Below are 57,671 nucleotides of genomic sequence, written 5' to 3' on the forward strand. Positions count from 1 at the left end.
CTTCAATTCTAATTAATTTTTTCGCCACATTTGTGATAAATGTCACTGACAGATATATATAATAAACTACCTTACTACCCATAATTTATATCATCAATATATTTATATTTAGTTGTCTATATATATCAGTCCAGTTAACTTAGGTAGAATTTTGTTTATTGACAAACAAAAAATAAACATACCCATAAAAAAAATAAAATTGAATCATTAATATTAGGCTGTAACATATCTCGCTGTAACTGTTTATATGATGTTGTTTTTTCTCTGCTTCGTGTTCTAGTTGATGAACATTTTTAGAGGTAATAATGAGTAACAAAATGAACGAAACCATTAAATCGATATTTAATGGACTCCCTGATCTTCCGCCTGAAACTTATTTTCAGGAAGGTTTTTTCAGGGACCCAGCGAGAACAATCAATACAGATGATAGGTATTTTTTATCCCCTGCTGATGGGTTCGTTATCTATAGCGGAATAATAAACCCAGGTGAAGCGATCACCGAAGTAAAAGGAAAAAAATATAGCATTCAGGATATCATCAGAGATAAACATTATGATAAACGCTCGCTTGTCATTGGTATCTTTATGACATGCTATGACGTGCATATTAATAGAGTTCCTTACGATGGCATCCTGAGTTACGCGGAACATGAACCTCTGGAAACCAACAATCTACCAATGATTGATGTAGAAAATAATATTTTTTATAAAGAGAACATTGAATTAATTTATGACGACTATTTATATCTGAATCAACGAGTCGTTAATAAAGTCTACTCGCCTGGCATTAATCGAGAATACTATATGGTTCAAGTCGGTGATTATGATGTTGATACCATAACACCGTTCCATATACAACAAAATACTCCTGTATATCAGGGGGATAGATTTTCAATGATCCGGTATGGTTCACAAGTCGACTTGGTGATCCCTGTTACTGATGATGATGAAGTAACTTCATTGGTCACTGAAAAAGAACATGTCACTGGTGGTATAACTAAGTTAGTTAGAATCAACGATAACTCTCTATAAACAAATAATATAAACTAAACTTGAGGTTTTAAGATGTTAAAGAATTCTCCCGGTATCATTTCTGATCTGAAAATGCCAGTGTTTTTATTAGCACCTCCATTTTCATTAAATACCAATGTAAGAAATAATATTTGGATGGAGGAACTGGATGAGTCCGCTATCAATGTTAACAGCAAAGTGGCTTTAAGACAGTTCTATAAGCTATATAGCTTTATGTCATCACAATCGTTGGTTTATTTGCTGCCATCTGATACTCACCAGGAACTACAAGATCAAGTCTATGTTGCTAACTTGGGAATTATTATTGGTGATGAAGATCCAACGGCAATAGTTGCCAATTTTGCATCAGAAATCAGAAGATCAGAAACCCCTATTGGGGTAAGTTTCTTTGAATCATTGGGCTATAAAACTGAGGTCGCTCCCTACTATTTTGAAGGTGAAGCTGAGTTAAAACATTTGCATGATAATGTACTGGTCGGTGGTTATGGAATAAGAAGTGATATTAAAACCTATGACTGGATGGAAGAAAAATTCGGCCTCAACATCGTAAAAGTGGAAGAAAGAGATCCTTATCTTTACCATTTGGATTGCAGCATATTCCCACTGGATAAAGAAAATACGCTCGTTTATACCGGCGGATTCAACAGCGACGAGCTGAAAGGGCTGGAAAAAGTAACCAACATTATCAGTATCAGTAAAGATATTGCATACAGTGGAATTTGTAACTCTGTCAGAGTCAATCAACATATTCTCTGTTCATCCAATATTAATGACCTGAAAGCAGGTACAGAGGAGTATATCTATGAAATGAACAAAAACCATGAGCTGGAAAAAATTTGCTCTAAATTGGCATTAACGCCAAAACTTTTCAATTTATCTGAATATATGAAGAGCGGCGCCCTGCTTTCCTGCATGGTTATGCATTTAAATAGATATTCTTATAAAATACAAGTAATTTAAAAATTGCGATAAGTCATTCAATAATATTGATCACATAATTTCACTAAAAATTATTGAGTTGGTTGCAATATAAAGTGTATTTTATTGTCATAGGATGAATATATTCCAAGGATGGAGTTAGTCGCTTTTTTGTAGGATGATAAGTTTTAACATGTTGTCTATACTAGTTAGATTGGTAACTTAACAGTGATCAGTATATGAAATATATTATATTCCTTTATTCTTTTATACGTAAACAAAAAGCAGCATTGGTGCTGGCTATTGTTTTTACGGTAGTGGCAGCTTTAGCGGAGGTCTTATTTCCATTTCTGGTTCAGGAGCTGGTCAATACTTTATTGAAGGATAAGTTAATTCTTTCTTTCTCCTTTAATGAATTAATTGCTTCTCTAATCGCAGTGTCACTATTGATTGTCATCAGTCACGCTATTATTATTTGGATGCAAACAATTAATGCATCAGAATTGAGTTATAATATGAGGAAATCTCTCGTCGACTCTTTCCTCTCTTTTCCCTATCATATCACCAGAAAATTTCATTCAGCGAATCTGGCATTCAGAATAAAAAATGACACTTACCTTGTATCAGATAGAATTAGAGATTTATATAGCGAATTTCTCTATGATACGTTATCCATCATCGGCCCATTTATTGCGATGGCCCTGATTGATATTAAATTGGCTGTTCTGGCATTTATGATGGTTTGTCTGATGACTTTAATCAGTAAACCAATTACTAACCGGGTGGCTGTTTATGAAAGAATTCTGCAAATTTATAACTCACGATTAACCGGTGTCATCCAAGAATCTCTTTCTTGGATCAAATCTGTCAAGATTTTCAATTCTGAAGAATCAGAGAAAAAGAGAATTAATAATGCTAATACTAAAGTGAAAAATGTTGAGAGGATCACCGGGCTGTTTATGTCCCTATCTATTCCTCTTGGTTTTTTTGCACAGTTAGCGTCGACAATTGCCGTGCTTTGGTATGGTGGTTTGCTATTGATGGATGGAACGATAAACCTTGGTAACTTTGTTGCTGCATTTACCTATGAACAATTAATGTCTGATTCCATTAAGAGATACAGTAATCATTTAAATAAATTTGCTTCACTCAAATCGTTGTTGGACAGGGTTTTCGAATTATTGGGCGCTTATCAGCCAAACAATCGTAAACAGAGTAAACCAGTGGAAAATGGTAGTGCTAATGCTATTGATATCAACGTCAAGAAATTTTCCTATAACGACAGAGATACTTTATTCAGAGATATGAATATCTCTATACAAAAAGGAGAACGAGTTCTTATCGTCGGTGATAACGGTCAAGGTAAAAGTACAATATTCGATATCGTGACGGGCTTAACACCACTAAACGAAGGCTATGTTTCAATTTTTGGTGAGGTTCTGGATAATCCCGATTCTCAGCGTTGGTTGCAAAAATTTGGTGTGATGTCACAACAGACTCAGATTATAAAAGGCACGTTATACGATAATCTGCACATTGCCAATACAGAATCAACCAGGGAAGAGATGATTTCTGCGTTGATTCAAGCGGGTGGTAGTGAACTGTTGGACAAATTGAAGGATGGTCTGGATTCATACATTGACGAAAAAGGTTCTTCCTTGTCGGGCGGTGAAAGGCAGATTATTGGGTTAGCGCGTTTGTACCTTAAGACGCCAGAAATACTGCTATTTGATGAACCTACTACCTATCTGGATAATAGTAAAATAAACAGCTTTGCCGAGTCATTGAACAATATCGTTCGTGGTAAAACTGTGCTCATGATAAGCCATGATCCACGGGTATTTAGACTGGCTGAACGAGTTATCCGAATCGACAAAGGGAAAATAGCATTTGATGGCCCCCTACAGGAATATATGGGACAGGCAAGAACAAACTAAATACTGATCTTTCCAGGCCCGCCTTTGGCGGGCCATTATCTTAAGATATTCATTCAAAGCAAATTCCCCGATTTCAATTCTAAATTTTTTAAATCACAGCCAAATAATTAATTAAAAAAAACAATGAATTGGCAATAAATCCATAATTTCACCTTGACTAATGAGATACAACTTTTTCTACTAATATGGACATTACGATAATAAATTGCAGATAAGAGGATAGTTATGATTGTTTTTGTGACAGGAGCAACGTCTGGTTTTGGTGAGGCAATTGCAAGAAAATTTATCAAACATGGCTCCATCGTTATTGCAACAGGACGCCGTAAGGATAGATTAGATCAGTTGAAAAATGAATTGGGTGAGAACTTCCACCCCATCCAACTTGACGTGAGAAATCGCACTGCAATCGAGCAAACCGTTCAACAACTCTCAGATAGCCTACGTAATGTAGACGTTCTTGTGAATAATGCAGGGCTTGCGTTAGGGTTAGAACCCGCTCACCAAGCTAACCCTGATGACTGGGAAACAATGATTGATACCAATACGAAAGGATTAGTGAACATGACGCGGGCTTTGTTGCCTAATATGGTACAAGCCAATCATGGCCACATTATTAATATTGGCTCCACCGCAGCAAACTGGCCTTATGCCGGCGGTAACGTATATGGTGCTACTAAAGCCTTTGTCAAACAATTTAGTTTAGGGTTGAGAGCTGACTTACATGGAAAGAATATCCGAGTCACCGATATTGAACCTGGTCTGGTTGAAGGAACTGAATTTTCTCATGTTCGTTTTAAAGGCAATCAGGAAAAAGTTGATAAAACTTATGCAGGTGCCGATGCATTGACGGCGGATGATATTGCAGAAGCGGTATTTTGGGTTGCTAACTTACCTTCTCGCGTCAATATTAATACATTAGAAATGATGCCAGTTTGTCAGTCATTCGCGGGTTTAAGCGTTTATAGGGATTAATAGTTTTTTAGCAGTTTCATTAAATGGCTTAGTCTTATAGTTTAAGTAACATAGTAAAAGAGGTTCAAAAATGAACGTTCGTTCTTTGATTGTTAAAAGTGTTTCTGCTATTGCTCTGGTATTTTCTCTCTTTTGGCAGACGTTCGCATTCTCTACGCCATGTACGTCAGAAAGCACGTGTGTAACCATCAATGGTGGAGAAACTTCCTTGAGCAAAGAAATGGCTCGTCAAAGCAAAGAAGAATGGAATGAACAGAAAAGATTGCGCTATAAGGCAGATATACGTAAAGAAAAAGAGTTTGATAAGTATGAAATGGAAGCTGATAATCGTGAAGCCTGTTTAAAAAGTGTCGATATTAATGCTTATTGGGAACCGAGCACAAAACGTTGTCTGGATATCAATACAGGCCGCCCGATTAAACCTTAATAAAATCAACACTGACATCAAGATAAGGAGATGATGGTGAAAAAGATCCTACTGACCGGAGCTTTGTTTTTTGCGTTTTCTTCCTTTACAGTACAAGCAGCTCAAGCTTCACAAAAGAAAACATGTGAAAACTTGAAAGAAGAAATTGCGCAGAAGATCATTAAAAATGGTGTTTCAACAACGGATTTTAGACTTGACTTGGTTCCTAGTGATCAAGTTACTGAAAACAATACGACAAGTGGAAAAGTTGTTGGTCATTGTGATTATGGTAAACAAAAAATAGTCTATGTCCGTCTTTCTCATGATAAGAAAGGTCAAGAGTAGTATTCTTTCTGACTTTCGGAAAAGGGAGCGGAATTTGCTCCCTTTTTATTTCTCTTTTTAATCATCAATTGCCGATATCGCAGCAATATCCAGATAGCAAGACAAGTCGCGTTCTTCGGGCCTTAAAAGATAAGGTATTTCCCCCAGCTGCGGAGCTGGTATGTGACGCCGTAACCTTTCCAATACCCTAGCGTAGTGTGCTAATCCTGGATTGATACGATTAGCAATCCAGCCAATCAGGGGAATCCCCTCATTCATGATAGATTGCGCCGTTAGAATAGCATGGCTGACACAACCAGCCTGAATACCAACGACCAAAATGACGGGGAGTTTCTCTTGCACTACCCAATCAGAATAAAACGTTTCATCTTCCAGCAACATACGCCAACCACCGTTACCTTCAATGATGACGCGATCTGCTTTATAGCCTAAATTTCTTAGACCTTTTGTCATTTGAGTAAAATCAGCACGATTTTCTTCTTTATAATTGTTTTCCCAAACAACAGGATTGATTTCTTCATAATCCACTTGTACCGGTGAAGATTTATGTATGATTAAGGCATCACGATTACGTATTCCCTCCGGAGTTTCATGTTTTTCTGTCGCAATAGGTTTATATCCTACTGCGGTTGTTCCTTCACGATTAAAGACTTGCAATAATGCGCGGGTAACAACTGTTTTACCGATGTTGGTATCCGTGCCTGTAACAAATACGCGCGTTAACATAAATTCATTTTTCCGTAATAACAGAATAGATTGACCGGTTACTTACTCTCTTTAACGAGCAAGGTTAGAGTGTAGAAGATGTGTTTAAGATAGGGGTTGCGTTAGCTCAATGTTTTGCGTGATGGGTGTTATCCGTGCTACCACTAAAAACTTCAAACTTCATCCACAATGTTTGAAATCAGGAGATGAGTTAACCGATCTGCCGCCGCGCTGTTATTGTAATTTTTATGTTTAACCAACCAAACTTCGGAGTAGGCAGGATTGTTGGCTAAAGGAAGATATTGAACCCCATCCAGTTTCATTCGGGTAAACGACTCCGTAATAATGCTTACTCCTAATCCCGCAGCGACTAATCCTAATATCGTCATGGCTTCCCCCGCCTCCTGAGAAATCGTTGGAACCACTCCCACATTAGCCAATAAGGAAATAATTTCATCATACAATGCCGTTCCTACATCACGCTCAAAAAACACCAGTGGATAATCAGATAGCATTTCCAAGTTCACACCTTCACTAGCGTACTTCAGTAAAGGATGATCATCGTATACGGCCAACATAAAGCATTCGCGGAAGAGTAACTGATGTTCCAGGTTATCGGGCAATGACGTATTACGCATAATCCCTATATCGATTCTGCCTGTCTGCAAAGGCGCTATTTGCTGCTTGGTATTCATTTGATGCATATGGATGGCAACATCAGGATAACGTTCCCGGAATTGACGTAAACTCAGTGTTACTTTTTGCATAAAAGGTGTGGTGGATGTAAAACCAATTGATATCTCCCCTAACTCTCCTTGCTGCATTCTGGCCGCTTTGGTTGCTGCCGCATCAACTTGGGAAATGATTTGATAGGCTTCCTGAAGAAACATATGCCCAGCAGGTGTTAAATTAACATTCCTGTTATTACGTACCAGTAACTGGGCATTTATATTCGCTTCCAGCGCTTGGATCTGCTGGCTTAATGGGGGTTGTGAAATATTTAATCGTTCTGCTGCACGTCCAAAATGTAGCTCTTCTGCCACAGCAATAAAGTAACGCAGATGTCTGAGTTCAATATGAGTAGTCATTATTTATGATCCTATTGATACTTTAAAAGTATCATTCTGAATAATTAATATATTAGACAAAATATTCATGAATTTCTATCCTTGATCTACATCAAGTAATTAACGTTTGTTTTACATAGGTAAGGAAGTAGCGTGAATACAATCCAAAGCGTCAGTGAAAAATCAGCTGTCTCTGGCGTCGAAAGAAATGTTGAAAACACGATTAATCAAGGATACAAAAGTAAAAAAAGTAAACAGCCTTACATTCAACGTGAAGATGCTGTATACCTGCGGGTCACTCTCTCGTTCTTTGCCGTAGGGCTGGCAACATTTGCATTACTCTATTTTGTTCAACCCATTTTGCCAATTTTGTCAGATGAATTTGATATCTCGCCGGCCAATAGTAGTTTGGCTTTATCCCTTTCCACGGGAATGTTATCCCTCGGTCTATTAATAACCGGTCCTTTATCCGATGCCCTTGGCCGTAAACATGTCATGGTAGTATCACTTATTGCCGCTGCCATTTTTACACTCTTAAGCTCTGTCGTAACTAGTTGGCACGGGATTTTGTTTATGCGCGCACTAGTGGGTTTATCATTAAGTGGTGTTGCCGCTGTTGCGATGACTTATTTAAGTGAAGAGATCCATCCCAGTTATGTAGCTTTATCTATCGGTCTCTATATCAGTGGTAATTCAATCGGGGGAATGAGTGGACGTTTGATTACTGGTGTGATTGCTGATCACTATTCATGGCGGATTGCCGTTATCTTACTTGGGACATTTGCTTTAATCTCCGCTATTGCGTTTTGGAAGATGTTACCAGAATCCAGGCACTTTAAATCCAGCTCATTAAAACCTAAATCATTACTTATTAATTTGAAGCTACATCTCCGTGATCAAGGTCTTCCCCTGCTATTTGCCGAAGCTTTTTTGCTTATGGGAAGTTTTGTCACTATGTTTAACTATATTGGTTATCGATTGTTAGAAGCGCCTTATCATTTAAGCCAGACTATTGTTGGTTTATTATCTGTCGTCTACTTAACAGGGACTTACAGCGCAACTAAAGCCGGTGGATTAATAAGCAAGCATGGAAGAGGAAAAGTCTTGTTAGCCGCTATTGGTATGATGCTAATTGGTTGCTTAATCACCCTATTTTCTCCTGTCTGGGCAGTAATACTGGGAGTGATGATATTGACAACAGGCTTCTTTGCCGCTCATGCCGTTGCTAGTGGATGGATAGGACAAAGAGCCAAGCGCGCCAAAGCACAAGCTTCATCCCTCTATTTATTCTGTTATTACTCTGGCTCCAGTATTGCCGGAACATTAGGTGGAGTATTCTGGTTCTATTTTGCATGGAACGGCGTTGTTGTATTCATTTCATTATTAATGATAGTTTCTATTTGTTTAGGCTTAAAACTCAATAAATTACCAAAATAATAAAATATAGCTGCCGACATCAATTTTATTTAAATAATAAATGTCGGCTTTTTTAACAAAATATTTAAAATAATTTGAATTATTCATTGTTTATCTGATACCTGAAATATTATTAATAATAGGATTCAATCGGTAGCACTAAAACTTTTGTTAAATACCCATCAATAATTTCAATGCATCCTTCTTTTTTTAGAGAAAATAACATTCGTTGTATACAACTGCGCGAAAGTGTGCATCTTTGTTCTATATATTTAATTGCCGTAATATTTTCTCTGAATTCTGTCGGTAAGGTCATCAGGTGAGATAACAAACTACATATGACTTCCTTATTGTCATGACGGAAGAGGCTAATATCTCTGGCATATAAGAAAGAGATTTTATAGGAAATTATCCTCATCCACTCTCTATAGAGGTCATGCTTCTTTATGGCATTCAATGCACTAACCCGAGGAATTTGATAAATTTTACAACTTTCCCCCAGCTCAATGGAATAATAGATTTCTGCTCCAGAATAGAAAGATAAACCAATAATATAGGGTGAAAAAAATGTAGCAATGATTAAATTGTCGTTGATTCTGCGCATATTGATATATCCTTGCTCTAATAAAAAAAACTTAGCAAATTCACTGTCTATTTTAATCGCTTTTTCTTGTGTTGATAAATCAGTAGTGATCAAGTCAGAGTATGGTAACAATACATCGATCACTTTCTTAAAGGAATTTATTGGTTTAATTAGTCTTTTCATATTTAACGACCCTGGTGTGTGCCCCACTGTGTCAATCATCTAATTTTCAATTAACGTGTTGTTGTGTTTTTAACACAATGTTAAATTATTTCGCAATAGGTGTTTTCTTTTTTAGTTGGCTTTTGGGATGGTAAGTTGTAGATTGTTTTTGGTTTGTTTTATACTAAAAGTATGTTGTAACTAAATAAATTGAGTATACTTGAGAACAATCATGAATAAATATTTTTCAATAGAATCACTCACAACTTGCTTTAAAAAACAAGAAGAAAAGCTCTCTGAACTGATGGAGTTGTTAATGTGTTATCGGCTTCTTGATGCACGGGTATTTGAATTACCAAAAATTGAAAAAGGTGAAGAACATGAACAAATAACCGAAATTATGGTCAATCAGCTACAGGGAAATGAAGCGCTCAATGTAGGTTTACACTTCTATCAGAAACTATTCATACACCATAATAATCCTAATATCAGCAGTAAAGCGGCGAGCCGCCTGCCAGGTGCCTTGTGTTTTGCTGTTAACCACCAGCAATATAAAGAAGCAATGGAAGTCATTAATGAAGTCAACCAATTAAAAATAGAGTTAGAAAATATCGTTACCAAAGAATCAGGTATCAGCAAAGAACAACGATTTGAATTCGTTCATGATCATTTGCGTGGTCTTATTACCCTGAATGCCTATCGCACTATCACCCCTCTATTAAACCCTGATTCCATTAATTTTGGATGGGCTAATAAGAACATCATTAATAAAATCACCAAACAACAAATTTTGGAAAGGCTGGAGAAAAGCTACAATGCGGGCAGAGCAGTCCCACCCTACTCCAGTGATCAATGGGCAGCATTGGTGGCATTGGAGATTACAGATATTAAAAAATTACCCGATGATGTGGTATTGAAAATCAAACGACCAGTCAAAGTGCAGCCTATTACCCGTGTATGGTATTCAGAGATACAAAAGCAAGTCCAGTATGCCTGCCCGGTTCCTGTAATTGTTTTCTACACAGAGGATGGTGAAATCAAACCTAAAATCGGCACCTTGTCCAACTACAATGCCAACGCAATTAAACATAAGTATAAGCCCAAAGCGAAGCCACTTGAGTTGGTCATTCCCCGCTTACATCTCTACAAAGAACGCTGAGAAATAAAAAACCGGAGCAAATGCTCTCCGGTTTTTTCATTTTTGCTGATATAGCAAGTTTACTTCATGCTGCCAACCATATCTTCTGGACGAACCCACGCATCAAATTCAGCTTCCGTTAAATATCCTAACTGGAGTGCTGACTGCTTCAGCGTCAGGCCTTCTTTATGTGCTTTTTTAGCAATTTCAGCCGCTTTATCGTAACCAATATGAGTATTTAATGCGGTTACCAGCATCAGTGATTCATTCAACAATTGGGTGATGCGATCACGATTAGGTTCAATACCAATAGCACAATGCTCATTGAAACTACGCATACCATCCGCCAGCAAGCGTACAGATTGCAAGAAGTTATGGATAACCATTGGGCGGAATACGTTTAATTCAAAGTTACCAGACGAACCACCAATGTTGATTGCCACATCGTTACCCATCACTTGCGCACATAACATGGTCATCGCTTCACACTGAGTTGGGTTCACTTTGCCTGGCATGATGGAGCTGCCTGGCTCATTTTCAGGAATGGAAATCTCACCAATACCACAGCGAGGGCCAGAGGCCAACCAACGAACATCGTTAGCAATCTTCATCAATGATGCAGCCAAACCTTTCAATGCACCGTGTGAATGAACCAGCGCGTCACAAGTTGCCAGGGCTTCAAATTTATTTGGCGAAGTGACGAAAGGATGGCCGGATAATTCAGCAATTCTCTGCGCAACACGAACGGCATACTCAGGATGTGTATTCAGTCCCGTTCCTACCGCAGTACCTCCCAAAGCCAGTTCACACACATGAGGAATACTCTCTTCAATGTGCTTCAAGTTATGTGTCAACATGGCGGCCCAGCCGGAAATTTCCTGACCTAAGGTTAATGGAGTTGCATCTTGTAAGTGAGTACGGCCAATTTTTACAATGCCTTTAAATGCTTCCGCTTTATCTGCCAGGGTTTTTTGTAGTACTTTTAACTCTGGTAACAGATGTTCACGTAATGCAGTCACTGCTGCAACATGCATGGCCGTTGGAAAAACGTCATTAGAGCTTTGGCTCTTGTTAACATCATCATTAGGATGAATCAGACGCTCATTGCCCCTTTGACCACCAAGGATCTCACTACCACGGTTCGCCAACACTTCATTCATATTCATGTTGCTTTGAGTTCCCGAACCGGTCTGCCAGATAGCAAGAGGGAATTCTGTTGGGTGTTTGCCTTCCAACACCTCTTTCGCCGCAGCGATGACTGCTTCGCCACGTTCTTTAGGCAGAAGGCCCAGATCCATATTGACGCTAGCCGCAGCTTGTTTAGTCAATGCAAGCGCATGAATCAATGCAACTGGCATTTTTTCCTGAGAAATACGGAAATGCTCCAGTGAGCGCTGAGTTTGCGCCCCCCATAATTGGTCAGCAGGTACTTCGATAGGTCCCATTGAGTCTTTTTCAATGCGAGTGGCTGCCATTACTATCTCCTTAGCACACAGAATAATTGAATACGCCGGAACAAACTTTGCGGATAAATTAGTCGGCATTCGCGTATCATGCCATAAAGTTATTATCGATAATGCGACCTAACCGTGTTTATTGTATTGTTGTCATATAAATAAGTTACTTTTTATTATAGGAAATTCCGCCATGCTGAAAATGACCAACAAAATCCAACATTATGACTGGGGAAGTAAAACCGCTCTGACGGATATTTATGGTATCGAGAATTCGGATAATCAGCCAATGGCAGAATTATGGATGGGAGCACATCCAAAATGTAGTTCACTGGTCACAGACCCTCAAACGGGTGAAATGAGCGCCTTGAGTATGTTGATCGACCAAGAACCAGAGAAATACCTTGGAAGAAAAGTAGCCCGGCAATTCCAGCGCTTGCCTTTCTTGTTCAAAATATTGTGTGCAGCTCAACCACTGTCTATTCAAGTGCATCCTGATAAGACATCCGCAGAAATAGGTTTTGCCAAAGAAAATGCCCAAGGGATACCGTTAGATTCAGCACAACGCAACTACAAAGATGATAATCATAAACCTGAATTGGTCTATGCGCTGACCTCGTTCAAGGCCATGAATGCTTTTAGACCTTTATCTGAGATCGCACAATTACTGGATCATGTTTCTGCCGCACATCCAGATATTCAGGCATTCCTCCAGCAACCGACTGAACAAAATCTGTCGTTTCTGTTTTCACAGTTATTGAATATGCAAGGCGAACAAAAACAGTTGGCAATGGCTGTCTTAAAGTCAGCATTAAACTGTCATCAGGGCGAACCGTGGGATACCATCAAACAAATAACCTTCTTCTATCCCGATGATAATGGACTGTTTACACCACTCCTGCTCAATATCGTTGAACTCGAACCCGGCCAGGCGATGTTTCTATATGCCCGTACTCCCCATGCCTATCTTGATGGCGTCGCCTTGGAGGTTATGGCCAATTCTGACAATGTGTTGCGTGCCGGTTTAACCAGTAAGCATATTGATGTCCCTGAATTAATGGCTAATCTGGATTTTATTCCAAAAGCTGCCGATACTTTGCTAACCGAACCAAGGCAGGAAAAAGAGGCGCTGAATTATCCTGTTCCTGTTAATGATTTTTGTTTTTCTGTTTATTCTGTTTCAGAACAACCAATCTCATTGGAAAATGATTCAGCATCGGTTCTATTTTGTGTTGAAGGGCAAGCAGTTATCAGCACTGATAAGCAGCAGTTAAAATTACTCTCAGGTGAATCAATCTTCTTACCTGCTATTGAAAAAGCCGTCACTGTTTATGGTCAGGGGAGAATAGCCAGAGTATCTAATTAATTTTATTATATTAATATGGTTATGATTGCTTTTATTGATTATTAATCATATTTTTCAGTGAATTTTGACATAAATACAAAACGCATAACGCGTTAAAAGGATGGGATTTCCACATGAAAAAATCGTTAGTTGCAGTAAGCGTTGTTGTTGCTATGGGTGCGGTATGGACAGGAACATCATGGTATACAGGTAAGAAACTTGAAGACCGTTTAGATAGCTTCATAAAACAGGCGAACACTGAACTGGTGAAATCATTTCCTGAAAGTGGCATAGAATGGCAAGCAAAAGATTTCAAACGAGGGATTTTCAGCTCCGATGTCCGTTTGATCCTAAACATCAAGAATGGTGTAAAAAATGCCGATATTCCGCCAAATGAAGAAATCATTTTCAAATCGACAATTGATCATGGGCCATTTCCGATTTCTAACCTGAAGAAATTCAACCTGATACCCCAAATGGCCTCTGTCCACGCAGAACTGGAAAAAAATGATGCGTTGAAAAAACTATTTACTATCACAAATGAAAAATCATTGTTTAACTTAAATGCTAAAGTCAGTTATAGCCGTGCGCTCTCTGCTAACATTGAACTGGTCCCGATTAATCATACGGAAACGCCTGAAAATGGTGACCAACGGGTTCTGTCATTTTCAGGCGCAAAAATCAGTGCCGACGTTAATCATGATCTCAGTGAATTTTCCTTCACAGTCAAAAGTGATGAATTGTCTTTTAATGATCCTATCAAAAAAGAAACAGTTTCACTTAAAGGTATTGATTTTAAGGGAGATAATAAAAAAGGTAAATTTGATATCTATACCGGAGATCAAAGCTACAGTATTGGCGAATTCAGTATGAATGGAATTCCTAATGAGCCAAATATTGCGCTTAGGGGAATGAAAGTGATATCCAATTTAGATGAGGACAAGGACAATCTGAACATCAAAATCGTTTATAGCATTGATGGCGTAAAAATTGAGGATATCGAGTTTGGCTCTGGTAAGTTAGCCCTGGGTATGGAAAAACTCGATGGCCAGTCTGTACGTAAATTTACCCAAGCTTATAATGATGCGGCAGAAGCCGCCTTGACTACAGATAAAGCATCTTATGATGCAACTTCCCTGGCAGTACTCAGTAACTTACATCTCCTCCTGAATAACAATCCACAATTTAGCATTTCTCCTTTTAGCTGGAAAAACAGTAAAGGCGAGAGTTCAGTAGATTTCAAACTTTCCTTACAAAACATTCCTGAAGATAAAAGTGCATTGCAACTCATGGGACCGGAAGAGATAGTTCGTACCCTGATCCAAGAGTTGTCCTTGCACATTAATGTACCGAAAGCCATGTTGATGGAATCTATTACGCAATCAGCGATGCTAGATGGTCAGGATAAAGCTGCCGCAGAAGCTCAGGCAGAACAACAAGTTAACATGATGACTCAAAAAGGGGTTCAAAACAAAATTCTTACTGACAAAGACGGTATCATTGGTCTCAATTTTCACTACACCAATAATAAAGTCAAATTAAACGACAAAGAGTCCAGCTTACATCAATTCCTGCTTGATAATGGCCTTGCAGAGTCCTATGATGAAGCAGATGGTGAACAAAATCAGCATGATGATACCAAAGCTGAACTTCCTGTCGTTGAATAAGTGTACAGTTAAATCACCGTCATCTAAATAAATAACCAGAACCCGGCTTTCGGGTTCTCCCACAAGAAAGTACATGCTTAGGTTAAAAAACCTCCTCAGCTAAGACATCGCTAACATTAAGATATCAATAGTGCTTTCACTTTCTTGCCAGTCAACACGTTGGCTGGCTTTTTTGTATATAAAATTTGATAAGAAGGATAAGAAAATGATTGACATACAGCTTCCACTGACCGATCTGCACCGTCACCTCGACGGTAATATCCGTCCCGAAACCATTTTGGATCTTGCTCGTCAACATAATATCCCACTCCCAGCTTATGAGCTGGATGCATTACGTCCTCATGTACAAATCATTGAAAATGAACCTAATCTTGTCAGTTTCCTGCAAAAATTGGACTGGGGTGTGACTGTACTTGCCGATTTAGAAGCTTGCCGCAGGGTCGCCGTTGAAAACGTTGAAGATGCGGTCAATGCGGGTCTTGACTACGCTGAACTGCGTTTCTCCCCTTATTACATGGCTATGAAGCACCAACTTCCCGTTGAAGGTGTTGTGGAAGCAGTCATCGAGGGTATTCATTCAGCAAGCCAGAAACATGATATTCAGATCCGTTTAATTGGTATTCTGAGTAGAACATTTGGGGAAAAAGCTTGCACCGAAGAACTCACTGGACTTCTTGCTCATAAACAACATATCACCGCATTAGATCTGGCCGGTGATGAATTAGGATTCCCCGGCCATCTCTTTGAGCAACATTTTATCCAAGCGCGTGACGCAGGCTGGAATATTAGCGTACATGCAGGTGAAGCCGCAGGTGCGGAAAGCATCTGGCACGCTATTCGTGAATTGGGGGCAACCCGCATTGGCCACGGTGTCAAAGCAATCACTGATCCAGCCCTAATGGATTATTTGGTTGAATATGGCATCGGTATTGAATCCTGCCTGACATCAAACCTGCAAACCAGCACAGTCAGTTCTTTGCAAGCTCACCCGCTGAAACAATTTCTTGAGCACGGGATCTTGGCATCAATTAATACCGATGATCCGGCAGTAGAAGGCATTGAAATTCGTCATGAGTATAACGTTGCTGCGCCAGCAGCGGGGCTGTCTCCAGCGCTGATCCGACAGGCGCAGATTAATGGTCTGGCAACTGCATTCCTTAGTGAAGCAGAAAAACAGACACTGAAAGAAAAAGCCGCCAATCGCTAAGAAACATTATTTATGCTAAATTGCTCCAAAGGCAGAAAACTACTCTGCCTTTTTTGTTTTTAGGCGCTGCGCATAACGCTGTGCAAGAACAGCACAAACCATTAATTGGATCTGATGGAAAATCATCAGCGGTAACAGCATCACACCGACCATTGGCGCGGGAAATAATACATTTGCCATTGGCACACCATTTGCCAGGCTCTTCTTCGAACCACAAAACACAATAGTGATTTCGTCATCTTTACTAAACCCCAGCAAACGCGAGCTATATACGTTAATTAGTAGTACGATAGCCAATAAAACACAGCAAACGATCCCAATCATAAGAAGTGAATAAGTATCGATTTTATGCCAAATACCTTCCACCACCGCCTCACTGAATGCAACATAAACCACCAGCAAGATAGAAGAACGATCGGTCATATTGACCCATTTTTTATGTTTTTCCACCCAACCGGCAATCAGAGGACGCGATAAGTGTCCAGCAATAAAAGGCACCATCAACTGTAAGATAATATCTTTTATCGCTTGCCAGGTATCAGTTTGGGCAGCGCCTTCATGAGCCTGGATCAAAAAACCAACTAATAATGGAGACAGGAATACGCCTAATAAACTTGAGGCGGAAGCACTGCATACCGCGGCAGCAACATTTCCCCCGGCAACGGAGGTAAAAGCGATAGCCGATTGCACCGTGGCAGGTAAAGCACAAAGATAAAGAAAGCCCATATAAACCGTTGGTGACATCCACTCTGGCACGATGAAACTTAATCCCATTCCCAGTATGGGAAACAAAATAAAAGTGCTAGTGAAAATCACCAAGTGCAACCGCCAATGCCCTATTCCTGCCAAAATGGCATTACGGGATAACTTCGCTCCATGCATAAAAAATAACAACGCAATAGCGGCCGTTGTTAAGTACTGAAACCACTTTTTCGCTTCACCTTCACAAGGAAAAAACGATGCAATGATGACCACCGCAATCAATATAACTAAAAAAGGATCAATTCTTAATTTTTGCAACACGTTCATCAATATAAGCCCCCTTGCCCCACCTGCCATTGTTTAATTAGTCAATTAAGATTGTGCGCCGTTCTTTTGCCGATTTTTCACCGGCTTCAATAAGCTTCATAATCAAAATAGCTTCGCTGGCAGTCACTGGGTTCGGTTTTCCAAACAAAATCGCATCACGAATAGCGGCATAATAAGCACCATAATTGCCAGGTACAGTAGGAACAACTTTCGTAACCAAGTTATCATCTTGTGACAACGTCACATAACCATCCCGTGCGTCGTATCCCCAGTCTGCCCGTGGTGGTCTTTCCCCCGCCTTTAAACGCTCTTCCTGAGTATCCAACCCATATTTAGTATAACTGCCAGCCATACCATGCAATGTATAAATAGGTGATTCTGCCGCTGCGAGCATCGTTGCATGTAATACAACTTTCAAATCAGGATAGGTAAGTTGGGTATGAAAATAATCCGCCGTCTCTGCATTCGGACGCATCATGCCCAAATCTGTTGTGATGGCTTGTGGTTTGCCAAAAAGTTGAACGGCCTGATCCAGTAAATGAGGAGCTAAATCATACCAAATACCACTACCGGCTCCGGCAGCTTCACGCCAGCGCTGACGAACAACGGGACGGTAACGATCAAAATGAGTTTCATAATATTTTAGTGTTCCCAATTTATTTTCTTTAATAATTGATTTCACCGTCAGAAAACCAGAGTCCCAGCGGCGATTATGAAATACAGATAGCAATAAATTGGCTTCTTCCGCTTGCTTTTTCAATGCTTGAGCTTGTTCTACCGTAATGGTAAAAGGCTTATCAACGATGACATGTTTACCTGCCGCCAATGCCTGTTGTGCCAATGGGTAATGAGTATCATTTGGAGTTGGGATCACAATAAGGTCAATGTTGGGATCACGGAAGAGTTCCTCCGGTGAAGAAACGACCGATATTGCTGGCCAGTCTTTTTTAACTTTATCTGCATCACTGCTGGAAATAGCAACGCATTCAATATTGAATGTTCCTGCAATCAATGGCGCATGGAACGTTTTACTTGCATAACCATAACCTACCAACCCAACTTTTAAAAAATCACTCATAGCTGCCTCTAAAAAATGATCGTAAATCAGGCATCAGAAAGTATCACCACCTCTCACACGTTAGCAAATCCTGATTCCAGTATTACGCTCTTTTTCCTATAATCATTTTCCTAATATCCAAAACACTCATGATGGAGTGAAAACCTCTTATGTATCAGTCCAATGATTATTATCGTATTAATGGCTGGTTATTAGCACCTGCGGCATATCTAATCATGACATTAATTGCTGCCGGTCTGATGTTACTGTTATATATAATGACGTTTATCCATAAAAATGAAGCTATTCATCAAATAGGGGGGAGTTTTACTGCATTGTGGTATGCCTCAGTATTAACCACGACAATGATGTGGTGTTTTACTGTATGGGTATTGAAACTCCTTTTTATTCGTTCAAAACGATTCCCACGAATCTTTATTATGTGGCTGATGGTTTCCGTGCTGATAGCCATAAAAACTTTTGCCTTTTCTCCTATTTCTGATGAAATGGCAATACGTTCCCTATTATGGCCATTACTGGCTGCTGCCGTTTTCATTCCTTATATTAAACGCTCCCACCGGGTGAAAATGACTTTCACACAAGATCGATAACATACCCCACAATTGATTGTTATCATTGCCCCACTTCCCCACGTTCAGGTGGGGAATTTCTACTCAAACTATGTAAGCCGTGTTCCATTTTCCAATATCTTATTTTCAGGTATAGCAATGACTGAATACCTTTTGTTATTTATTGGCACAGTTTTGGTCAATAACTTTGTTTTAGTAAAATTTTTGGGTCTGTGCCCATTTATGGGTGTGTCCAAAAAACTCGAAACCGCCATCGGTATGGGGCTGGCCACAACTTTTGTTCTTACCCTGGCCTCTATTTGTTCATGGCTGGTAAACACATTCATTCTTGTCCCGCTTGACTTGGCTTATTTGCGAACTCTGAGCTTTATTCTCGTTATTGCGGTTGTCGTTCAGTTTACTGAACTGGTCGTCCGCAAAACCAGCCCGACGCTTTATCGCTTGTTAGGCATTTTCTTGCCACTGATTACAACTAACTGTGCTGTCCTTGGTGTTGCATTACTGAATGTCAATCAATCCCACGATTTTTTACAATCTGCGGTCTATGGCTTCAGCGCTGCCGCAGGTTTTTCGCTCGTCATGGTGCTATTTGCCGGCATTCGGGAACGCCTGGCCGTTGCCAACATTCCTCTCCCATTTCGTGGTTCATCAATAGGGCTTATTACCGCAGGGTTAATGTCCCTCGCATTTATGGGATTTAGTGGTTTGGTGAAATTCTAATGATGTCATTATGGGTTGCTATCGGCGTGTTAAGCATACTCGGATTAGCTTTTGGCCTAATCCTTGGTTTTGCTGCTCGTCGTTTTAAAGTAGAAGAAGATCCGATTGTTGAAAATATCGACAATCTATTACCCCAGAGTCAATGTGGACAGTGCGGTTACCCTGGTTGCCGCCCCTACGCTGAAGCGGTTGCCAACAATAGTGAGATGATCAATAAATGCGCCCCCGGTGGAGAGCAAGTTATGATCAAAATCTCTGAATTGCTGGGTGTTGATCCACAACCGTTGGATGGCGATGATAACGTTCAAAATCCAGCCAGAAAAGTGGCTTTCATTGATGAAGAAAATTGCATAGGCTGCACAAAATGCATTCAGGCTTGCCCTGTAGATGCCATTATTGGTGCAAACCGTGCCATGCACACGGTTGTTGGAGATCTCTGCACAGGTTGTGACCTCTGTGTCGCACCTTGCCCGACAGATTGCATTACGATGATCCCCGTTGCTACTACTACCTCAAATTGGAAATGGGATTTAAACACCATCCCAGTAAAAAATATTCCCGTGACACCCGAATCTACTTTGTTCACTTCTGTTAAGCCTGTTGAGGTTAAAACCCATGTTTAATCTGCTCAACTTGCTTAACAAAAATAAAATATGGGATTTTGCTGGTGGTATCCATCCACCAGAAATGAAGCTGCAATCCAGCCGTACCCCATTACGCCATGCACCATTGCCGGATGAATTAATCATCCCTTTACAGCAACATTTGGGACCAGAAGGCGAACTGCTGGTTAAAACGGGTGATAATGTGCTGAAAGGTCAGGCTTTAACGTTTGGAATGGGCAGAACAGTACCTGTTCATGCTTCCACATCCGGGACAATTATTGCAATTGAGCCTTACGTTACGGCTCACCCTTCCGGGCTAAAAGAATTGTGTGTCCGGTTGCGTCCTGATGGTAAAGACCAGTGGGGAGAACGTAACCCAGTCGCTGATTACACCACGCTGGATGTCGATGAAATATTGCGACGCATTCAACAAGCCGGTATTGCTGGCTTAGGTGGTGCTGGTTTTCCTACCGAAACAAAACTTAAAGGCGGACGACACAATCTCAAGACGGTGATCATCAATGCGGCTGAGTGTGAACCCTATATCACCGCTGATGACCGTTTAATGCAGGAACATGCGCAAGAGGTTATTTCGGGTATCCGTATTCTGATGCATTTGCTTAATCCAAAGCAGGTGTTGATCGGTATTGAAGATAACAAACCCGAAGCAATCAATGCCTTAAACGCAGCACTTAATGGTGATAAGTCCATTATTGTGCGCGTCATTCCAACAAAATATCCTTCTGGTGGTGCCAAACAACTGACCAAGATCCTGACCGGAAAAGAAGTACCTTCTGGCGGTCGTTCTTCTGACATCGGCGTTCTTATGCAAAACGTGGGAACAGTCGTGGCGATAAAGCGGGCTATTATTGATGGCGAGCCGTTAATCGAACGTGTAGTTACGCTAACAGGCGAAGCTGTCACTTCTCCCGGTAATTTCTGGACTCGCCTCGGCACCCCCGTTCACTTCCTGTTACAACAAGCCGGATTTAACCCAGGATCAGAACAAATGGTCATTATGGGTGGGCCATTAATGGGATTCACTTTGCCTGATTTGAATGTCCCCATCGTCAAAATCAGTAACTGTATTCTTGCACCTTCGGTACAAGAGATGGAACCCAAAGTCATTGAAGAAGCATGCATCCGCTGCGGCTTATGCGTTGAAGCATGTCCTGCTGGATTGTTGCCACAACAACTGTTTTGGTTCAGCCGTGGGCAAGAACATGAAAAGGCCAAAAATCACCATTTATTCGACTGTATTGAATGTGGCGCCTGTGCTTATGTGTGCCCAAGTAATATTTCCCTGGTTCAATACTACCGACAGGAAAAAGCTGAAATATGGGCGATAGAAGCAGAAGCACGCCGTTCTACTGAAGCTAAAATGCGTTTTGAAGCCAAACAGGCACGTATGGAACGGGAAAAATTGGCGCGTGAAGAACGTCATAAGAAAGCGGCGGTTCAAGTAAATAGCAGTGATAAAAGTGCTGTACAAGCCGCTCTTGCCCGTGCGAAGGAAAAACAGGGAAATACAGGCGAATCTGTCATTGTGCAGGCAGGCCAATTACCTGACAATACGGCAGCAATTGCAGCACGTAAGGCCAGAAAAGACCAGTTGCGTACTCGTCAGGCAGAAAAACAAATTACTACAAGATTAAATATAGAAGAAGATACATCAATATCGGTTGAAGGTAATGATCCGCGAAAAGCTGCCCTCGCGGCTGCAATAGCCAGGGCAAAAGCGAAAAAGGCAGCACAAAGAGCACAAAGTGGAGAGGTGGCAACGTCACCAGAGGAACCGCAAAAAAATAGCGCGGATGATAAGCAAGATCCACGTAAGGCAGCTGTTGCTGCGGCTATTGCGCGTGCTAAAGCCAAAAAAGCCGCTCAAAGCCAACCTGAATCGACTCTCCCCCAGACGGGTTCCGAAAAACCGGAAGAAACCGATCCCCGTAAAGCGGCTGTCGCGGCAGCTATTGCTCGGGCCAAAGCCAAAAAAGCCGCTCAAGCTCAAGAAAAAGTTACAACAGAATAGTGAAATTTATCGATGAAATTTAGGCCAGTAAAAACTGACAACAACCAACTAAAAGTCGCTAGTTCGCCTTTTACACATAATCAAAAAAGCACCAGCCAGATCATGCTTTGGGTGGTTTTAGCTGCCATACCCGGTATTGCTGTCCAGACCTGTTTCTTTGGCTCTGGAACCTTATTCCAGATCTTATTGGCTATCATTACCGCATTATTAGCTGAATCTGCTGCTATCGCATTAAAAAAACAACTAATACTGCCCTATCTCAAAGATAACTCTGCTTTAGTCACAGGATTGCTTTTAGGTATTAGCTTGCCACCATTAGCACCATGGTGGCTAATCGTGCTAGGCACCTTTTTTGCTATCATTATTGCTAAACATCTGTATGGCGGACTTGGGCAAAACCCGTTTAACCCTGCCATGATTGGCTATGTCGTTCTGTTGATCTCATTCCCTGTCCAAATGACCCGTTGGTTGCCCCCAGAATCTTTGCAGACATTCACTTTAACGCCATGGGATAGCTTGGTGGTCATTTTCACAGGACATACGCCAGATAGCTCTACTTTGTTACAACTGCAACAAGGTATTGATGGATTAAGTCAGGCAACACCGTTGGACAGTTTCAAAACTGGCAGGTTGACTCACAATATTGATGAAGTATTGCAACAACCTATATTACAAGGTGTTTTAGCCGGCATTGGCTGGCAATGGATTAACGTGGCTTATTTGGTTGGCGGCCTGATTATGCTCAACCGAAAAATCATTAACTGGCAAATCCCAACGGCATTTATTTTGTCACTGGGTATTTGTGCATTGATGAGTTGGTTTTTTGATCCTACTCGTTATTCACCGCCTTTATTGCAACTCTTTTCCGGTGCAACCATGTTAGGCGCATTTTTTATTGCAACTGATCCCGTTAGCGCATCAACAACACCAAAAGGCCGTTTGATTTACGGAGCCATTATTGGTGTGCTTATTTGGATAATTCGAGTTTATGGTGGTTATCCTGATGCGGTTGCATTTGCGGTATTACTGGCAAACATATGTGTACCACTTATTGACCATTACACCCAGCCTCGTGCTTACGGCCATAAATAGGAAAAGAGAGTGTACTATGTTAGAAACTATGCGTCGTCACGGGATTACCCTTGCAATTTTCGCGGCTTGTACGACAGGGTTAACCGCCATTGTTTATTCATTAACAAAGGATCGGATCGCCGAACAGGCAGCTTTGCAGCATAAGGTATTGTTGGATCAAGTTGTTCCTCCTGCTTTATACGACAATGATCTGCAAAATGAATGCTATCTAGTGACAAACAATGCATTAGGCAATGAACTACCTCACCGTCTTTACCTCGCCCGTAAAAAAGACGTTCCGGTCGCCGCTGCGTTAGAAAGTACGGCGCCTGATGGCTATTCAGGGGCGATTCAATTACTGGTTGGTGCCGATTTTTCCGGTAGCATACTGGGTGTTCGTGTCACTGAACACCATGAAACACCGGGTTTGGGCGACAAAATTGAAACCAGAATTTCCCATTGGATCTATGCTTTCTCCGGCAAAAAAATCATGTCAAAGGATGATCACAATTGGGCAGTCAAAAAAGATGGCGGAGAGTTTGACCAATTTACCGGTGCAACCATTACACCACGTGCTGTTGTCAGTGCCGTTAAACGAACTGCGCTTTATCTGGAAACAGTACCAACGCAACTTTCTTCCCTGCCAACTTGTGAAGAGAAATAATCATGAATGAAGCTAAGAATCTATTTATTCAGGGACTCTGGAAAAATAACTCCGCATTGGTGCAGCTTTTAGGGCTTTGCCCTTTATTGGCCGTTTCCTCCACAGCAACCAATGCTCTGGGATTAGGATTAGCGACAACACTGGTTTTAGTGAGTACCAATATGGCAGTGTCAGCCTTACGTCGCTGGGTTCCTCATGAAATCCGTATCCCAATTTATGTGATGATAATCGCGTCTGTCGTCAGCGCTGTCCAGATGTTAATCAATGCCTTTGCTTTCGGACTCTACGGATCATTAGGTATTTTTATTCCCCTGATTGTGACTAACTGTATCGTGATTGGTCGTGCTGAAGCCTACGCATCAAAGAATTCAATCTACCATTCGACGATTGATGGCCTTTCAATGGGGCTGGGAGCAACTTTCGCCTTATTCGTATTGGGTTCCATGCGAGAAATTTTGGGGAACGGGACGATTTTTGATGGTGCGGATTTATTGCTGGGTAGTTGGGCCAAATCACTGCGTATTGAAATAATTCATCTGGACTCCCCTTTCCTACTTGCCATCTTGCCACCGGGTGCTTTCATTGGGTTAGGTTTGATGCTGGCAGGAAAATATATCATCGATGAACGCATCAAAAATCGGACAGAAAATAAAGAACGCCGGTACCTGGAAAAAGGCTGTGGAAGCCATATCACAAGAGGCTGAAGTAACCAGATATGAATCAACAAAAACGGATTGAGATACTCACCCGTTTACGGGATAACAATCCACATCCAACTACTGAGCTGGTGTTTAATTCTCCATTTGAGTTGCTGATTTCTGTATTACTATCTGCGCAGGCTACAGATGTCAGCGTAAATAAAGCAACGGCAAAACTATACCCCGTAGCTAATACTCCGCAGGCGATCCTTGATTTGGGTGTTGATGGTTTAAAGGAGTATATAAAAACCATTGGGTTATATAACACTAAAGCTGAAAACGTGATCAAAACCTGCCGGATATTGCTGGAAAAACACCAAGGAGAAGTACCGGAAGATCGCATAGCGCTGGAAGCGTTGCCAGGTGTCGGTCGAAAAACGGCTAACGTTGTTTTAAATACCGCTTTTGGCTGGCCAACCATTGCCGTTGATACACATATTTTTCGTGTCAGCAATCGAACCCATTTTGCCCCAGGAAAGAATGTTGATGAAGTTGAGAAGAACTTATTGAAAGTTGTGCCAGCCGAATTCAAGGTTGATTGTCACCATTGGTTGATTCTGCATGGTCGCTATACTTGCATTGCTCGTAAACCGCGCTGTGGATCTTGTATTATTGAGGATCTTTGTGAATATGCGGATAAAACCGAATAGTAAAAAATCTTAAATTTCCATTAGTCTGTCTTCTATTTGATCATTACAGGAGGCAGACTGAAAAACCATATTATTATTGTTTCTTCTCTGTTGAAATTTATAGACACGTTAAGATGGATTCGGTTTTTTGGATAACTCAATAAGTATGTTGTAACTAAATATTGCTTATTGCTTTTTCAAACGTTACCTAATACGGATTAGACTGTAATATCACTAACAACACTGTCGTATCAGTGGATGAGCAGAAATAGCTTTCCGCGTTTCAAAAAACGGCTAATTTTTGACCTTATACCGCAGTTTTTCCTGTTTTGATAAGATGTTACTTGCTCCACACTCTCGATTCGCGTAAAACTGTTGTCCAAAATTATCAATAATAACTCCATATTCTCTTGATATTATGTTTCAAAATAATCCGCTGCTTGCACAGCTAAAACAGCAACTTCACGCCCAGACCCTGCGTGTAGAAGGTTTAGTCAAAGGAACTGAGAAAGGTTTTGGATTTTTAGAAGTCGACGGCCAAAAAAGTTATTTCATTCCGCCCCCTTACATGAAAAAAGTCATGCACGGTGATCGGATTTCTGCGGCTATCCACACAGACAAAGAGAAAGAAATTGCCGAACCTGAGTCTCTGATTGAACCCTTCCTGACCCGTTTTGTAGGAAAGGTCCAGAAGAAAGAAAATGATAACCGACTATGGATTATTCCTGATCACCCATTATTAAAAGACACTATCCCTTGCCGCCCAGCAAACCACGTTGACCATACCTTTGAAAATGGCGATTGGGCCGTAGCTGAAATGCGCCGACATCCCCTGAAAGGCGATCGTGGTTTCCATGCCGAAATAACGGGTTATATTACGCAAGGTGATGACCATTACGCACCGTGGTGGGTAACATTAACTCGCCACGAACTGGAACGCGAAGCGCCAGCGATGCTGGATTGCCAGTTGGATGATAGTTCTATCGAACGCATCGATCTGACCGCTCTTGATTTTGTCACTATTGACAGTGCAACAACCGAAGATATGGATGATGCCCTGCACATCACCAAAAATGATGATGGCAGCCTGAAACTTTCTATTGCAATTGCTGATCCCACTGCTTATATCAAAGCGGGTAGCGAACTGGACAAAATTGCCTATCAGCGTAGTTTCACCAATTACCTGCCAGGCTTCAATATTCCAATGCTCCCTCGTGAGCTATCTGATGACTTATGTTCCCTGCGCCCTAACGTGCGCCGCCCTGCCCTGGTTTGTCAGGTTTCAATTTTCGAAGATGGTCAACTGGGCGATGATATTCAATTCTTCTCTGCTTGGGTTGAATCTAAATTTAAACTGGTTTATGACGAAGTTTCAGACTGGTTAGAAGACCGGGAAGGTTGGAAACCAGGATCAAACGCCGTAATTAGCCAAATCACCCTTCTGAAAGAGATGTTCGAACGTCGAAACAACTGGCGTCTGCAAAATGCCTTGGTTTTCAAGGAACGCCCGGATTATCGATTTATCCTTGATGAAAATGGCCATGTTGTTGATATCGTTATTGAACAGCGCCGTACAGCTAACCGTATTGTCGAAGAAGCCATGATTGCAGCAAACTTATGTGCAGCTAAAATTCTGCGTGATAAGTTAGGCTTTGGTTTTTATAACGTCCACACTGGCTTTGAACCTACCCAGATTGAGCAGGTCGTTGAAGTTCTCAAGGAAAACGGCATTGAAGCTAATGCCGAAGCATTACTGAATCTGAACGGGTTTTGTGAATTGCGCCGTGAACTGGATAAACAACCGACCCAATTCCTGGACAGTCGTATCCGCCGTTTCCAAACATTTGCTGAAATCAAAACAGAACCAGGCCCACACTTTGGTTTAGGATTTGATGCTTACGCGACCTGGACATCCCCTATCCGTAAATACAGCGATATTATCAACCACCGTCTGTTGAAAGCAATTATCCAGCAAGTGGAAATAGAAAAACCCACTGAAGATTTTTGCCTGCGATTAACAGAGCGGCGCCGAGCTAACCGCATGGCAGAGCGTGATGTTGGTGATTGGCTCTATGCCCGTTTCTTGCAGCCTCATGCTGGCACAGATAAAACATTCCCGGCAGAAATTATCGATATCGCCCGTGGTGGTCTACGAGTTCGACTGGTAGATAACGGAGCTATCGCTTTCGTCCCCGGACCATTTTTGCATGCTGTTCGTGATGAACTTCAATGCAGTCAAGAAACAGGTTCCGTATTGATTAAGGGTGAAACGGTTCATCGCCTGAATGACATCATCGATGTTCGTATTGAAGAGGTCAGAATGGAAACCCGCAATATTGTGGCACGTCCTGTATAGGACTGTCTTATAAATAATTTCTGTAAACATCTCTGCCGCCATAAATGGCGGCAGTTTTGCAATAACAATAAGATAATCCCTATGAGGACTTCCACATGCTATTTTCCTCAGTGCGTCGGATAGGTTTCACTACCGCCCTCGCTTCCTTACTTGGTGTACTATTCACTTTTCCAACCAGTGCAACCGCTTATAACACTCGAATTTCTTACCCAAATAAAACATCATCTGCAATAAACCCACACAAGATAAATGAAATCATCCACCAACTTTCCATATTGGAGAAAAATGCCAATGGCCGACTTGGTGTAGTATTGCTAGATACATCTGATCATTCCATCATCTCTTACCGTGAAAACGAGCGTTTTCCTCTATGCAGCACCAGTAAGTTGATGACGGTATCCGCTATTTTGCAAAAAAACGAAACAAATGCTCACCTGTTAAATCAACGCGTTCACTATCAACAATCAGATCTTGTCGAATATAGCCCAATGACGGAAAAACATCTCAAAGAGGGGATGACCTTAGGAGAGTTGAGCGCAGCAACACTACAATATAGCGATAATACGGCTATGAATTTACTTCTTAACCAACTGAATGGCTCACATGAAGTGACACGGTTTGCCCGCACTATCGGTGATCATTATTTTCGCCTCGATCGCCGTGAACCCGAATTAAATACTGCTATTCCAGGTGATGATCGTGACACTTCTACACCACAAGCTATGGCAAAAAGTTTATATAATTTGGTGTTGGGCACTGCCTTAGCGACAACTCAACGTGAACAATTAACGGAGTGGATAAAAGGCAATACAACTGGCGGCACCAGCATTCGTGCAGGATTACCCAAAAATTGGATTGTAGGAGATAAAACCGGTCGTTGCGATTATGGTACAACAAATGATATCGCGGTAATTTGGCCAGTACCTGACCGCGCACCATTGGTTTTGGTTACTTATTTTACTCAGCCAAATAACAAAGAAGCCAGTGCCCGTCCTGACGTATTGGCAGCGGCTACACGTATTGTGACACGGGTTAATTCGATTAATTAGTTCAATTAACCAGCTATGCTGTTTATTGGTTACATAGCTGGTTAATAACAAACTGGGTTCAGCCTCCAGCCAGTTTTACCTTCATTCCTTTCGCTTCCAGCAATTGCTTCAACAAGTCGCGTTTATCGCCTTGAATCTCAATTTCGCCCTCTTTAACAGAACCTCCACAGCCACATTTTTTCTTCAATTCGGCTGCTAGCTTAGCCAAAGTTTGGTCATCAGCATCTATGCCTGTAATCACACAAACACCTTTCCCTTTACGACCACTGGCCTGGCGCTGGATACGAACAATACCATCACCTTTCGGACGAGAAAGCTTTACTTTTTCCTCTTGGATGCGGCCACCATCCGTCGAATAAACCAAGCGAGAGTTATTATCCATGAATGAGTCCAAGAGATTGGTTAATCTGCTGTAGTGCTAATGTCGGATTTTCTGCGCGGGTGATTGGACGCCCGATCACCATATAATCCACCCCAGCCTGTACCGCCTGAGGTGGTGTCATGATCCGGCGCTGATCTCCCGCGTCTGTCCCTTCAGGGCGAATACCCGGAGTAACAAGCTGGAATGCATGTCCACACACTGCTTTCAATTGCTGTGCTTCATGGGCTGAACACACTACGCCATCTAAACCACACTGTTTTGTCAATAATGCCAAACGCTCCGCATGTTGCGCTGGTGTCATGTCAATGCCTGTGCCTGATAAATCAGATTGCTCCATACTGGTCAGCACTGTCACACCAATCAACAAAGGTGCATCCTTACCGTAAGTGAGCAGCGCCTCTTTAGCTGCTGTCATCATTCTCGCACCACCACTGGCATGAACATTAACCATCCACACACCTAATTCTGCAGCAGCCGCAACCGCCCTTGCCGTTGTATTGGGGATGTCGTGAAATTTAAGATCCAAAAACACATCAAAACCACGCTGATGCAGCGCCTGAACAAATTGCGGGCCATACAGTGTAAACATCTCTTTGCCCACTTTCAGACGACAGGATTGTGGATCAATCTTGTCGACAAATGCCAGCGCTGCATCCTGATTGTCATAATCCAGTGCAACAATAACAGGCGAGTCAATCTGTTTATCTAAAGTTTGAACTGTGTGGGAGATCATTTATTAGGCCCTTTGATTTACTAATTAAATTGAATTATTTATAAACTTTAATTACTAGTGAGTAGCAGTATGATAGTGACAGTGTCACTGACCATCCAACCCCCGGATCGGTTTAATAGAGTCCCAAGAACGACATGATGGGCAATGCCAATATAACGAACGGGAAGTAAAGCCACATTTATGGCATCGATAATCAGGTTTTGTGCGGATTTGCTCACCGACCATATTGCGCAAAAGGATCAGGCTTTCTTTAGCCCGCCCTTCTTCCGCTTCCGTCATATGGTAATCCATCAGACGATAAAATAATCTCATTGTTGGATGGCGCTCCAACTGACGGTTAATGAAGTTTTGAGCAACTTCACGCCCTTCTTTCTTCTCAAGGATATCGGCCATATGAAGTTCAGCGATCGCACCACAATTTTCTTCTACACAACGCTGAACAAAAGTTTGCCATTCGGCCGGTTGAGACAAATGTTGGTAACATTCTTGCAGCATTGGCAAAGATTCACTGACCAATTGCTTATCCTGCTCAAGAATGCGTTTCAACGCGTGGGTCGCTTTAAAATATTCCCCCTGAGCCATATAAATACGACCAAACATAATAGAAGCACGGGCACAATTTTTGTCTGCTTGAGCCGCTTTATTCAAATAACCGATCGCAGCAGTAAAATCATCACTGCCCATACATTGCAGAGCCAATTCACAGTAGAAATGCGCAATGTCTTCCCGAAAATGGGGTTTACCCAGTTTTACGAGTTTTTCAGCGATATCAATGGCTTTATTCCAATCACTGGTTGACTGGTAGATGGTTAGCAAGGAATTAAAGGCATTTTCACGGAAGTCAGTTTCGTCGACTAACTGAACGAACATGTTCTCTGCCCGATCATAGACTCCAGCAGCCATATAATCTTGCCCAAGCTGCTGGATCGCAAGCAAACGCTGTTCAAATGTCAGGGAAGCACTTTCCATCAGGGACTGATGAATACGAATGGCTCTTTCAACTTCACCACGGGAACGGAAGAGGTTTCCCAATGTTAGGTGAGCCTCAAATGCAGAGCTATCCTCTTTCAGCATATCAAGAAATAAATCTACCGCCTTATCTTGCTGATTGGAGAGCAAAAAGTTAACACCATCAACATATTCACGCGAAAGGCGGTCAGCCGATTGTTGTTTATCTTGTTGAGCACTTCTGCGCCCCATATACCAGCCATAGGCGGCGGCAATGGGAAGCAACAGAAACAACAGCTCTAACATAGAGAATTATTCCTTGTTTAACGCTACGGTAGATGCGACTTTTTTGGATGATTCAGATGGCTGTTCCACTTGAGTTTCCAGTCGTTTGATTTTGCGTTTCGCATGCCGCAAAGAAACACAGGCGCGTAGGTAAAAAAAACCACAAATTCCCCAACCGAGGATAAAGCCAACAGCAAACAACGCAGCCAGCAATGTGGATACAGAGTAATCACCCTTAGCAATCAAATAATTAAACGTCACTATCTGATTATTATTTGCTCCCAGCGTCACTGAGATAACAAAAACAACCAGTGCCAGTAATAAGATCAGAAAATATTTCACATTTCTTCCTGTTATCTATCGTTGCTGATTGATTATGCCAAATAACAGACATAGTGGCGTGTTAAATTAGCATTTCTCGTCTACGCACGTCTACGTAAAGGAAGCAATTTATTGCAATAAACGCTGCTTTCCCTCTTTTTGTAATAAATACATCTGCAAAAATATGCTTATAGTTTAGCATGTTAATATATTTATCATTAAAGAACCCGACGCTTTATATTCATACGTATTAATAATTTCTGTTACAATACGGCGGCGTGCATGCGTGTAATCAGAAAAAATTTTTGCGTAGTTTTAGCTGATTTCTCAACCGGTATTGTTCTGATATCGCAATATTTATAACGAGCTAAATCAACATATGAATACAAAAATGCAGCTAAAACGGGTAGCTGAAGCAAAATTACCTACGCCATGGGGTGAGTTTTTAATGATTGGATTTGAAGAAATCAAAACAGGCCGCGATCATGTCGCTCTTATTTTCGGCGATATTTCTGGTGATGAGCCTGTATTATCGCGCATCCACTCAGAATGCCTCACCGGTGATGCTTTATTCAGCCTAAGATGCGACTGTGGTTTTCAATTAGAAGCTGCACTTTCGCAAATTAGTCAGGAAGGCCGTGGTGTTTTACTCTATCACCGCCAGGAAGGGCGTAATATTGGCCTGCTGAATAAAATTCGTGCCTATGCTTTACAGGATCAAGGTATTGATACTGTTGAGGCCAACCATCAATTAGGTTTTTCTGCCGATGAAAGAGATTTCACCCTGTGTTCAGACATGTATAAGATATTAAATATTAATACAATCCGTCTTCTTACTAACAACCCTAAAAAAGTTGAAATCATGATAGAAGCAGGTATTAATATCACTGAACGTGTTCCATTGATCGTAGGACGTAATTCCCAAAATGCTCACTATTTAGATACCAAAGCCAACCGAATGGGTCATTTGCTGTCCGAATCAAGCTAAAATTTCTCTCATTACTTTCTGTAAAATATAAAAAACTGCGTCGGTGTGGGCGCAGTCTTTGTTTCTAAATGTGATTTTTTAATTGATATTTTTCAGTTTTTATCATTTCAGCATATTACGGATCACATAATGCAAAATACCATCATGATAGAAGTAAGCCAGTTCTGTTCCCGTATCAATGCGGCAACGGGTATCAATCACAATTTCCTGTCCATTGGCATAAGTAATTTTCACTGCAATTGTCTGCCCGGGTTGAATGTTTGATAATCCTGTAATATCAATCCTTTCATCTCCCGTCAGGTTTAAGCTCTTGCGGCTGACGCCTTGAGGAAATTCCAATGGCAAGACCCCCATACCAATCAAGTTAGAGCGGTGAATACGTTCAAAAGATTCTGCAACCACAACCCTGATCCCTAGTAATTTTGTTCCTTTTGCAGCCCAGTCACGGCTTGACCCTGAACCATATTCTTTCCCCGCAATAACGGCTAATGGTATTTTTTCCTCCTGATAACGCATAGCGGCATCATAAATAGCAAGTTGGGATTGTGAAGGAATATGCCGGGTATAGCCTCCTTCAACCCCTGCTACCATTTCATTACGAATACGAATGTTAGCAAACGTTCCTCTCATCATAACTTCATGGTTGCCACGTCTTGAGCCATACGAATTAAAATCTTTTGGTGCAACGCCATGTTCTTGCAAATAACGCCCAGCTGGACTATCAGCCTTGATATTTCCAGCCGGGGAAATATGATCCGTCGTGACTGAATCCCCCAGTATCGCCAAAATGTGAGCCTGATGTATGTCTGTAATCGGTTTAGGTTCAGCCGTCATAGCACTGAAGAAAGGAGGATGGCGTATATAGGTTGAATCCGGCTGCCAGGCATAAGTCGCTGAACTTTCTACGCTCAAGGATTGCCAACTTTCGTCACCTTCAAACACAGCATTATATTCTTTATGGAACATTTCGGTTCTGACTTTTCCAGTCGCTTCCGCAACTTCTGTACTATCAGGCCAGATATCCTTTAAGTAAACATCATTGCCTTGTTGATCTTTTCCGATAGGTTCTCGCGTCAGATCCTTTTTCATGCTGCCAGAAAGCGCATAGGCTACCACCAACGGCGGTGATGCCAGCCAGTTAGTTTTCACTAAAGGATGAATACGCCCTTCAAAATTTCGGTTACCGGAAAGCACCGCCCCAACAGTTAGATCAGATTGCTTGATTGCAGCTTCAATAGGATCAGGCAATGGCCCGGAATTGCCAATGCAGGTAGTGCAGCCATACCCTACCAAGTTAAAACCCAGTTTTTCCAGATATGGCATAAAACCGGCCAGTTCCAGGTAACTTGTCACGACTTTCGAACCGGGTGCCAGTGAAGTTTTAACCCACGGTTGACGCTGTAAACCTTTCTCAACCGCTTTTTTGGCAAGTAATCCCGCCGTCATCAATACGTTGGGGTTAGAGGTGTTTGTGCAAGAGGTAATGGCAGCAATCACCACGGCACCATCTTGCAATGAAAAAGTTTGGTTATCTAAAGTCACTGATATCGCTGATAAGTGCTCTTGCGTTTTATGGATATCCAATTCCATAGCAGACTGAAAAGCCTGTGGTACATTTCCCAATGCAACCCGGTCTTGAGGGCGTTTCGGCCCGGCTAAACTTGCTTCAACTGTCGACATGTCCAACTCTAGGGTGCTGGTAAAGATAGGCGCATCCCCCGTATTACGCCATAAACCCTGAGTTCTGCAATAAGCTTCAACCAAAGCAATTTCTTCTTCATGACGCCCCGTTAAACGCATATAGTCTAATGTAATGTCATCAACAGGGAAGAAACCACAAGTTGCACCATATTCAGGAGCCATATTGGCTATAGTTGCCCGATCTGCCAGCGGCAAATCAGATAATCCATCACCGTAAAATTCAACAAATTTACCCACAACACCGTGCTTACGCAGCATTTGTGTCACAGTCAGTACAAGGTCAGTTGCCGTGATCCCTTCTTGCAATTTTCCGGTCAGTTTAAAACCAACCACATCTGGGATCAGCATAGAAACTGGCTGCCCCAGCATCGCTGCCTCCGCTTCAATTCCCCCTACGCCCCATCCCAGAACGCCCAATCCATTAATCATGGTTGTGTGAGAATCCGTTCCGACCAACGTATCAGGATAAGCAAAATCCTTACCATCCTGATTTTCATACCAGACGGCTTTACCCAGATATTCCAGGTTAACTTGATGGCAAATCCCCGTTCCCGGAGGCACTACGCGGAAACGATTAAACGCTTTCTGTCCCCAACGCAAGAACAGATAACGTTCATAGTTACGTGCCATCTCTCTCTGCACGTTTTCTGAAAATGCCTGTTCAGTGCCAAATTTATCAACCATCACTGAATGATCGATAACCAAATCAACAGGGGATAACGGATTAACCTGCTCTACATTTCCACCGAGTCTCAACACCGCTTCCCGCATCGCTGCCAAATCCACGACAGCCGGCACGCCTGTAAAATCCTGCATAAGTACGCGGGCGGGGCGATAAGCAATTTCTCGTTCTGCATGACCGGTTTTTTGCCATTCCACCAGCGCCTGCAAATCATCTTCCACTACGGATTCACCATCAACATGGCGCAAGAGATTTTCGAGCAGAACTTTCAGAGACTTTGGCAGGCGGGATATATCGCCAACTTGTTCAGATAACAGAGGTAAACTGTAATAGTGGTAGGTTTTACGGCCAGTGGATTTGCTTCCAATCGAGAGCCTTGAAGCACAGTCCGTTTTCAATTTAAACGACATAACTCCTCTCCTTTCTTATTATTGATGGTCAGCTACCATTAAACATAACATATAAGCAACTATTTGTTATTCCGTCACCACACATTTTGCTAACTCGCTGTAAATCCTCATTTATTGATAAATTTTAATGATGACACCTCTAAAGTAGATATGTTTTATTCATGCCATAAGAGTTTGATTGAATTGACTCTAAAGTTTCTACACATTGCTGGCTAATCGGTTTCAAATTGAAATTTGCAAAATAAAGGTGTATTCAGAGTACTCAATACGTTTATTAGCGATTGGAGGTAAGATTATGGACACAGAAAAAAACAAAGAATACCAACATTACCTAAGCCATATACAACAAGCAGATCAGTTTTTTTCGGCTGGCATTAGAGATAAATTTTCCTTGTCGGATTATCAGCTTAGTGATACAAACGGCCTTGTCCAATTTATTATGACTTCAAATATTGTCGACAAAGGCAGTGTCATACAGAAAATGAATGAAATCAAAAAAATACAGATCGCCCTTTCTTCAATAGCCGCCGATTATATTGCCAAATATACCAATGCTCATGGCAAAGCATATAAGACTGACATTCAATTTTGGGGAAATATCATGGCAAAACTGCCATTGATGAGTATCATGAATGTCGAAAGTCAAACCTATCAGCATGAAATGAAAGGTGTTTCTATTGCAACAAATTTACTCCAACTCATCATGGAAATTGTTTTAAATGCAAACTCTCCAAGCCTGAAAAGTTTTTCCGATTTTTTGCAAAAACAAGGGGATGCTATAAGGCTGGGTTTAAAACGGAATGGAGATCATTATTCTACCCTCACATTAGCCAGTGTTATTGAAGCAATTGGAGTCGAAGATCGGGTCATGTATGTCCCTAAAATAAAACTCTATAAAATAGATTTTAACAGAACCAACTCAGAAATGACGTCAAACTGCGCTTCTAGTGAGAATATTAATGTTGAATTTACTTACTCCTCTTGTATTTCCTTATTTAATTATCAATCGTTAGAAAATCACGAAGTTAAAATAGCTTTCGATAATTTCATTCTCAAAAATCAAAAATCTTCAATCGAAAATTCTGACAATTTTTTCAGTGGTGAATTTAAGACAATGATCCCAAAGGGGACATAAAATAAAAGATCAACCACCTACCAGCTGTTTGGAGGTGGTTTAATCTTCTTGATACTGCCTATCTTCTTTATATCTATTTTGCTGATATTAAATATCTTTTTATACTATCGGCAGTTCGATATCTTTGAACATTTCTTCTATTTCTTCATTGGAGCGTAACGCAATGGCTTTATCCACGACATCACGCGTCAAATGTGGCGCAAAACGCCAGATAAAATCATACATATAACTGCGCAGAAAACTACTACGTCGAAAGCCTATCTTGGTCGTGCTGTAACCGAATTGCTCTCGCATATCAATACGTACTAAATCACTGTCCTTAACGGGTTCTACGGCCATACTGGCAATCACACCAACCCCTAGCCCTAACCGCACATAAGTCTTAATCACATCAGCATCTGTTGCTGTAAATACGATTTTAGGTTTCAAACCGACCCGATCAAAAGCAACATCCAACTCAGAGCGACCAGTAAAACCAAACGTATAGGTTACAACCGGATATTCAGCCAGCTCTTCAATCGTCACATTCTGTCTACTGGCAAGCGGGTGATCCTTCGTCACCACAATAGAACGGTTCCAATGATAACAAGGCAACATAATCAGATCGCTATAGAGATGCAGTGCTTCTGTTGCTATCGCAAAATCACTATTTCCTTTGCATACCTCTTCCGCAATTTGCGTTGGAGAACCTTGATGCATATGCAGTGATACATTGGGATAGCGTTCAATAAAGCCCTTAATAACAGGAGGTAAAGCATATCTTGCTTGTGTATGGGTAGTCGCTATATATAAAGAACCACGATCAGGATAGGTGTGTTCACTGGCAACAGAACGAATGGCATCAATTTTTGACAGAACCTCACGTGAAATACGGACAATTTCTTCACCAGCCGGAGTCACGTGCGTCAAATGTTTACCACTACGAGCAAATATCTGAATCCCCAGCTCATCCTCAAGCATCCTGACTTGTTTGCTGATCCCCGGTTGGGAGGTATACAACCCTTCTGCTGTAGAAGATACATTTAGATTGTGATTAACCACCTCTACAATATAACGCAACTGCTGTAGTTTCATATCAGCACTGTCCCTAATAATCAAATGTATGAACGTTTTGTAGTTGAACCAATTTCTATATTGCTAATGGTTACCCACTTATAACCATATAGAATATATGTTTGCAAGAATATAACCACTATAACACTTGCTATATATATATATAACAAATAATTAAGTTGAGTAACTATTATCAAACGCCTGTTGCAGATATATTGTGTTTTAATTTTGTTGAAATACAAAAAAAGCCAGTCCATAGAACTGGCTTTTTAGAAAGAAAAGTTACATTTCCCACAAAAAAAGAAATATCTCTCTAAATATATTTCTATGAATTACACCCACTAAATGAAGATATAATGCACAAATTTATCTTAAAGATCGATTACTTTTCTTTCACCACCCAATCCCCTTCAACAAAAAATGCGGTCCATCCGGTCGCCTTGCCCTTTTTCTCTGACGAAACATACTGCTGTTTAGTTTTACGGCTAAAACGAACAACTGTTTTATTCCCTTCAGGATCAGCAACAGGCGCTTGCGCTAAATAACGCAATTTTTCCGGTAAGCGATCTTGGAACCGAACAAGCTCTTCAACCAATGGTGCTCGCGTTTCGCGAGATTTAGGGAAGGTGTTGGCGGCTAAAAATACCCCTGCCGCGCCATCACGCAGAACAAAGTAGGCATCCGATTTTTCACATACCAGCTCCGGTAACGGAACCGGATCTTCTTTTGGTGGTGCCACTTCCCCATTGCGTAAAATCTTACGGGTATTTTTACACTCTTCGTTTGTACAACCCATGTATTTACCAAAACGCCCCATTTTCAGGTGCATTTCTGAACCGCACTTATCACACTCAACTACTGGACCATCATAACCCTTAATGCGGAATTCACCTTCTTCAACTTCATAACCATCACACTCTGGGTTATTACCGCACACATGCAATTTACGCTGGTTATCAATCAAATAACTGTCCATCGCTGTACCACACTTTTTGCAGCGACAACGAGCACGCAATGCATTGGTTTCAGCATCATCCCCTTCCAAAATATTTAGGATTTCATTTTCCGGGATAAGGTTAATCGTCTGCTTGCATCGCTCTTTAGGTGATAACGCATAACCAGAGCAGCCAAGAAATACCCCTGTTGTCGCAGTACGAATTCCCATTGGGCGGTTACAGGTCGGGCACCCAATCGAGGTAATCACCATCGGGTTTGGACGCATCCCACCTTCATCTGGCTCTTTACTGGCAACATCAAGCTTCTCACTGAAATTGGAGAAAAATTCGTCCAGAATGCCTTTCCAATTCGCCTCATTGTTAGCTACATGATCGAGCTGGTCTTCCATTCTTGCCGTAAAATCATAGTTCATCAGTTCGTTGAAATTTTCTTCCAAACGATCATTGACAATTTCACCCATTTTCTCTGCATAGAACCGCCGATTTTCAACGCAAACATAACCACGCTCTTGAATGGTTGAAATAATTGATGCATAAGTCGATGGACGACCAATTCCGCGTTTTTCCAATTCCCTGACCAAGGACGCTTCACTGAAACGTGCGGGGGGTTTTGTAAAGTGCTGGCTTGGTATCAACTGTTGCAAATCAAGCTCTGTACCTACTTCCATCGCCGGCAAGGTATTCTCTTCATCCCCTTTGCGCAAAATCGGCATTACTTTTGTCCAACCATCAAAACGCAGAGTACGGCCTTTGGCACGTAACTCAAAATCGCCGGCTTGAACGATCAGTGTCGTGGAATCATATTTCGCAGGTGTCATCTGACAGGCAATGAATTGACGCCATATCAGCTGATACAATTTTTGTGCATCAGTTTCCATATCTTTCAATTCTTCTGCCATGACACTAACATCAGAAGGTCGAATCGCCTCATGGGCTTCCTGAGAGTTTTCCTTGCTGCTGTAAACATTGACACTTTTTGGCAAGTATTCATCACCAAAATGGTTGTTGATATAATCGCGAACCATTTCCAACGCGTCCTGACTCAAGTTAGTCGAATCGGTACGCATATAAGTGATATAACCAGCTTCATACAAGCGTTGCGCCATCATCATGGTTTTTTTAACCCCAAACCCAAGCCGTGTACTTGCAGCCTGTTGCAATGTTGAGGTAATGAATGGTGCGCCTGGTTTACTCGATGTTGGACGATCTTCACGCTCAATCACTTTGTATCTCGCTTTTTCAAGCAGAGATAATGCTGACTGCGTTTGTTGCGCATTTACGGGTTTAAATGGTTTTCCCTTCTCATGTGTCACTTCCATATGGAGAGAGAGATCGTTCTTAGCCATTAAGTCCGCGTGCAGCTGCCAATATTCTTCCGGCACAAATGCCTTGATTTCGCGTTCCCGCTCAACCACAAGACGAACTGCGACAGATTGCACCCGCCCAGCGGATAGCCCTCTGGCAACTTTTTTCCACAGCAGCGGTGAAACCATGTAGCCGACAACGCGATCCATAAAACGACGCGCTTGCTGGGCATTCACACGGTCAAGATTTAATTCACCGGGATTATCAAAAGCCTGCGTGATTGCATTTTTGGTAATTTCATTGAATACCACCCGGCTGAAACGGGATTCATCTCCACCAATTACTTCCCGCAGGTGCCATGCAATAGCCTCTCCCTCACGGTCAAGGTCCGTTGCAAGATAGATATGATCGGCTTTATCAGCCAGCGTTTTCAGCTCTGAAACAACTTTTTCTTTGCCAGGCAAAATTTGATAGTTCGCTTCCCAACCATGATAAGGATCGACGCCCATACGAATTATCAGCGCCGTTTTTTCATCTTTTTTTGCTTTCTTTTTATTCTTATCGGTAGATGAGCTTGAACTCTTTTGACTCACTGTTCCACTCTTCGGCAAATCACGGATATGACCTACACTGGATTTTACAACGTAGTCATTCCCCAGATATTTATTGATTGTTTTGGCTTTTGCCGGGGACTCCACTATAACAAGAGCTTTAGCCATAGTTACCTTTACCTAATTATCTTCTTTTCAGATGGCGAAAATCACGGCGTTATGTTGCGATATATAAAATAAAACCTCTTTTTATATTGCGATAGATTTGCAAGATATCAACTAATTTTTATCTTGTACTTTTACTTAAGCGCAAAACCCTTTGAAATATTTAGGGTATTTTATATACCGACACACACCATGCAATTGTCTGTTTTAACAGTTGTAAACAAAATCTTCCATCTGCATGACGAAAAGCCCACACTCTACCTGATAAAAAACGATGCGCAACAACTTATTTCTTGAAGGAGCACAATAAATGAAAACTGAAACCCTGCCTATTAAGCGAGAGCAGTTACTGAAAAAAGTAAATAAAATCATTAAGAAACACGAAGATTTTATACACGGTATGTACGCAGAGCGCGTAGAACAAAGAGGTGGAACATCATCCCTGACTGGTTAATAAATATGCGGGTAATAAAGGATAGATAACTCTCTTCTATTTATCTTACCCGCATATTATCTGCGGTAGTTTTCGATAACTGATTTTTCCGTTACAACAAAGGTTTTTCTCCCCTTTGCCACCAACGCATAAACAATTTGTCAACGTTCTCCATCGCGCTCCCCATAAAACGGTCTATGGCACGTTTGCGGCGATAATAATTGACGCCGATTACTTCACAATGTTCAATTTTTTCAATCAGAAAATCATCACTGACACCCACATCATCAATCAACCCACTCTCTTTTGCTTGTGTACCGTACCAATACTCACCAGTGGCTACGTTTTCCACATCCAGAGAGGGACGGTATTGATGGATAAATGATTTAAATAACTTATGCGTTTCGTTCAAATCTTCCTGAAATTTCTTGCGTCCCTGTTCAGTATTCTCTCCCAAAACAGTCAGGGTACGTTTATATTCACCAGCAGTATGCAATTCAACATCAATATCATTTTTCTTCAATAACCTATGAATATTGGGTAATTGAGCCACAACACCAATGGAACCGATAATGGCAAACGGTGCAGCAATAATGCGATCAGCCACACAAGCCATCATGTATCCACCACTTGCTGCTACTTTATCTACGGCAATTGTCAGGCGTATCCCTTTTTGCCGCAAACGAACCAATTGAGATGCTGCCAGTCCATATCCATGAACCACACCACCAGGACTTTCCAGTCGCAGCAAAACTTCATCTTTTTTATCAGCCACAGCCAATACCGCACTGATCTCTTCGCGGAGTGACTCCACCTCACGGGCATCCATACTGCCGTTAAAGTCCAAAACATAAAGATTCGGCTTCTGTATACCTTTCTGACCCGTTTTGGCTTCTGCTTTTTTCTGTTTAGCGTCACTTTTTTGTTGTTTTTTTAATGCTTTTTGCCAAATTTTTTGTTCTGCCTCACTCATTCGAGCCTGCTGCATCTGATGCTGCCTTTCCTGATATGCCTTACCAAGATTGGTCAGCTTTAATTCCCCTTTGTGCATTGTCTTACGTACACCTAATCCGATACAAACAACCGTCAGAATGGTGATTGCTAAAACCACCGTGAGCACTTTGGCTAAGAACAATCCGTATAGAGACAAATATTCCACAGATCCACCTTTATTAATTTATAATGAACAATAATATGTTTCATTCTAACTAAAAACCGAACGCCTTGCCCTAACAGTTTGCTTAACCCTATCTCAATTGAAATGACGCTCTTTTACCCATTTTTCACTCAATGCTGGCAAATTTGACGGGAACCTTAAGTTTTGTTCTGATGATGATCTGCCATCCTGAAATGGCGGGTCATAGATCCACAAGCAATATAGGAAGATTGTTCGATGTTTAATTACCAACCAAATAGTCATCTACTGCAACAAAAAATTATTCTAGTAACCGGTGCTGGCGATGGCATCGGACGTGAAGCCGCACTGACCTATGCCCGCCACGGTGCGCAGGTTATTTTACTGGGACGTACTACCGCAAAACTGGACGCAGTCAGGCAGCAAATTGCAAATGATGGTGGTTTACCAGCTGACATGTATACGATGGATCTGCTGACCGTGACCGCAGAAGAATGCCAAATTTTCGCCAATGATCTGGCACAGCGCTATTCACGTTTGGATGGCGTCTTGCACAACGCGGGGCTTCTTGGTGCTGTTTCTCCTATCTCAGAACAGCCTGTTCAGCTTTGGCATGAAGTGATGCAAGTGAATGTCAACGCCACTTTTATGCTGACTCAGGCATTGCTCCCTCTGTTATTACAATCCACCAGCGCTTCTTTGGTGTTCACCAGCTCCAGTGTCGGCCGTGAGGGCAGACGTGGTTGGGGGGCCTATGCTGTTTCCAAATTTGCTACAGAAGGCCTAATGCAAGTTTTGGCACAAGAATATCGGGATACTTCCCTGCGTATCAACTGCATCAATCCCGGAGGAACACGTACCAACATGCGAGCAAATGCTTTTCCTGATGAAAATTCCGCTAAGTTAAAAACACCAGCGGATATTATGCCCGTCTATCTTTATGTAATGGGAGATGACAGCCGAAATGATTCCGGCATCAGTTTTGATGCTCAACCCGGACGTAAAGCGGGACCTGCCGAATAATGACCAGAAATAACAGCCAGTACCAGAAAAGGCAACAACGCCTGAAAGAAAAAATCGATGCCCGCATTGAAGCAGCACAACAAGAACGAGGGATTGTCATTGTGTTCACTGGAAACGGTAAAGGAAAAACGACCGCAGCACTTGGCACAGTGACTCGTGCAATCGGACACGGCCAACGTGCTGGTGTTATCCAATTTATCAAAGGAACATGGGAAAGCGGCGAAAGGAACTTGCTGATACAGCAAGGTGTTGAATTTCATGTGATGGCAACAGGTTTCACCTGGGAGACTCAAAATCGCGAATCAGACACAGCAGCCTGCCAAATAGCCTGGCAACATGCTGTGGCAATGCTATCTGATCCTTCATTACACCTTGTCGTGCTGGATGAATTAACCTATATGGTCAGTTATGGTTACTTAGAACTCACTGATGTTCTGGCTGCCCTTAAACAGCGTCCGGCTCATCAAAGTGTGATTATCACTGGCAGAGGATGTCATCGAGAATTACTGGAATATGCCGATACGATTACGGAAATGCGTCCGGCAAAACATGCGTTTAATGCCGGAATCAAGGCACAAAAAGGCATTGATTGGTAAATGAATCCGCTGTTTCATATCTCGTTTAGATAAATGTTGATATAAGCTGAAACAGCGGCTTAAGCGTATTAACGACCTTTAGATGTCGTCGTCTTCCCTGCATTCTGACGAGAGCTGCTTGCAGGACGTTTCCCTGCCGGACGGGATGCAACCTGAGTATGTCGTCTTACCGCACGGCGGATCTGATTAGCCTTAACGCGACGTTGATCACGTCCAACTGCGACTTTGGTCATAATCTCTTCATCCAAATCAACCAACTGGCGTAAATAGTTAGTCTGTTCCAACCCCAATTCAGTCCAGCCACCACGTGGCAAACCTTTCGGCAGATTGATATCGCCATAACGCACACGGATCAGGCGGCTAACTTGCACACCAACGGCTTCCCATAAGCGTCTGACTTCGCGATTACGACCTTCTGTCAGAGTGACGTTATACCATTGGTTGATACCTTCTCCGCCTTTAAACGCAATGGTCTTAAATGAAGCCGGGCCATCTTCCAGTTGTACACCTTGTGTCAATTGACGGAGGTTTGCGCTATCTACTTCACCGAACACACGAACTGCATATTCACGCTCAACTTCGCAGCTTGGGTGCATTAAACGGTTAGCCAATTCCCCATCGGTAGTAAACAACAACAACCCGCTGGTATTGATATCCAAACGCCCTACCGCAATCCAGCGTGCGCCCTGCATTTTTGGCAGACGATCAAACACCGTCGGACGACCTTCAGGATCATGGCGAGTACACAATTCCCCTTCCGGTTTATAATAAGCTAAAACACGGCAAACTGTTTTCTGTGGCTCTTTGATATTTAAGATCCGTCCGTCCAGACGAATTTTTACTGAGGGCTTAATTTCAATTCGATCACCCAACGTTGCGATCTTACCATCAATGCTAATGCGACCTTGTTGGATATACCCCTCGATTTCGCGACGGGAACCATGACCAGAACGGGCAAGAACTTTTTGTAACTTTTCTGTTTTATCGCTCATTGAGCAACCTCTATTGTCGCCTTCACAGGCGTCGTGATACTAAATAAAAATTGAATCGTATACTTTAAAAAAACGTACACTTTATAAAAAAGGGATTACATCACCTTCGCCTTCACGAAGAATGACTGGTGAATCCCCAGTTAAATCCACTACCGTCGTCGGTTGCTGCCCAAGATAACCACCGTGAATGATTAAATCAACTTGTTTACCCAAAGTATCCTTAATCTCTTCAGGATCAGATTCAGCAAAATCATTTCCAGGCAAAATCAAGCTACATGACATCAGTGGTTCACGCATCTTTTCCAGCAGTGCTAACGCAATAGGATTAGAAGGAACGCGCAGGCCAATAGTCTTACGTTTTTCGTTCATCAAGCGGCGCGGTACTTCTTTTGTCGCCTGTAAAATAAAAGTGTAATTGCCTGGCGTGTTATTTTTGATCAACCTGAACGCCTGATTATCTACATGGGCATAAGTGGCAATTTCAGACAAATCACGACACATCAACGTAAAATTGTGGCGTCCTTCCAATTGGCGGATACGGCATATACGGGTCATAGCCTCTTTATTTTCAAGGCAACAACCCATGGCATAACCTGAATCAGTCGGATAGATGACAACTCCGCCCTTTTTCAGTACATCCACACTTTGGTCAATAAGACGGACTTGTGGATTGTCAGGGTGGATATAAAAAAACTGGCTCATACAAATAACCTCTATACTTCTATGCAGCCCCACGCCGTGACCAGTCGTGCCATATCGGTACAACATCACCGGGTAACCACAAATTGCGCCCAAGTTCTATCCATGAACAAGGTTGGTGAAAATCCGATCCTAATGATACTTTCAACCCATATTCTCTTGCCAGTTGACCAAGTTGCTGTCTTTCATTAGGGGCTTGCTGGCACTGGGCAACTTCCATTGCATCACCACCATGTTGTTTAAACCAAACTATTAACCGTTTTAGCCACTTCGTCGACAAATTATACCTACCGGGATGAGCAATTATAGCTTGTCCCCCTGCCTGGTGAATGGTTTCAATAGCTTGCTCAATTGTACACCATTGCGGTGGGACATAACCGATTTTTCCCTTTACCAGATATTTTTTGAACACTTTCGGGATAGTCGGTACAACTCCCGCCTCGACCAAATAACGGGCAAAATGACCTCGAGTGACTTGTCCACCATTGGCTAATCTGGATGCCCCTTCCCAGGCATCAGCAATACCTGCTTTGGCCAACCGTTGCCCCATTTCAATACCCCGCTGTTGCCTTAAATCAACCTGATGCGCTAATAACTTCCTTAAGGAAATAGCGTTGATATCAATATGTAAGCCAACGATATGAATTTCCAGATTTTGCCATAATGTCGAAATTTCAACGCCGGGTATCAAAGTTAATGGCAAATTATTTTGCTGAATATGGTTTAAAGCAGACGGAATACCCTCCGTCGTATCATGATCGGTGATGGCCAGTACATCAATCCCCATAGCAATGGCTCTGTCCACGAGCTGCTCAGGTGATAAAACGCCATCTGAAGCGGTCGTATGGCTATGCAGATCATAGCGTTTTGTCATTTCACTGGCGGCTTCAGTCATTGTTTTTTTACCTGTTTTTCGGGTGGGGAAAAAGGCACTATCGATTAAGTGATATGCAGCGCTATCAAGCGCAAGGCGCTAATGATAACACAAGAGTAAAGTTCAAGAGGCGAGTTTGTTGAAACAATGATAATGAATGTGGTTTGCAAACATAAAAAATCATTGACAAGCAACCATCGAACTAGTTTACTAGTACATAGGTTAACTGAAACACTCTTTATTAAAAAAACTTAACTAAAAAACTATTGAACTGATGAGGCACTCGAAATGAGCGTATTTATGCAAACTAAGCAGTCAAAGCGTTGGTGGCACAACTTCCCAGTCAGGGCGGTTGGCTCGCGCACATAAGTTAAGAATAGATACGCAAGTGCCAAAACCCGCCCTAAGAGGCGGGTTTTTTATGAATAAAGATTAGAAACGGGGTATGAAGATGACAGGCAAAGAATTTAATATTTCTATAAATCAGGTAGATACCCTCTATCAGACAGATCCGACACTGCTTTTTCATCAACTTTGTAGTAATCGCCCAGCAACGTTATTGCTGGATTCGGCTGAAATTCACAGTAAAAAGAATCTCAAAAGCATCCTGATCATTGATAGTGCTATGCGCATTACAGCCAACGGGCGTCAAGTTACTTTTGAAGCACTCACTGAAAATGGCCAAAACCTGATCCCGATACTCGCTAATTTACTTTCAGACAAAGCCCAATTAGATGTAGAGCCACAGGTTATGCGAGTACGGTTTCCTGCTATTGAGCGCAATCTGGACGAAGATAGCCGGCTAAAATCCGATTCCGTTTTTGACGCATTACGTGCCCTGGCAGCATTAGCATCCTTCTCAGACGCTCCCGATGCCATTTTTGTTGGTGGATTGTTTGCTTACGATTTAGTCGCCGGGTTTGAACCATTGCCGACAGTAGAAGATCACCAGCGCTGCCCTGATTTCTGTTTTTATCTCGCAGAAGTGCTATTAGTGATCGATCATCAAGATAAACACTCACGTCTGCAAACTTCATTGTTTGGCGAATCCGATTCAGAAAGAAAACGCCTTAAAAAACGTTTAACAACCTTAGTTGCCGCCATTTCAGCCCCACTTCAGCCACTCTTACCTGTCACACTGCCCGGTATTACTGTTGGCTGCAACCAAAGTGATGAACAATACGCAAATATCGTGCGCCAACTACAGCAATTTATCCGCCAAGGGGATATTTTTCAGGTCGTTCCATCACGTCGTTTCACCTTGCCATGCCCTTCTCCTCTGAGCGCTTATCATGTTTTGAAAAAACAAAACCCAAGCCCTTATATGTTTTTTATGCAAGATCAGGATTTTTGCCTGTTTGGGGCTTCACCAGAAAGTGCGCTTAAATATGATGCCGACAACCGCCAGATCGAAATTTATCCGATAGCCGGTACTCGACCACGTGGACGCGATAACAACGGAGAATTGGATGCCGATCTTGATAGCCGAATTGAACTGGAAATGCGCACAGATGCTAAAGAAATGTCTGAGCATGTGATGTTAGTTGACTTGGCTCGCAACGATTTAGCCCGTATCTGCGAACCGGGCAGTCGATATGTCGCCGATTTAACCAAAGTCGATCGCTATTCATTTGTTATGCATCTGGTTTCTCGTGTTGTCGGCACACTCCGGCATGATTTAGATGTCTTCCATGCCTATCAAGCCTGCATGAATATGGGCACATTGACAGGGGCCCCTAAAGTTCGGGCGATGCAATTCATCGCAGAATATGAAGGTGAACGGCGTGGCAGTTATGGCGGAGCCGTCGGTTACTTCACGGGCAATGGGGATTTTGACACCTGCATAGTGATCCGTTCTGCCTACGTGGAAAACAATCAAGCGACCATTCAGGTTGGAGTCGGTGTGGTACTGGATTCCATTCCTCAGTCAGAAGTAGATGAAACGCACAGTAAAGCCAGAGCCGTTATTCGTGCAATTGCACAAGCGCATCATGTGGAGGTGACATTCTGATGGCTACTATTCTTTTACTTGATAATGCAGATTCCTTTACATATAACCTTGTGGATCAACTGCGTACTCATGGTCACCATGTCGTTATTTACCGCAATACCGTGTTAGCAGACATCATTATTACCAAACTTAATGAGATGGAATCTCCTCTTTTGATGTTATCCCCCGGTCCAGGGAACCCCTCAGAGGCAGGCTGTATGCCTGAATTGCTCAGGCAAGTAACAGGCCAGATCCCGATAATCGGAATTTGTCTTGGACATCAGGCGATTATTGAAGCTTACGGAGGAAAAGTCTCTGCTGCACAGGAAATTTTGCATGGCAAAGCCACATCAGCTATCCATGATGGGAAAAATATGTTTTCCGGCCTCCCAAATCCTTTGTCTGTCGCTCGTTACCATTCTCTTGCCGCTGTGCACACTCCGACAGCCCTGACTGTCTCTGCTTCATGCGGTGATATCGTGATGGCGGTGCGCCATGATGAGCACAAAGTTTGTGGTTTTCAGTTCCATCCCGAATCTATTTTGACTACACAAGGTGCCAAACTGCTTGAACAAACGCTAACCTGGGCATTGAGCTAACAATTAAAGGTCGTGAGTTTAAGGGTATCGAATTAAAGGCACTAAACTTAAAGGAATGGGAAGATGCAGTTGATTTTTGACAAATTATTCAGTGCGCAAGCACTGACACAACAAGAAAGCCAACAGCTATTCACTGCCATTATTCATGGCGAGTTGAGCGATACACAACTGGCTGCTGTATTAATTAGCCTGAAGTTGCGGGGCGAGCAGCCACAAGAAATTGCGGGCGCAGCCCGGGCGTTCCTGGCAAACGCAGCCCCCTTTCCACGCCCCGATTACACATTTTGTGATATCGTCGGCACAGGTGGAGATGGTTCCAATAGCATCAATATTTCAACAGCCAGCGCTTTTATTGCTGCTGCCTGTGGCCTTAAGGTAGCAAAACATGGAAATCGCAGTATTTCCAGTCGATCTGGCTCATCCGATTTATTAGCTGCATTCGGCATTGCATTGGATGCCCAGGCTGAAGAATCACGCAGAGCCTTAGATGATATTGGTGTCTGTTTCCTGTTCGCACCTCAATATCACCGTGGATTCCGTCATGCGGTGCAAGTTCGCCAGCAACTAAAAACCCGAACATTATTTAATGTGCTTGGCCCGTTGATCAATCCGGCGCACCCTCCTGTGTCTCTTATCGGAGTCTATACTCCTGAATTAGTTGAACCGATAGCCCATACCTTACATGCCTTGGGTTATCAACGCGCCGCCGTTGTACACAGTGGCGGAATGGATGAAGTTGCTTTACATGCCCCAACCTATGTTGCAGAACTCAGTCACGGTGAGATTAATCAATACCAGTTAACAGCAACCGATTTTGGCTTACCGGGCCATCCGATATCTTCACTGCAAGGTGGAACCCCAGAAGAGAATCGCGATATGCTGGCAATGTTACTGCAAGGCCAGGGACGAAAGGCCCATGCTGATGCGGTAGCCGCAAATGTGGCTCTTTTGATGAAAATTCACGGACATGAAAATCTGCGAGAAAACACGCAACTGGCCCTTAATACTATTTACAGCGGCCAGGCTTATGAAAAAGTAACGGCATTGGCAGCAAGGACTCGATCATGAAAACCAGCATATTACAGAAAATTGTTGATGATAAAGCGGCATATCTGATTACTCGTAAGGCAGAGCAACCGCTGGAGAGCTTTATTGAGGTTATCGTTCCAAGTCACCGTCGGTTTTATCAGGCGTTGACCCATCAGCAAACCGTTTTTATTTTGGAATGCAAAAAAGCCTCTCCGTCAAAAGGGATAATTCGTGAAAATTTCGATCCTGTTTACATTGCAAAAACTTATCAGCCTTATGCTGCTGCAATTTCTGTCCTGACTGATGAAAAATACTTTCAGGGCAGTTATGATTTTCTCGCCATGGTCAGTTCTGCTGTACATCAACCTGTTCTGTGCAAAGATTTTATTATTGATGCCTATCAGGTTTATCTTGCCCGTTATTATCAGGCTGACGCTATTTTACTTATGCTCTCCGTTCTTGATAATGATAAGTATCGTGAGCTGTCATCACTGGCACACAGTCTTGGGATGGGCATACTGACCGAAGTCAGTAATGAAGATGAAAAGCAACGCGCGATTATATTGGGGGCAAAAGTTATTGGTATCAATAATCGGGATCTGCGTGATTTGTCCATTGATTTAGGGCGTACCCGTAAATTGTCAGTTGATTTACCCAAAGACACGATCGTTATCAGTGAATCCGGTATCCACCAGCATCGTCAGGTGCGGGAATTGAGCCAGTTTGCCGATGGTTTTCTTATTGGTAGTTCTTTAATGGCACAACAAAATTTAGATCTCGCTTTACGCCGCCTGATTTTGGGTGACAACAAAATCTGTGGCCTGACTCGCCCACAGGATGCCAAAACCGCATTGCAAATGGGAGCCGTTTACGGTGGTTTAATTTTTGCCGAAAAATCACCGCGCAAAATCAGCCTGCAAAAAGCTCAACAAATCATCAATGAAGCCTCTCTTCTATATGTTGGCGTGTTTCAAAATCAATCCATTGATTTTGTCAATAATACCGCCCGTCAGCTTTCGCTCACCGCAGTTCAATTGCACGGAGATGAAGATGAAAACTACATTAACTCCCTACGCTCAGGGCTGCCTGAACATTGTGAAATTTGGAAAGCCATTAATATGTCTAAGGTTGAGGAAGTTTCCGCAATACCCCATGTTGAACACTTATTGTTGGATAACGGAGCAGGCGGAACAGGAAAACCATTTGACTGGCAGTTAATCAACCCATTCATTCAGCATAACAGTTTCCTGGCTGGTGGCCTGAACGCTGAAAACTGCCAACTGGCAGCAACATTTGGCTGTTATGGACTGGATTTTAACTCAGGAGTTGAAGTGTCTCCGGGTATCAAAAGCAGCCAGAAAATCAAACAGGTGTTTCAACAATTACGCTGTTATCACTAATTTTTCAGATAAAAATGGATGAGTAGAACAATGAGTAAATTGAATCCTTATTTTGGCGATTTTGGTGGGCAATTTGTGCCACAAATTTTGATCCCTGCACTTAACCAATTAGAAGAAGCCTTTATTGAAGCACAGAAAGATCCAGAGTTTCAGCGTACCTTTCAGGATCTCTTGAAAAACTACGCAGGCAGACCCACTGCCTTAACGCTGTGTCAAAACCTGACTAAAGGGACAAAAACACGTTTGTACCTGAAACGTGAAGATTTACTCCACGGCGGTGCTCACAAAACCAATCAGGTTTTAGGGCAAGCATTGTTGGCAAAACGCATGGGAAAGCATGAGATCATTGCTGAAACAGGCGCGGGTCAACATGGCGTCGCCACCGCCCTGACTTGTGCGCTATTGGGGCTGAAATGCCGTATTTATATGGGGGCAAAAGATATTGAACGCCAATCGCCCAATGTTTTTCGCATGCGTTTGATGGGTGCAGAAGTGATCCCTGTCCACAGCGGCTCGGCAACCTTGAAAGATGCTTGTAACGAAGCAATGCGTGACTGGTCGGGTTGCTATGAGAAAGCACATTACCTATTAGGCACTGCGGCTGGCCCTCACCCATATCCGACAATGGTACGAGAATTTCAACGTATGATTGGTGAAGAAGCCAAAGCTCAGATTCTGGAAAAAGAAGGCCGTTTACCTGATGCCGTTATCGCCTGCATTGGTGGTGGTTCAAATGCCATCGGTTTGTTTGCTGAATTTATTCCAGAAAATAATGTTCGCTTGATCGGTGTTGAACCTGCGGGGCATGGTATTGAAACCGGAGAGCATGGTGCCCCATTGAAACACGGAAGATTGGGAATTTACTTTGGCATGAAAGCGCCAATGATGCAGACAGCAGACGGGCAAATTGAAGAATCTTATTCCATTTCGGCGGGTTTAGATTTTCCTTCCGTCGGCCCACAGCATGCCTATTTAAACAGCATCGGTAGAGCCGATTATGTTTCAATTACTGATGATGAAGCCCTGGAGGCCTTTCAGGAACTCTCACGCAATGAAGGGATTATTCCTGCACTGGAATCCGCTCATGCGCTGGCTTATGCCTTGAAAATGATCCATGAATCTCCAGACAAGGAACAACTATTAATTGTCAATTTATCTGGTCGTGGTGACAAAGACATCTTTACCGTTCACGATATTTTAAAATCCAAGGGGGAAATCTGATGGGACGTTACGAACAACTTTTTAAGAAGTTACAACACCAAAATCAAGGCGCTTTTGTTCCTTTTGTCACCCTTGGTGATCCTAATCCTGAATTATCATTGGAAATTATTGATACCTTAATTTCAGGCGGTGCTGATGCGCTTGAATTGGGTATTCCGTTCTCAGATCCCCTGGCTGATGGCCCAACTATCCAAAATGCCAATCTGCGGGCGTTATCATCCAAGGTCACGCCCACACTATGTTTTGACCTGCTGGCTAAAATTCGCGCTAAACACCCTGATATACCCATTGGCCTGTTAGTTTACGCCAATCTCGCCTTTCACAATGGCATTGATGAATTTTATCGTCGCTGCAAAAGTGCAGGTGTTGACTCCGTACTTGTCGCTGATGTGCCATTACCCGAGTCATCGCCTTTCCGTTCAGCTGCCATAAAGCATGATATTGCCCCGATCTTTATTTGTCCCCCTAATGCAGATGATGATTTACTGCGTGAAGTTGCTTCATTTGGACGGGGATATACCTATCTGCTATCAAGAGCGGGAGTGACAGGCAGTGAAAATCGCGCTCAACAGCCATTTAATCATATTGTCAATAAGCTCAAAGAATATCACGCTGCCCCGGCTATACAAGGTTTTGGCATTTCAGAGCCAGAACAGGTTATGAGCGCTCTCAATGCCGGTGCTGCGGGTGCAATTTCAGGTTCAGCGATTGTCAAAATTATTGAAGATAACTTACATCAACCCAACATCATGCTGGAAAAGTTAACGGATTTTGTTCGTGCCATGAAAAACGCCACACAATTATAAGCACGCTACCAAAAAATGGGGCAATGACGCCCCATTGGTTCTTCTCTTATGTCAACGTCAAACACACGTAGCTTTAGTTAGAAACTATAACCAACACCGAACATAAAGACCCACGGATCAAGGCGGGTTTTATATTTTTTATCTACATCACCGACTTTGAATTTCACATCAGTTTCAATATTCATCCACCAAAGCGAAGTATTCAGCATCCAGTTTTTGTCCAGTTGATAATCCAGGCCAACCTGCCCAGCGATACCCCAAGAATCTTTCAGATCCAGGCTATTTAAATTAACGCCTTTTACCGTCTCATTATTAGTAAATTTTTCACTAAAGAATGTCGTGTAGTTAACACCAATTCCGACATAAGGACGAAATTCATTTTCTGAAGAACCAAAATAATATTGTGCCATTAGTGTTGGTGGTAAATGTTTAACTTCAGCAATTTCACCCGCGCCCGGCAAACTGACTTTATGCTGAAATGGTGTTGCTGCCAATAATTCAACACCAATATTATCAGTAATCATGTAACCAAAAGTTAACCCCAACTGAGTATTATTATTGACACCAAAAGATCCCAATCCTAATACATTATCAGAACCCGCATGCGGTCTTACCGTTGCTGTACCTGCACGGAACAGGAAGTCACCTGCTTCATGGGCAAAAGTCAATGACGGGGCTAACGTAGCAACAGCCAATACAAGCGCAGAAATCTTCTTCATTATCCATCCCATTTATGTGGTTTTAAAACAGTCAGAAATATACCCGTTTGTTTACTATTATGATCTAAGACAGATCACATCTTTTAAATATTTTTGGCTAAATAAGGTATTTACTGCTTTATTATTTCATTTACTGGATATTTAAAATTGATCCAAATCAAAATTTTCTGCATATTAATTTTAATGCCATCCATGATTTATATCTTAATATCAATTTTTAAATGAATAACAATAAAAAACAATAGAAATTATACATTAAAAAACCTTATTTAATATTCCAGCCCACCCTCAATTTATTAACACAAAGTTAATGAGTTGATCATTTTTATAAAATCGACAATAAGGAGCCTGGCAAACAAGATTTCGTGCCCCATCAGCCTCAAGATACAAGGAGTAAATCTTAGGTATCCAATAATCCCCCTAACAAGGTACAATTGTGCACTATTGTTGTTTTATTTGATAGGAGCCACTTTCATGCCCATCACGGCAAATACCCTGTATCGTGACAGCATCAACTTTTTAAAGAATCAACTGTTGAATATTGTCATCCTCTCTGTCCTGGCCGCGCTGGTGACAACACTGCTGGGGCATTTACTCATGCCGAATGATGAACAGCTCAATCTATTAGCCGAGTTGCAAAATATAGTCAGAGAGTCCGGCAATACAGGTATCCAACGTTTCGTGATGCAATTAACGCCAGATGAGCAATTCACGTTAATGCGCACAATGTTCGGGGTTTTATTTACCCACATATTTGGTAATACCCTACTAACGGCCAGTGTGCTGGTACTCATCGATGCTATCTCTCGCGGTCAGAAAACTAATGCCATTCATGCCAGTACATTATCAATAACGCAACTACCTAAGATGTTCTTGCTAATGCTGATTTGTACCCTGTTGGTCCAAATCGGCTACGCTTTAATGATCCTGCCGGGGCTACTGTTTTCTATTGCATTCTCACTGGCTCCAATTTTTTTGTTTGAAAAAAGCAAAAATGTTTTTGCAGCCATGCAAAATAGTTGGAAGTTGGCATTTGGTAATATGCGGTTGTTGATCCCAGCTATACTGTTATGGCTTGTCGCCAAGCTAATCCTGACTCTTGTGCTGACAAAAATGCCCGATATGTTGCTATCAACACTGGATAATTTCTTATCATCTCTGTTACTGATTTACCTATTTCGTTTGTATATGTTAGTCAAGCCACAAAATAAAACCATAAACGGTATTTAATAAAAAGCACTTAAAATAGTTCACCTCGCTGTAATACTAATGCAGCGGGGTGAACCGCAGTTTACTTTTCCTGTTTGTCCTCCACCTGCTGCTTACTTTGAAGTAAACGAATGGCAAAGTAGAGATCCGGCACAACTATTAAATCGTCATCGCTACGACTTAGTTTGTTCTGTTTAATCCAGCGATTTAGCTCTGTTCTGCGCCCTGCCAAAACCAATGTTACACCTTTCTCTTTTAATTCTGTGATTAACTCATCCAACACGGCAAAAACACTGACATCATCATAGGTAAAACTGACCGTCGCATCGACCACTAACCACACAGGATCATTTGCAGCACTTTTCACATGCAGTAATACCCGTTTTTTAAAATATCCAACATTAAAATAAGTGAGAGGAGAGTTAAAGCGGTACATCATAATGCCATCTATGGGTTTGATATCATTATGTTTATGGATAGAACGAACCATACCTTGGTCATTCACGCCCAGCAGCTGATCCGAAGGCCGAAAAACTATCCGCAAAAATTGCAATAATCCTAACAAAACAGCAAAACCGATACCATCGATCACCCCCACCAGCAAGACGGCAATTAACGTAAAAATTGACAGAGTAAAAGCCTGACGATTACGTTTTCGATAAGCCCAAAGATTTTTTAAACTCAATAAAGACCAAGTGGAAAAGATCAAAACAATACCCAGTGATGACAGAGGAATAGACACCAAAAATTCTGTCATAAACAGCAATACCAGCAAAATAGCACAAGCCGCTATCACCGAAACCATTTGCGTTTTACCACCAAGCGCATCATTGACCGCAGTACGGCTACCGGCAGCACTGACAGCAAAACCTTGTGATAATGACGAAGCAATATTGGCGATACCCAATGCCCTAAGTTCCAGATCTGCATCGACTTGGTAGCCATTTTTACTGGCAAAACTACGAGCAGTCATCATAAAACTGACGAAACTGATCACCGCTAAGTTAATGGAAGGAACAACTAAATCACGTATGATACCGGGTTCAAATTCGGGTACAGGAACAATAGGCAAACCGCTCCCCATACTACCCACAATCTGGATACCATATTGGCTGAGTTCAAATTGCCAACTGATATAAGTCGATACGATCATTGCTACCAGTGGCGCAGGCCAACTCGGACGGAGGAAATGCACACTAAGCAGTACCAGCAGCGTCATTACTGACACCCCTACCGTCGGCCAGTGAGATTCTAATAGTTTACGGGGAAGTGCAATTAATCGTTCAATCAATTCCACAGGCAACCCAGACAGCCCAAAAACTTTAGCCAGCTGATCCGCCATAATGGTAATCGCAACGCCGTTAATAAAGCCCTTCAAAATGGGATGAGATATAAAATCAGCGAAGGCACCCAATCGAAAATGGCTGGCCAAAATACACCAAAACCCTGTCATTAACGTCATAACTATGGCAAGTTGCCAGCGCACATGCTCATTTCCCAATGCCAGCGGTGTCACAGCAGCAGCAATAACCGCACAAGTTGCAGCATCTGGCCCAACAATCAACTGCCGCGAAGTGCCAAACAGTGCATACGCAAACATCGGTAAAATACAGGCATATAAACCAATAATGGCACTAATTCCCATTAATTCAGCATAAGCAATCGCAACAGGCAGCGCGACTGCGGCAACAGAGAGACCCGCCCGCATATCATGGCTGAAATACTCTCTACGGTAATGACAAATATTTCCCAAGCCCGGCATCCAACGATGTAATCTTCCCCACAACATGACCTTTATGCCCTTTTGTGAAAATGAAACCTAGTTATAGTGCGTTGCTAAATGGAAACTCACCCGTTTCCCCTCTCTCACACTTAGCTTGTCGCTCATTGTGATAAAATTAGCCAAACAGATGAAAAATGTTTTTTACCTGATAAATAAACCATTTCATTGAGATCTGGTACACTCTGGCACAAATTCAAAAACATGCCATCATTGACTTCACAATGGGTTCAATTTATGAAACAACTTTTAGACTTTTTGCCGCTAGTCGTTTTCTTTGTCGTCTACAAAATGTACGACATTTTCTATGCATCTGGTGCCTTAATTGCTGCAACAGGGTTAGTGGTTGTCATTACTTACCTCATTTATCGTCGCGTTGAGAAATCCTCCTTAATTACATTTGTTATGGTTGCTGTTTTCGGCACTCTGACACTGGCTTTCCACAGTGATTTATTTATTAAATGGAAAGTGACTGTCATTTATGCCATTTTTGCTCTGGGACTATTTATCAGCCAATGGGTGATGAAAAAGCCATTAATTCAACGCATGTTAGGCAAGGAGTTAGAATTACCTGATTTTGTCTGGAACAAACTGAATATGGCTTGGGCAATCTTCTTTATTGCCTGTGCATTAGCAAATATTTATGTCGCTTTCTGGCTACCTCAAGATGTTTGGGTAAACTTTAAAGTGTTCGGGTT

53 protein-coding genes and 1 other annotated feature (1 of these 54 running past the window's edge) are annotated in these 57,671 nt (G+C 42.1%); of the genes, 34 read left to right on the forward strand and 19 right to left on the reverse strand.

What is annotated here, in order from left to right; all coding sequences use genetic code 11:
* Window positions 1-317 precede the first annotated feature (317 nt).
* The 6 genes from AAY47_RS14895 (at window position 318) to AAY47_RS14920 (ending at window position 5,609) form a co-directional block, all read left to right on the forward strand.
* The gene (locus AAY47_RS14895) at window positions 318-1,031 is read left to right on the forward strand and encodes a phosphatidylserine decarboxylase (protein WP_053014297.1); all 714 of its coding nucleotides are present in this window, start codon (window positions 318-320) and stop codon (window positions 1,029-1,031) included.
* Between the two features lie 33 nt (window positions 1,032-1,064).
* Window positions 1,065-1,991 (forward strand): dimethylarginine dimethylaminohydrolase family protein, encoded by a 927-nt coding sequence (locus tag AAY47_RS14900; RefSeq protein WP_047770923.1) that lies wholly within the window; start codon window positions 1,065-1,067, stop codon window positions 1,989-1,991.
* Window positions 1,992-2,188: 197 nt separating this feature from the next.
* On the forward strand, window positions 2,189-3,886 hold the full coding sequence (locus AAY47_RS14905) for an ABC transporter ATP-binding protein (protein WP_047770924.1): 1,698 nt from the start codon (window positions 2,189-2,191) through the stop codon (window positions 3,884-3,886).
* Between the two features lie 225 nt (window positions 3,887-4,111).
* Window positions 4,112-4,858, forward strand: coding sequence for a bifunctional NADP-dependent 3-hydroxy acid dehydrogenase/3-hydroxypropionate dehydrogenase YdfG (gene ydfG / locus AAY47_RS14910; RefSeq protein ID WP_047770925.1), 747 nt, complete (start codon window positions 4,112-4,114; stop codon window positions 4,856-4,858).
* 70 nt (window positions 4,859-4,928) lie between these two features.
* The gene (locus AAY47_RS14915) at window positions 4,929-5,285 is read left to right on the forward strand and encodes a DUF1283 family protein (protein ID WP_047770926.1); all 357 of its coding nucleotides are present in this window, start codon (window positions 4,929-4,931) and stop codon (window positions 5,283-5,285) included.
* A 33-nt stretch (window positions 5,286-5,318) separates the two neighbouring features.
* Window positions 5,319-5,609 carry a DUF1161 domain-containing protein gene (locus AAY47_RS14920; protein WP_200897793.1) on the forward strand — a complete coding sequence of 97 codons (291 nt, stop codon included), beginning with the start codon at window positions 5,319-5,321 and terminating at the stop codon, window positions 5,607-5,609.
* A 57-nt stretch (window positions 5,610-5,666) separates the two neighbouring features.
* On the opposite strand, the gene bioD is transcribed toward AAY47_RS14920, so the two are convergent.
* Together bioD and AAY47_RS14930 are read right to left on the reverse strand one after the other, a co-directional pair.
* Complete coding sequence (gene bioD, locus AAY47_RS14925) at window positions 5,667-6,335, reverse strand: dethiobiotin synthase (protein WP_047770927.1); 669 nt, start codon at window positions 6,333-6,335, stop codon at window positions 5,667-5,669.
* A 152-nt stretch (window positions 6,336-6,487) separates the two neighbouring features.
* A complete protein-coding gene (locus tag AAY47_RS14930) occupies window positions 6,488-7,402 on the reverse strand; it encodes a LysR family transcriptional regulator (RefSeq protein WP_047770928.1) in 915 nt (304 codons plus the stop codon).
* 132 nt (window positions 7,403-7,534) lie between these two features.
* On the opposite strand from AAY47_RS14930, the gene AAY47_RS14935 reads away from it, so the two are divergent.
* A complete protein-coding gene (locus tag AAY47_RS14935) occupies window positions 7,535-8,818 on the forward strand; it encodes an MFS transporter (RefSeq protein WP_083446711.1) in 1,284 nt (427 codons plus the stop codon).
* Window positions 8,819-8,930: 112 nt separating this feature from the next.
* Here the strand turns inward: AAY47_RS14935 and AAY47_RS14940 are convergent, their stop codons facing one another.
* Window positions 8,931-9,563 carry a helix-turn-helix domain-containing protein gene (locus AAY47_RS14940; RefSeq protein ID WP_047770929.1) on the reverse strand — a complete coding sequence of 211 codons (633 nt, stop codon included), beginning with the start codon at window positions 9,561-9,563 and terminating at the stop codon, window positions 8,931-8,933.
* Window positions 9,564-9,774: 211 nt separating this feature from the next.
* On the opposite strand from AAY47_RS14940, the gene tus reads away from it, so the two are divergent.
* Window positions 9,775-10,701 carry a DNA replication terminus site-binding protein gene (gene tus, locus AAY47_RS14945; protein WP_047770930.1) on the forward strand — a complete coding sequence of 309 codons (927 nt, stop codon included), beginning with the start codon at window positions 9,775-9,777 and terminating at the stop codon, window positions 10,699-10,701.
* 59 nt (window positions 10,702-10,760) lie between these two features.
* Here the strand turns inward: tus and fumC are convergent, their stop codons facing one another.
* Window positions 10,761-12,155, reverse strand: a complete 1,395-nt coding sequence (gene fumC, locus AAY47_RS14950) for a class II fumarate hydratase (protein ID WP_047770931.1) — start codon at window positions 12,153-12,155, stop codon at window positions 10,761-10,763.
* Window positions 12,156-12,327: 172 nt separating this feature from the next.
* Here fumC and manA point away from each other — a divergent pair, with 172 nt between their 5' ends.
* From manA to add, 3 genes are all read left to right on the forward strand, one after another.
* On the forward strand, window positions 12,328-13,500 hold the full coding sequence (manA, locus tag AAY47_RS14955) for a mannose-6-phosphate isomerase (RefSeq protein WP_047770932.1): 1,173 nt from the start codon (window positions 12,328-12,330) through the stop codon (window positions 13,498-13,500).
* A gap of 113 nt (window positions 13,501-13,613) precedes the next feature.
* Window positions 13,614-15,146 (forward strand): YdgA family protein, encoded by a 1,533-nt coding sequence (locus AAY47_RS14960; protein WP_047770933.1) that lies wholly within the window; start codon window positions 13,614-13,616, stop codon window positions 15,144-15,146.
* Between the two features lie 205 nt (window positions 15,147-15,351).
* Entirely contained in the window at window positions 15,352-16,353 is a 1,002-nt protein-coding gene (add, locus tag AAY47_RS14965) for an adenosine deaminase (RefSeq protein WP_047770934.1), read from the forward strand.
* A 39-nt stretch (window positions 16,354-16,392) separates the two neighbouring features.
* On the opposite strand, the gene AAY47_RS14970 is transcribed toward add, so the two are convergent.
* Window positions 16,393-17,382, reverse strand: coding sequence for a bile acid:sodium symporter family protein (locus AAY47_RS14970; protein WP_047770935.1), 990 nt, complete (start codon window positions 17,380-17,382; stop codon window positions 16,393-16,395).
* Window positions 17,383-17,419: 37 nt separating this feature from the next.
* On the reverse strand, window positions 17,420-18,460 hold the full coding sequence (locus AAY47_RS14975) for an oxidoreductase (RefSeq protein ID WP_047770936.1): 1,041 nt from the start codon (window positions 18,458-18,460) through the stop codon (window positions 17,420-17,422).
* 149 nt (window positions 18,461-18,609) lie between these two features.
* On the opposite strand from AAY47_RS14975, the gene AAY47_RS14980 reads away from it, so the two are divergent.
* From AAY47_RS14980 to bla, 10 genes are all read left to right on the forward strand, one after another.
* On the forward strand, window positions 18,610-19,050 hold the full coding sequence (locus AAY47_RS14980; protein WP_047770937.1) for a DUF2569 domain-containing protein: 441 nt from the start codon (window positions 18,610-18,612) through the stop codon (window positions 19,048-19,050).
* Window positions 19,051-19,167: 117 nt separating this feature from the next.
* Window positions 19,168-19,749, forward strand: coding sequence for an electron transport complex subunit RsxA (rsxA, locus tag AAY47_RS14985; RefSeq protein WP_047770938.1), 582 nt, complete (start codon window positions 19,168-19,170; stop codon window positions 19,747-19,749).
* On the forward strand, window positions 19,749-20,372 hold the full coding sequence (gene rsxB, locus AAY47_RS14990) for an electron transport complex subunit RsxB (RefSeq protein WP_047770939.1): 624 nt from the start codon (window positions 19,749-19,751) through the stop codon (window positions 20,370-20,372). The genes rsxA and rsxB overlap by 1 nt, the downstream gene beginning before the upstream one ends.
* Entirely contained in the window at window positions 20,365-22,386 is a 2,022-nt protein-coding gene (gene rsxC, locus AAY47_RS14995; RefSeq protein WP_047770940.1) for an electron transport complex subunit RsxC, read from the forward strand. The genes rsxB and rsxC overlap by 8 nt, the downstream gene beginning before the upstream one ends.
* Window positions 22,387-22,398: 12 nt before the next feature.
* Window positions 22,399-23,478 (forward strand): electron transport complex subunit RsxD, encoded by a 1,080-nt coding sequence (gene rsxD, locus AAY47_RS15000; RefSeq protein ID WP_047770941.1) that lies wholly within the window; start codon window positions 22,399-22,401, stop codon window positions 23,476-23,478.
* A 16-nt stretch (window positions 23,479-23,494) separates the two neighbouring features.
* On the forward strand, window positions 23,495-24,121 hold the full coding sequence (gene rsxG / locus AAY47_RS15005) for an electron transport complex subunit RsxG (protein WP_047770942.1): 627 nt from the start codon (window positions 23,495-23,497) through the stop codon (window positions 24,119-24,121).
* Between the two features lie 2 nt (window positions 24,122-24,123).
* The gene (locus AAY47_RS15010) at window positions 24,124-24,825 is read left to right on the forward strand and encodes an electron transport complex subunit E (RefSeq protein WP_047770943.1); all 702 of its coding nucleotides are present in this window, start codon (window positions 24,124-24,126) and stop codon (window positions 24,823-24,825) included.
* Window positions 24,826-24,836: 11 nt separating this feature from the next.
* Entirely contained in the window at window positions 24,837-25,469 is a 633-nt protein-coding gene (gene nth / locus AAY47_RS15015) for an endonuclease III (RefSeq protein WP_047770944.1), read from the forward strand.
* A gap of 397 nt (window positions 25,470-25,866) precedes the next feature.
* On the forward strand, window positions 25,867-27,804 hold the full coding sequence (locus tag AAY47_RS15020; protein ID WP_047770945.1) for an exoribonuclease II: 1,938 nt from the start codon (window positions 25,867-25,869) through the stop codon (window positions 27,802-27,804).
* A 95-nt stretch (window positions 27,805-27,899) separates the two neighbouring features.
* A complete protein-coding gene (bla, locus tag AAY47_RS15025) occupies window positions 27,900-28,853 on the forward strand; it encodes a class A beta-lactamase (RefSeq protein WP_053014298.1) in 954 nt (317 codons plus the stop codon).
* A 58-nt stretch (window positions 28,854-28,911) separates the two neighbouring features.
* On the opposite strand, the gene yciH is transcribed toward bla, so the two are convergent.
* The 4 genes from yciH to AAY47_RS15045 all read right to left on the reverse strand — a co-directional run bounded on the left by yciH (window position 28,912) and on the right by AAY47_RS15045 (window position 31,543).
* Complete coding sequence (gene yciH / locus AAY47_RS15030; protein ID WP_047770946.1) at window positions 28,912-29,235, reverse strand: stress response translation initiation inhibitor YciH; 324 nt, start codon at window positions 29,233-29,235, stop codon at window positions 28,912-28,914.
* Window positions 29,228-29,968 carry an orotidine-5'-phosphate decarboxylase gene (pyrF, locus tag AAY47_RS15035; RefSeq protein ID WP_047770947.1) on the reverse strand — a complete coding sequence of 247 codons (741 nt, stop codon included), beginning with the start codon at window positions 29,966-29,968 and terminating at the stop codon, window positions 29,228-29,230. Before pyrF ends, yciH begins: the two co-directional genes overlap by 8 nt.
* 84 nt (window positions 29,969-30,052) lie before the next feature.
* Window positions 30,053-31,222: a lipopolysaccharide assembly protein LapB gene (lapB, locus tag AAY47_RS15040; protein WP_047770948.1), complete on the reverse strand. Its 1,170-nt coding sequence runs from the start codon at window positions 31,220-31,222 to the stop codon at window positions 30,053-30,055.
* A 6-nt stretch (window positions 31,223-31,228) separates the two neighbouring features.
* Complete coding sequence (locus tag AAY47_RS15045; RefSeq protein ID WP_047770949.1) at window positions 31,229-31,543, reverse strand: LapA family protein; 315 nt, start codon at window positions 31,541-31,543, stop codon at window positions 31,229-31,231.
* Between the two features lie 370 nt (window positions 31,544-31,913).
* Here AAY47_RS15045 and ribA point away from each other — a divergent pair, with 370 nt between their 5' ends.
* The gene (ribA, locus tag AAY47_RS15050; protein ID WP_047770950.1) at window positions 31,914-32,510 is read left to right on the forward strand and encodes a GTP cyclohydrolase II; all 597 of its coding nucleotides are present in this window, start codon (window positions 31,914-31,916) and stop codon (window positions 32,508-32,510) included.
* Window positions 32,511-32,612: 102 nt separating this feature from the next.
* Here the strand turns inward: ribA and acnA are convergent, their stop codons facing one another.
* Window positions 32,613-35,303 carry an aconitate hydratase AcnA gene (gene acnA / locus AAY47_RS15055; RefSeq protein WP_047770951.1) on the reverse strand — a complete coding sequence of 897 codons (2,691 nt, stop codon included), beginning with the start codon at window positions 35,301-35,303 and terminating at the stop codon, window positions 32,613-32,615.
* A 295-nt stretch (window positions 35,304-35,598) separates the two neighbouring features.
* On the opposite strand from acnA, the gene AAY47_RS15060 reads away from it, so the two are divergent.
* Window positions 35,599-36,438 carry a hypothetical protein gene (locus AAY47_RS15060; protein ID WP_047770952.1) on the forward strand — a complete coding sequence of 280 codons (840 nt, stop codon included), beginning with the start codon at window positions 35,599-35,601 and terminating at the stop codon, window positions 36,436-36,438.
* Between the two features lie 99 nt (window positions 36,439-36,537).
* Here AAY47_RS15060 and cysB read toward each other — a convergent pair whose 3' ends face one another.
* The gene (cysB, locus tag AAY47_RS15065; RefSeq protein ID WP_047770953.1) at window positions 36,538-37,512 is read right to left on the reverse strand and encodes an HTH-type transcriptional regulator CysB; all 975 of its coding nucleotides are present in this window, start codon (window positions 37,510-37,512) and stop codon (window positions 36,538-36,540) included.
* A 361-nt stretch (window positions 37,513-37,873) separates the two neighbouring features.
* Window positions 37,874-40,471 carry a type I DNA topoisomerase gene (gene topA / locus AAY47_RS15070; RefSeq protein WP_047770954.1) on the reverse strand — a complete coding sequence of 866 codons (2,598 nt, stop codon included), beginning with the start codon at window positions 40,469-40,471 and terminating at the stop codon, window positions 37,874-37,876.
* Window positions 40,472-40,778: 307 nt separating this feature from the next.
* Here topA and AAY47_RS20780 point away from each other — a divergent pair, with 307 nt between their 5' ends.
* A complete protein-coding gene (locus tag AAY47_RS20780; protein ID WP_083446712.1) occupies window positions 40,779-40,922 on the forward strand; it encodes a DUF2498 family protein in 144 nt (47 codons plus the stop codon).
* 91 nt (window positions 40,923-41,013) lie between these two features.
* On the opposite strand, the gene sohB is transcribed toward AAY47_RS20780, so the two are convergent.
* Entirely contained in the window at window positions 41,014-42,060 is a 1,047-nt protein-coding gene (gene sohB / locus AAY47_RS15075; RefSeq protein ID WP_047770955.1) for a protease SohB, read from the reverse strand.
* A gap of 234 nt (window positions 42,061-42,294) precedes the next feature.
* Between sohB and AAY47_RS15080 the strand changes: the two genes are divergently transcribed.
* Window positions 42,295-43,059, forward strand: a complete 765-nt coding sequence (locus AAY47_RS15080; RefSeq protein WP_047770956.1) for a YciK family oxidoreductase — start codon at window positions 42,295-42,297, stop codon at window positions 43,057-43,059.
* Window positions 43,059-43,655: a cob(I)yrinic acid a,c-diamide adenosyltransferase gene (gene cobO, locus AAY47_RS15085; RefSeq protein ID WP_047770957.1), complete on the forward strand. Its 597-nt coding sequence runs from the start codon at window positions 43,059-43,061 to the stop codon at window positions 43,653-43,655. Before AAY47_RS15080 ends, cobO begins: the two co-directional genes overlap by 1 nt.
* A 68-nt stretch (window positions 43,656-43,723) precedes the next feature.
* Here cobO and rluB read toward each other — a convergent pair whose 3' ends face one another.
* The 3 genes from rluB to rnm form a co-directional block, all read right to left on the reverse strand.
* Complete coding sequence (gene rluB, locus AAY47_RS15090; protein WP_047770958.1) at window positions 43,724-44,647, reverse strand: 23S rRNA pseudouridine(2605) synthase RluB; 924 nt, start codon at window positions 44,645-44,647, stop codon at window positions 43,724-43,726.
* Window positions 44,648-44,728: 81 nt separating this feature from the next.
* Window positions 44,729-45,349: an L-threonylcarbamoyladenylate synthase gene (locus AAY47_RS15095; protein WP_047770959.1), complete on the reverse strand. Its 621-nt coding sequence runs from the start codon at window positions 45,347-45,349 to the stop codon at window positions 44,729-44,731.
* Window positions 45,350-45,368: 19 nt separating this feature from the next.
* On the reverse strand, window positions 45,369-46,241 hold the full coding sequence (gene rnm / locus AAY47_RS15100) for an RNase RNM (RefSeq protein ID WP_047770960.1): 873 nt from the start codon (window positions 46,239-46,241) through the stop codon (window positions 45,369-45,371).
* A gap of 297 nt (window positions 46,242-46,538) precedes the next feature.
* Window positions 46,539-46,644 (forward strand) — a sequence feature (Trp leader region).
* A 27-nt stretch (window positions 46,645-46,671) separates the two neighbouring features.
* Between rnm and AAY47_RS15105 the strand changes: the two genes are divergently transcribed.
* The 6 genes from AAY47_RS15105 to trpA all read left to right on the forward strand — a co-directional run bounded on the left by AAY47_RS15105 (window position 46,672) and on the right by trpA (window position 53,265).
* The gene (locus AAY47_RS15105; RefSeq protein ID WP_047770961.1) at window positions 46,672-48,231 is read left to right on the forward strand and encodes an anthranilate synthase component 1; all 1,560 of its coding nucleotides are present in this window, start codon (window positions 46,672-46,674) and stop codon (window positions 48,229-48,231) included.
* Window positions 48,231-48,809: a glutamine amidotransferase-related protein gene (locus AAY47_RS15110; RefSeq protein WP_047770962.1), complete on the forward strand. Its 579-nt coding sequence runs from the start codon at window positions 48,231-48,233 to the stop codon at window positions 48,807-48,809. The genes AAY47_RS15105 and AAY47_RS15110 overlap by 1 nt, the downstream gene beginning before the upstream one ends.
* Before the next feature lie 63 nt (window positions 48,810-48,872).
* A complete protein-coding gene (gene trpD, locus AAY47_RS15115) occupies window positions 48,873-49,877 on the forward strand; it encodes an anthranilate phosphoribosyltransferase (RefSeq protein ID WP_047770963.1) in 1,005 nt (334 codons plus the stop codon).
* Complete coding sequence (gene trpCF / locus AAY47_RS15120; protein ID WP_047770964.1) at window positions 49,874-51,238, forward strand: bifunctional indole-3-glycerol-phosphate synthase TrpC/phosphoribosylanthranilate isomerase TrpF; 1,365 nt, start codon at window positions 49,874-49,876, stop codon at window positions 51,236-51,238. The genes trpD and trpCF overlap by 4 nt, the downstream gene beginning before the upstream one ends.
* Before the next feature lie 30 nt (window positions 51,239-51,268).
* Window positions 51,269-52,459, forward strand: a complete 1,191-nt coding sequence (trpB, locus tag AAY47_RS15125) for a tryptophan synthase subunit beta (protein ID WP_047770965.1) — start codon at window positions 51,269-51,271, stop codon at window positions 52,457-52,459.
* On the forward strand, window positions 52,459-53,265 hold the full coding sequence (gene trpA, locus AAY47_RS15130) for a tryptophan synthase subunit alpha (RefSeq protein WP_047770966.1): 807 nt from the start codon (window positions 52,459-52,461) through the stop codon (window positions 53,263-53,265). Before trpB ends, trpA begins: the two co-directional genes overlap by 1 nt.
* 77 nt (window positions 53,266-53,342) lie before the next feature.
* Here trpA and ompW read toward each other — a convergent pair whose 3' ends face one another.
* A complete protein-coding gene (gene ompW, locus AAY47_RS15135; RefSeq protein WP_047770967.1) occupies window positions 53,343-53,984 on the reverse strand; it encodes an outer membrane protein OmpW in 642 nt (213 codons plus the stop codon).
* Between the two features lie 474 nt (window positions 53,985-54,458).
* On the opposite strand from ompW, the gene AAY47_RS15140 reads away from it, so the two are divergent.
* Window positions 54,459-55,214, forward strand: coding sequence for a YciC family protein (locus AAY47_RS15140; RefSeq protein ID WP_047770968.1), 756 nt, complete (start codon window positions 54,459-54,461; stop codon window positions 55,212-55,214).
* 61 nt (window positions 55,215-55,275) lie between these two features.
* Here the strand turns inward: AAY47_RS15140 and AAY47_RS15145 are convergent, their stop codons facing one another.
* Window positions 55,276-56,982: a SulP family inorganic anion transporter gene (locus AAY47_RS15145; protein ID WP_047770969.1), complete on the reverse strand. Its 1,707-nt coding sequence runs from the start codon at window positions 56,980-56,982 to the stop codon at window positions 55,276-55,278.
* Between the two features lie 228 nt (window positions 56,983-57,210).
* Between AAY47_RS15145 and AAY47_RS15150 the strand changes: the two genes are divergently transcribed.
* A protein-coding gene (locus AAY47_RS15150; protein ID WP_047770970.1) for a septation protein A crosses the window boundary here: on the forward strand, window positions 57,211-57,671 show its 5' portion. Its footprint extends 76 nt past the window's final position; the window shows 461 of its 537 coding nt (coding positions 1-461); the start codon lies at window positions 57,211-57,213; its stop codon lies beyond the right edge, outside the window.

Origin of the sequence: Xenorhabdus griffiniae (assembly GCF_001028135.1) — a bacterium.
Classification (GTDB): Bacteria; Pseudomonadota; Gammaproteobacteria; order Enterobacterales; family Enterobacteriaceae; genus Xenorhabdus; species Xenorhabdus bakwenae.

Excerpts from the sequence above, each read along its gene's own strand:
- AAY47_RS14895 (WP_053014297.1), top strand. The coding sequence starts at position 318 with ATGAACGAAACCATTAAATCGATATTTAATGGACTCCCTGATCTTCCG.
- AAY47_RS14900 (WP_047770923.1), top strand. The coding sequence starts at position 1,065 with ATGTTAAAGAATTCTCCCGGTATCATTTCTGATCTGAAAATGCCAGTG.
- AAY47_RS14905 (WP_047770924.1), top strand. The coding sequence starts at position 2,189 with ATGAAATATATTATATTCCTTTATTCTTTTATACGTAAACAAAAAGCA.
- ydfG (WP_047770925.1), top strand. The coding sequence starts at position 4,112 with ATGATTGTTTTTGTGACAGGAGCAACGTCTGGTTTTGGTGAGGCAATT.
- AAY47_RS14915 (WP_047770926.1), top strand. The coding sequence starts at position 4,929 with ATGAACGTTCGTTCTTTGATTGTTAAAAGTGTTTCTGCTATTGCTCTG.
- AAY47_RS14920 (WP_200897793.1), top strand. The coding sequence starts at position 5,319 with ATGGTGAAAAAGATCCTACTGACCGGAGCTTTGTTTTTTGCGTTTTCT.
- bioD (WP_047770927.1), bottom strand. The coding sequence starts at position 6,335 with ATGTTAACGCGCGTATTTGTTACAGGCACGGATACCAACATCGGTAAA.
- AAY47_RS14930 (WP_047770928.1), bottom strand. The coding sequence starts at position 7,402 with ATGACTACTCATATTGAACTCAGACATCTGCGTTACTTTATTGCTGTG.
- AAY47_RS14940 (WP_047770929.1), bottom strand. The coding sequence starts at position 9,563 with ATGAAAAGACTAATTAAACCAATAAATTCCTTTAAGAAAGTGATCGAT.
- tus (WP_047770930.1), top strand. The coding sequence starts at position 9,775 with ATGAATAAATATTTTTCAATAGAATCACTCACAACTTGCTTTAAAAAA.
- fumC (WP_047770931.1), bottom strand. The coding sequence starts at position 12,155 with ATGGCAGCCACTCGCATTGAAAAAGACTCAATGGGACCTATCGAAGTA.
- manA (WP_047770932.1), top strand. The coding sequence starts at position 12,328 with ATGCTGAAAATGACCAACAAAATCCAACATTATGACTGGGGAAGTAAA.
- AAY47_RS14960 (WP_047770933.1), top strand. The coding sequence starts at position 13,614 with ATGAAAAAATCGTTAGTTGCAGTAAGCGTTGTTGTTGCTATGGGTGCG.
- add (WP_047770934.1), top strand. The coding sequence starts at position 15,352 with ATGATTGACATACAGCTTCCACTGACCGATCTGCACCGTCACCTCGAC.
- AAY47_RS14970 (WP_047770935.1), bottom strand. The coding sequence starts at position 17,382 with ATGAACGTGTTGCAAAAATTAAGAATTGATCCTTTTTTAGTTATATTG.
- AAY47_RS14975 (WP_047770936.1), bottom strand. The coding sequence starts at position 18,460 with ATGAGTGATTTTTTAAAAGTTGGGTTGGTAGGTTATGGTTATGCAAGT.
- AAY47_RS14980 (WP_047770937.1), top strand. The coding sequence starts at position 18,610 with ATGTATCAGTCCAATGATTATTATCGTATTAATGGCTGGTTATTAGCA.
- rsxA (WP_047770938.1), top strand. The coding sequence starts at position 19,168 with ATGACTGAATACCTTTTGTTATTTATTGGCACAGTTTTGGTCAATAAC.
- rsxB (WP_047770939.1), top strand. The coding sequence starts at position 19,749 with ATGATGTCATTATGGGTTGCTATCGGCGTGTTAAGCATACTCGGATTA.
- rsxC (WP_047770940.1), top strand. The coding sequence starts at position 20,365 with ATGTTTAATCTGCTCAACTTGCTTAACAAAAATAAAATATGGGATTTT.
- rsxD (WP_047770941.1), top strand. The coding sequence starts at position 22,399 with ATGAAATTTAGGCCAGTAAAAACTGACAACAACCAACTAAAAGTCGCT.
- rsxG (WP_047770942.1), top strand. The coding sequence starts at position 23,495 with ATGTTAGAAACTATGCGTCGTCACGGGATTACCCTTGCAATTTTCGCG.
- AAY47_RS15010 (WP_047770943.1), top strand. The coding sequence starts at position 24,124 with ATGAATGAAGCTAAGAATCTATTTATTCAGGGACTCTGGAAAAATAAC.
- nth (WP_047770944.1), top strand. The coding sequence starts at position 24,837 with ATGAATCAACAAAAACGGATTGAGATACTCACCCGTTTACGGGATAAC.
- AAY47_RS15020 (WP_047770945.1), top strand. The coding sequence starts at position 25,867 with ATGTTTCAAAATAATCCGCTGCTTGCACAGCTAAAACAGCAACTTCAC.
- bla (WP_053014298.1), top strand. The coding sequence starts at position 27,900 with ATGCTATTTTCCTCAGTGCGTCGGATAGGTTTCACTACCGCCCTCGCT.
- yciH (WP_047770946.1), bottom strand. The coding sequence starts at position 29,235 with ATGGATAATAACTCTCGCTTGGTTTATTCGACGGATGGTGGCCGCATC.
- pyrF (WP_047770947.1), bottom strand. The coding sequence starts at position 29,968 with ATGATCTCCCACACAGTTCAAACTTTAGATAAACAGATTGACTCGCCT.
- lapB (WP_047770948.1), bottom strand. The coding sequence starts at position 31,222 with ATGTTAGAGCTGTTGTTTCTGTTGCTTCCCATTGCCGCCGCCTATGGC.
- ribA (WP_047770950.1), top strand. The coding sequence starts at position 31,914 with ATGCAGCTAAAACGGGTAGCTGAAGCAAAATTACCTACGCCATGGGGT.
- acnA (WP_047770951.1), bottom strand. The coding sequence starts at position 35,303 with ATGTCGTTTAAATTGAAAACGGACTGTGCTTCAAGGCTCTCGATTGGA.
- AAY47_RS15060 (WP_047770952.1), top strand. The coding sequence starts at position 35,599 with ATGGACACAGAAAAAAACAAAGAATACCAACATTACCTAAGCCATATA.
- cysB (WP_047770953.1), bottom strand. The coding sequence starts at position 37,512 with ATGAAACTACAGCAGTTGCGTTATATTGTAGAGGTGGTTAATCACAAT.
- topA (WP_047770954.1), bottom strand. The coding sequence starts at position 40,471 with ATGGCTAAAGCTCTTGTTATAGTGGAGTCCCCGGCAAAAGCCAAAACA.
- AAY47_RS20780 (WP_083446712.1), top strand. The coding sequence starts at position 40,779 with ATGAAAACTGAAACCCTGCCTATTAAGCGAGAGCAGTTACTGAAAAAA.
- AAY47_RS15080 (WP_047770956.1), top strand. The coding sequence starts at position 42,295 with ATGTTTAATTACCAACCAAATAGTCATCTACTGCAACAAAAAATTATT.
- cobO (WP_047770957.1), top strand. The coding sequence starts at position 43,059 with ATGACCAGAAATAACAGCCAGTACCAGAAAAGGCAACAACGCCTGAAA.
- rluB (WP_047770958.1), bottom strand. The coding sequence starts at position 44,647 with ATGAGCGATAAAACAGAAAAGTTACAAAAAGTTCTTGCCCGTTCTGGT.
- AAY47_RS15095 (WP_047770959.1), bottom strand. The coding sequence starts at position 45,349 with ATGAGCCAGTTTTTTTATATCCACCCTGACAATCCACAAGTCCGTCTT.
- rnm (WP_047770960.1), bottom strand. The coding sequence starts at position 46,241 with ATGACTGAAGCCGCCAGTGAAATGACAAAACGCTATGATCTGCATAGC.
- AAY47_RS15105 (WP_047770961.1), top strand. The coding sequence starts at position 46,672 with ATGACAGGCAAAGAATTTAATATTTCTATAAATCAGGTAGATACCCTC.
- AAY47_RS15110 (WP_047770962.1), top strand. The coding sequence starts at position 48,231 with ATGGCTACTATTCTTTTACTTGATAATGCAGATTCCTTTACATATAAC.
- trpD (WP_047770963.1), top strand. The coding sequence starts at position 48,873 with ATGCAGTTGATTTTTGACAAATTATTCAGTGCGCAAGCACTGACACAA.
- trpCF (WP_047770964.1), top strand. The coding sequence starts at position 49,874 with ATGAAAACCAGCATATTACAGAAAATTGTTGATGATAAAGCGGCATAT.
- trpB (WP_047770965.1), top strand. The coding sequence starts at position 51,269 with ATGAGTAAATTGAATCCTTATTTTGGCGATTTTGGTGGGCAATTTGTG.
- trpA (WP_047770966.1), top strand. The coding sequence starts at position 52,459 with ATGGGACGTTACGAACAACTTTTTAAGAAGTTACAACACCAAAATCAA.
- ompW (WP_047770967.1), bottom strand. The coding sequence starts at position 53,984 with ATGAAGAAGATTTCTGCGCTTGTATTGGCTGTTGCTACGTTAGCCCCG.
- AAY47_RS15140 (WP_047770968.1), top strand. The coding sequence starts at position 54,459 with ATGCCCATCACGGCAAATACCCTGTATCGTGACAGCATCAACTTTTTA.
- AAY47_RS15145 (WP_047770969.1), bottom strand. The coding sequence starts at position 56,982 with ATGTTGTGGGGAAGATTACATCGTTGGATGCCGGGCTTGGGAAATATT.